Annotated in this window: 38 protein-coding genes and 1 pseudogene (1 of these 39 running past the window's edge); 19 read left to right on the forward strand and 20 right to left on the reverse strand. The window is 69.5% G+C overall.

What is annotated here, in order from left to right:
• Positions 1–215: 215 nt before the first annotated feature.
• Positions 216–680 carry a Cys-tRNA(Pro) deacylase gene (gene ybaK / locus DSX2_RS06030; RefSeq protein WP_020880275.1) on the forward strand — a complete coding sequence of 155 codons (465 nt, stop codon included), beginning with the start codon at positions 216–218 and terminating at the stop codon, positions 678–680.
• A 134-nt stretch (positions 681–814) separates the two neighbouring features.
• Here the strand turns inward: ybaK and DSX2_RS18255 are convergent, their stop codons facing one another.
• The 4 genes from DSX2_RS18255 to DSX2_RS06045 form a co-directional block, all read right to left on the reverse strand.
• Complete coding sequence (locus DSX2_RS18255; RefSeq protein ID WP_020880276.1) at positions 815–2,437, reverse strand: hypothetical protein; 1,623 nt, start codon at positions 2,435–2,437, stop codon at positions 815–817.
• A 322-nt stretch (positions 2,438–2,759) separates the two neighbouring features.
• Positions 2,760–3,755 (reverse strand): acyltransferase, encoded by a 996-nt coding sequence (locus tag DSX2_RS06035; protein ID WP_020880277.1) that lies wholly within the window; start codon positions 3,753–3,755, stop codon positions 2,760–2,762.
• A 449-nt stretch (positions 3,756–4,204) separates the two neighbouring features.
• Positions 4,205–6,121: an acetate--CoA ligase gene (gene acs / locus DSX2_RS06040; RefSeq protein ID WP_020880278.1), complete on the reverse strand. Its 1,917-nt coding sequence runs from the start codon at positions 6,119–6,121 to the stop codon at positions 4,205–4,207.
• Between the two features lie 155 nt (positions 6,122–6,276).
• Positions 6,277–7,155 (reverse strand): LytTR family DNA-binding domain-containing protein, encoded by an 879-nt coding sequence (locus DSX2_RS06045; RefSeq protein ID WP_020880279.1) that lies wholly within the window; start codon positions 7,153–7,155, stop codon positions 6,277–6,279.
• A 159-nt stretch (positions 7,156–7,314) separates the two neighbouring features.
• Between DSX2_RS06045 and DSX2_RS06050 the strand changes: the two genes are divergently transcribed.
• From DSX2_RS06050 to buk, 6 genes are all read left to right on the forward strand, one after another.
• The gene (locus tag DSX2_RS06050; protein WP_020880280.1) at positions 7,315–8,268 is read left to right on the forward strand and encodes a 4Fe-4S ferredoxin, iron-sulfur binding protein; all 954 of its coding nucleotides are present in this window, start codon (positions 7,315–7,317) and stop codon (positions 8,266–8,268) included.
• A 184-nt stretch (positions 8,269–8,452) separates the two neighbouring features.
• The gene (gene lepA / locus DSX2_RS06055) at positions 8,453–10,252 is read left to right on the forward strand and encodes a translation elongation factor 4 (RefSeq protein WP_020880281.1); all 1,800 of its coding nucleotides are present in this window, start codon (positions 8,453–8,455) and stop codon (positions 10,250–10,252) included.
• Between the two features lie 10 nt (positions 10,253–10,262).
• Positions 10,263–10,922, forward strand: a complete 660-nt coding sequence (lepB, locus tag DSX2_RS06060) for a signal peptidase I (RefSeq protein WP_035041017.1) — start codon at positions 10,263–10,265, stop codon at positions 10,920–10,922.
• Positions 10,923–11,139: 217 nt separating this feature from the next.
• Positions 11,140–11,619 carry an acetolactate synthase small subunit gene (gene ilvN / locus DSX2_RS06065; protein ID WP_020880283.1) on the forward strand — a complete coding sequence of 160 codons (480 nt, stop codon included), beginning with the start codon at positions 11,140–11,142 and terminating at the stop codon, positions 11,617–11,619.
• A gap of 4 nt (positions 11,620–11,623) precedes the next feature.
• Entirely contained in the window at positions 11,624–12,544 is a 921-nt protein-coding gene (locus DSX2_RS06070; protein WP_020880284.1) for a phosphate acyltransferase, read from the forward strand.
• Between the two features lie 32 nt (positions 12,545–12,576).
• Entirely contained in the window at positions 12,577–13,665 is a 1,089-nt protein-coding gene (buk, locus tag DSX2_RS06075) for a butyrate kinase (RefSeq protein ID WP_020880285.1), read from the forward strand.
• Positions 13,666–13,675: 10 nt separating this feature from the next.
• Here the strand turns inward: buk and DSX2_RS06080 are convergent, their stop codons facing one another.
• Entirely contained in the window at positions 13,676–15,046 is a 1,371-nt protein-coding gene (locus DSX2_RS06080) for an APC family permease (protein WP_020880286.1), read from the reverse strand.
• Between the two features lie 213 nt (positions 15,047–15,259).
• On the opposite strand from DSX2_RS06080, the gene DSX2_RS06085 reads away from it, so the two are divergent.
• The 3 genes from DSX2_RS06085 (at position 15,260) to ftsH (ending at position 23,586) form a co-directional block, all read left to right on the forward strand.
• Positions 15,260–15,895, forward strand: coding sequence for an HAD family phosphatase (locus tag DSX2_RS06085; RefSeq protein WP_020880287.1), 636 nt, complete (start codon positions 15,260–15,262; stop codon positions 15,893–15,895).
• Positions 15,896–16,087: 192 nt separating this feature from the next.
• Positions 16,088–21,511: a CheR family methyltransferase gene (locus DSX2_RS06090; RefSeq protein WP_020880288.1), complete on the forward strand. Its 5,424-nt coding sequence runs from the start codon at positions 16,088–16,090 to the stop codon at positions 21,509–21,511.
• Positions 21,512–21,702: 191 nt separating this feature from the next.
• Positions 21,703–23,586, forward strand: coding sequence for an ATP-dependent zinc metalloprotease FtsH (ftsH, locus tag DSX2_RS06095; protein ID WP_020880289.1), 1,884 nt, complete (start codon positions 21,703–21,705; stop codon positions 23,584–23,586).
• A 52-nt stretch (positions 23,587–23,638) separates the two neighbouring features.
• On the opposite strand, the gene DSX2_RS06100 is transcribed toward ftsH, so the two are convergent.
• The 9 genes and pseudogenes from DSX2_RS06100 to DSX2_RS06135 all read right to left on the reverse strand — a co-directional run bounded on the left by DSX2_RS06100 (position 23,639) and on the right by DSX2_RS06135 (position 36,211).
• Complete coding sequence (locus DSX2_RS06100; RefSeq protein WP_020880290.1) at positions 23,639–26,374, reverse strand: cation-transporting P-type ATPase; 2,736 nt, start codon at positions 26,372–26,374, stop codon at positions 23,639–23,641.
• Positions 26,375–26,656: 282 nt separating this feature from the next.
• A complete protein-coding gene (locus tag DSX2_RS06105; protein ID WP_172640011.1) occupies positions 26,657–27,166 on the reverse strand; it encodes a PEP-CTERM sorting domain-containing protein in 510 nt (169 codons plus the stop codon).
• A 537-nt stretch (positions 27,167–27,703) separates the two neighbouring features.
• Positions 27,704–29,092, reverse strand: coding sequence for an NADPH-dependent glutamate synthase (gene gltA / locus DSX2_RS06110; RefSeq protein ID WP_236615089.1), 1,389 nt, complete (start codon positions 29,090–29,092; stop codon positions 27,704–27,706).
• 60 nt (positions 29,093–29,152) lie between these two features.
• Positions 29,153–29,992, reverse strand: a pseudogene (locus tag DSX2_RS18780) (sulfide/dihydroorotate dehydrogenase-like FAD/NAD-binding protein); the annotation flags it as partial.
• A 236-nt stretch (positions 29,993–30,228) separates the two neighbouring features.
• Positions 30,229–30,957 (reverse strand): LUD domain-containing protein, encoded by a 729-nt coding sequence (locus tag DSX2_RS06115; protein ID WP_020880293.1) that lies wholly within the window; start codon positions 30,955–30,957, stop codon positions 30,229–30,231.
• The gene (locus DSX2_RS06120) at positions 30,954–32,372 is read right to left on the reverse strand and encodes a LutB/LldF family L-lactate oxidation iron-sulfur protein (protein WP_020880294.1); all 1,419 of its coding nucleotides are present in this window, start codon (positions 32,370–32,372) and stop codon (positions 30,954–30,956) included. Before DSX2_RS06120 ends, DSX2_RS06115 begins: the two co-directional genes overlap by 4 nt.
• Positions 32,369–33,124 carry a (Fe-S)-binding protein gene (locus DSX2_RS18785; RefSeq protein ID WP_020880295.1) on the reverse strand — a complete coding sequence of 252 codons (756 nt, stop codon included), beginning with the start codon at positions 33,122–33,124 and terminating at the stop codon, positions 32,369–32,371. The genes DSX2_RS06120 and DSX2_RS18785 overlap by 4 nt, the downstream gene beginning before the upstream one ends.
• A gap of 155 nt (positions 33,125–33,279) precedes the next feature.
• Entirely contained in the window at positions 33,280–33,828 is a 549-nt protein-coding gene (locus tag DSX2_RS18790; RefSeq protein ID WP_020880296.1) for a hypothetical protein, read from the reverse strand.
• A 322-nt stretch (positions 33,829–34,150) separates the two neighbouring features.
• Positions 34,151–36,211, reverse strand: coding sequence for a methyl-accepting chemotaxis protein (locus DSX2_RS06135; protein ID WP_020880297.1), 2,061 nt, complete (start codon positions 36,209–36,211; stop codon positions 34,151–34,153).
• Between the two features lie 340 nt (positions 36,212–36,551).
• On the opposite strand from DSX2_RS06135, the gene motA reads away from it, so the two are divergent.
• The 3 genes from motA to DSX2_RS06150 are packed head-to-tail and all read left to right on the forward strand — an operon-like array spanning position 36,552 to position 39,034.
• Positions 36,552–37,409: a flagellar motor stator protein MotA gene (gene motA, locus DSX2_RS06140; RefSeq protein ID WP_020880298.1), complete on the forward strand. Its 858-nt coding sequence runs from the start codon at positions 36,552–36,554 to the stop codon at positions 37,407–37,409.
• On the forward strand, positions 37,396–38,352 hold the full coding sequence (locus DSX2_RS06145) for a flagellar motor protein MotB (protein ID WP_020880299.1): 957 nt from the start codon (positions 37,396–37,398) through the stop codon (positions 38,350–38,352). Before motA ends, DSX2_RS06145 begins: the two co-directional genes overlap by 14 nt.
• Before the next feature lie 34 nt (positions 38,353–38,386).
• Entirely contained in the window at positions 38,387–39,034 is a 648-nt protein-coding gene (locus DSX2_RS06150; RefSeq protein WP_020880300.1) for a hypothetical protein, read from the forward strand.
• Between the two features lie 100 nt (positions 39,035–39,134).
• On the opposite strand, the gene DSX2_RS06155 is transcribed toward DSX2_RS06150, so the two are convergent.
• Positions 39,135–39,881, reverse strand: coding sequence for a VTT domain-containing protein (locus tag DSX2_RS06155; RefSeq protein ID WP_020880301.1), 747 nt, complete (start codon positions 39,879–39,881; stop codon positions 39,135–39,137).
• 212 nt (positions 39,882–40,093) lie between these two features.
• On the opposite strand from DSX2_RS06155, the gene DSX2_RS06160 reads away from it, so the two are divergent.
• The gene (locus DSX2_RS06160; protein WP_020880302.1) at positions 40,094–41,350 is read left to right on the forward strand and encodes an HDOD domain-containing protein; all 1,257 of its coding nucleotides are present in this window, start codon (positions 40,094–40,096) and stop codon (positions 41,348–41,350) included.
• Positions 41,343–43,691 (forward strand): bifunctional diguanylate cyclase/phosphodiesterase, encoded by a 2,349-nt coding sequence (locus DSX2_RS06165; RefSeq protein WP_236615088.1) that lies wholly within the window; start codon positions 41,343–41,345, stop codon positions 43,689–43,691. Before DSX2_RS06160 ends, DSX2_RS06165 begins: the two co-directional genes overlap by 8 nt.
• A 33-nt stretch (positions 43,692–43,724) precedes the next feature.
• Here the strand turns inward: DSX2_RS06165 and DSX2_RS17495 are convergent, their stop codons facing one another.
• From DSX2_RS17495 to DSX2_RS06190, 5 genes are all read right to left on the reverse strand, one after another.
• Complete coding sequence (locus tag DSX2_RS17495) at positions 43,725–46,271, reverse strand: PAS domain S-box protein (protein ID WP_020880304.1); 2,547 nt, start codon at positions 46,269–46,271, stop codon at positions 43,725–43,727.
• Between the two features lie 31 nt (positions 46,272–46,302).
• Positions 46,303–48,843, reverse strand: coding sequence for a Lon protease family protein (locus tag DSX2_RS06175; protein WP_020880305.1), 2,541 nt, complete (start codon positions 48,841–48,843; stop codon positions 46,303–46,305).
• A gap of 14 nt (positions 48,844–48,857) precedes the next feature.
• Entirely contained in the window at positions 48,858–49,265 is a 408-nt protein-coding gene (locus DSX2_RS06180; RefSeq protein ID WP_020880306.1) for an Hsp20/alpha crystallin family protein, read from the reverse strand.
• 204 nt (positions 49,266–49,469) lie between these two features.
• On the reverse strand, positions 49,470–51,962 hold the full coding sequence (locus DSX2_RS17500) for an ATP-binding protein (RefSeq protein WP_020880307.1): 2,493 nt from the start codon (positions 51,960–51,962) through the stop codon (positions 49,470–49,472).
• A complete protein-coding gene (locus tag DSX2_RS06190; RefSeq protein ID WP_020880308.1) occupies positions 51,955–53,004 on the reverse strand; it encodes a class I fructose-bisphosphate aldolase in 1,050 nt (349 codons plus the stop codon). Before DSX2_RS06190 ends, DSX2_RS17500 begins: the two co-directional genes overlap by 8 nt.
• Positions 53,005–53,254: 250 nt before the next feature.
• Between DSX2_RS06190 and DSX2_RS06195 the strand changes: the two genes are divergently transcribed.
• The 4 genes from DSX2_RS06195 to DSX2_RS06210 form a co-directional block, all read left to right on the forward strand.
• Entirely contained in the window at positions 53,255–53,623 is a 369-nt protein-coding gene (locus tag DSX2_RS06195) for a response regulator (protein WP_020880309.1), read from the forward strand.
• 75 nt (positions 53,624–53,698) lie between these two features.
• The gene (locus DSX2_RS06200) at positions 53,699–56,242 is read left to right on the forward strand and encodes a PEP/pyruvate-binding domain-containing protein (protein WP_020880310.1); all 2,544 of its coding nucleotides are present in this window, start codon (positions 53,699–53,701) and stop codon (positions 56,240–56,242) included.
• Positions 56,243–56,267: 25 nt separating this feature from the next.
• Positions 56,268–56,669, forward strand: coding sequence for a hypothetical protein (locus DSX2_RS06205; protein ID WP_020880311.1), 402 nt, complete (start codon positions 56,268–56,270; stop codon positions 56,667–56,669).
• A gap of 105 nt (positions 56,670–56,774) precedes the next feature.
• A protein-coding gene (locus DSX2_RS06210) for a bifunctional 3-deoxy-7-phosphoheptulonate synthase/chorismate mutase type II (RefSeq protein WP_020880312.1) crosses the window boundary here: on the forward strand, positions 56,775–57,671 show its 5' portion. 186 nt of this gene lie beyond the right edge of the window; 897 of the gene's 1,083 nt are visible here — the first part of the coding sequence; the start codon lies at positions 56,775–56,777; its stop codon lies off the right edge, out of view.

The following is a 57,671-nucleotide window of genomic DNA, read 5'->3' on the forward strand; positions in this document are numbered from 1 at the left end:
GGTTCCCCGCCTCCTCCCCACACCCCTCCTCCACCCTTCCCCAAAACTTTTCACCGCGCTTCGCGGGGCTTGCCGGGTGCCGGGGCAGGGGGAACGACGCCGAGCCCCGGAGCGCAGGCCACGGTCGAAACGGCCGGGACGCCCGCGTGGACGTTGCGCGTCGGGCGCGGGGAGGGTAACTCGCTGTGTCGGCGTCGGAAGAGACAGGAGGAGACATGACCCCGGCCATAGACCGCGCGAAGAAGGCCAGGATTTCCTACACGGTCCACGAGTACCGGCACGACCCCTCGGCCGAGTCCTACGGCCGCGAGGCCGCGGACAAGCTGGGCGTGGACCCGGCCCGGGTCTTCAAGACCCTGGTCGCGGCCGCGGGCGACGGCCTCGTGGTGGCCGTGGTGCCGGTCATGCAGCGCCTGGACCTGAAGCTCCTGGCCCGCGCCCTGGGCGTCAAGAAGGCCGCCATGGCCGACCCGGCCCTGGCCGAGCGCGTCACCGGCTACGTGGTCGGCGGCCTGAGTCCCCTGGGGCAGAAGAAGCGCCTGCCCACGGTCATCGACGCCTCGGCCGAGGCGCAGCAGACCATCTTCGTCAGCGCCGGACGCCGCGGCGTGGACATCGAACTCTCCCCCAAGGACCTCGCCGCCCTCACGGGCGCCACCTTCGCCCCGGTCGCCGGGTAGCAGCGGAAAATCATGAAGCTCAAATCAGAAGGCTTTGGAGAAGGAAGCCCCATTGAGGGATGCTTCTACCTTTACTCAGGTTAATCACAGATGAAGTACCTAACTCACATGACAGAATATCTTATTATATAATATCAGCTGGCTCCTGTCCGACGGTGCCCTGGCATATCAGAAATGACAATTTGCATAGACTGTTGATCCCACGCATAATAAATTCTTAGGCATCTTGATGGATCACGAGTATTCCCACCACATTTTACATGCCAGTCTGCAACAAGCCGTTGACCACAAAATTCAAATTCATAACTATCACCACCACACGATGAATTCCTAACGCCTTCCTCAACTACTGACTCAGATATCTTCCCGCCGCCTTCCATTCTGCGTTTTCGGCACTCATCAGCGAGCCAAAGGAGGCAACGAGCAGCCAACGATACATCAGTGAAATCAGGTTTACTGACACCTCGACGGGCGGCAGGTGCCAGCACTAATCGTCCTACCAAATTTTTATCGCACCAATCAGCAAAATCTCCCCAGGATGTAGGCATTGTGACATCATCGTCCTCTCTATTCCCATATTTTTCCAAACACTCTGTCAGGTTCTGTATTCTGATCGTCGCTCCTCTCAGATGTGCTTCGACAGATTTTGCGCGGTCCTCTGCAGCCTTATGAAAATCACTTAATTGTTGTTCCCAGTCCTTAGCTTCCTTCAATTCGTCCTCTAAAGACCTAATTCTGCGCTGTGCAGACTCAAGTTGTTTTAAATAACTTGATCCATCATTAATTCCTCGCTCTTGCTCGATCTTTAGAGAATATGTACGAACAGCAGAAAATGTCATTACGTCGTGATCTAATCGCGTGCGAAATAGACTATGATTCGCAGCAAGCAACCTCAAAAGGTGGACACATTGCAGTGATCCATGTGCAGAACAAATTTGATCCGCAAGAAAAAGCCTATGCTCATACGGATTTGCACTAGCGCTAAATCCAGGCATAAAAACACGGACAGCACCATGAAAAACAGACCGCATCTTACCAAATTTATCGCTCAATGAATAAGTATATTCACCTGGGAGGACTACGACATGTGCAAGTCCGACAGTTGCACTTGCCAACAATCCTGTATTAATCAATGGACTGTTTGGATTTTTTGATCGAACATCGCCTGATGCGATGAAGATAGGGAGTACTCTCCTACTATCTTCTAACATATTGATCAGTTTTTCAATGTCGTCTTCAGATGCGATAACCCACGGCTTTGATTCAATTTTATATGCCCCCACAGCCAAACCACACTTTCTGGAGATCTGGTGCAATAAACCTGGGGGATGAGGCTCGATCTGAAACTCATCTTCGCTCGTGCTCGCAGTTAAGCGTAAGCTGAGGAGAGGACCAGTTTTATGAGCTTGGCCGAGAGTAACTTCAGTTGTCCAAGTTCGCCCTGGAATCTCTTTGTCAGGATCGTCGGCACGGAACGCCCAGATATCTGTGGTACCAGTGCGGAGCCTAACTCCCATAGTGGTTCTGCCGCCAGCGAGATATTCAAAACTATTCCCCGACCATGCTGTTTCGGGCAAAGCCCCCCCTGATCGCCGCTGAGCCCATGTGAGCACTTCACGCCGAGCCTTTTCCATGCGCTCTGTGCCGGCTCCAAATGCTAACGATGCTGCAATACGAAGTACTTCGTGCTCACGAACTTTTTGGGTCGAACGAATTTTAGAAAGACCCTGGCCATCGTTCGTAGTACGGCTTCCCATCTCCCCCCCCCAGAAGTGGCTAGCTGCCAGCTAATGAACAATATCTGCATAGTCTGAAATCATGATTCATCCAGAAAGTCAGCATCAAGTATATAAATATTGCCCTGCAAGTATCAAGAAACATCATCTCTCCGCCATATCCTCCCCTCTCACGCAAAAAGCGGCCGAAATCGGCGCCGCCCCCGACGCACCCGACAGGGCGCTCAAAAAGCACCGGATGCAAGGCGCAAGAAACGCTCAAGCCCGACGCGTATTCTTCCATACGCGAGGGCTTGAGCGTTTCGCGGCAACGCCGCAGACGGCGCTTTTTCAGCGCCCTGCCTCAGAGCACCGTGCGCAGGCGGGTGTGGTTGCGCAGCTCTATGGTCAGGAGCAGGGCGAGGCCGTAGACGATGCAGGCCTTGGCCAGGGGGAGGAGGTAGTCGTTGAGCCCGGCCCTGCCGTAGAGATAGATGAGGAAGGGGTGCAGGGCGTAGAGGCCGAGGGAGTAGCGGCCGATGCGGGCCAGGGGGTTTTCCTTGCGGATCTCCTCGTTGCAGATGAAGTGCAGCAGTCCGAAGACGAGGACGACCGAGCCGAGCCCGTAGAGCGGGAGCCTGTGCACGGCGGAGAGGAGCAGGGCGTTCTCGGCCGTGGACACGACGAGGCCGAGGGCGATGTACCTGAGGCAGCCGCGCCGGACCTTGCGCAGCTTCTCGAAATAAAAGCCCATGGCCATGAACAGGAAGCCGGACATGGGGCCGTTGCGGGTGTCGACGTGCAGGTCCGGGCCGCCGAGCAGCGCGCCGTAGCCCTGGCCGAGCATGCCCGCGCAGTAGAGGAGGCCCGCGGCGACGAGGACCGTGCGGGGCCTGCAGCGGGTGGTGAAGAGGAAGAGGAGCGCGGTGGAGGAGACGAGGGAGGGGAAGAACCAGAGGTGGTAGTAGGTGCCGTTCAGCAGCAGGCCGTGGGGCTTGCGCAGGAGGTAGCCGAACATCTCGCGGCTGTGCAGGAAGCCGGCGTGGGTGCGCAGGAGCTCCACCACGTCCACGGCCACGAGGTAGAAGAGGTACCAGAAGGCCGTGATGAGGAGGATCTTCTTCAGGTAGCCGGGGAAGACGTGCTGCCGCACCGCGACCCGGGTCTGGAGCAGGAAGCCCGAGAGGGCGAAGAAGATGGGCACGGCGGAGTTCACCGCGCCGTAGTAGGCGGCCTTGCAGACCGTGCCGCAGGCGCTCTGCGGGAAGGCGAAGAGCGGGATATGGACGCAGACGACGAGGAAGGCCGCGATGGCCTTCGCGAAATCGACGGAGTAGAAGTGCCGCCCGCTCCCGTTCATGGCCCTGCATCCCGCTTCGCGATGCAACACCCAGGACATCGGCGCGTTTTGGCTTTGCGCCGACTCTGCCAGGAACGCCCATGCCGCTCAGAATCTGAACGACAGTCCCACCCCGTTTGCTTTCCTCGCTACACCTCCCGCCCCCCGCGCGCAATCCCCCGCGGGGAAAAAAACGCACCCGAATCGACGCGAAACCGCCTTTTTCTGAACGGGGACGAATTCCCAGGGAAAAAGGGAAAAGACCGGGACGGCACGCACCGCCCCCCGCCGCCCCGCCGCCCCGACACCCCGACACCCCGACACCCCGGCAGGGCGCTCAAAAAGCACCCGATGTTGCGCGAAACGCAAGGCGCAAGAAACGCTCAAGCCCGACGCGTATTCTTCCATACGCGAGGGTTTGAGCGTTTCGCGGCAACGCCACAGACGGCGCTTTTTCAGCGCCCTGCCCCCTACTCGTCGTCGAGCATGGAGACGTCGCCGGGCTCGGTGCCGAGTTCCTCGGCCTTGAGCAGGCGGCGCATGATCTTGCCGGATTTGGTTTTCGGCAGGTCGGCCCGGAACTTGACGCCCTTGAGCTCGGCCACGGGACCGAGTTCGCGGCGCATGTGCTCGCGCAGTTCGCGGGCCAGCTCGTCGCTCTCCTCGAAGCCCTCGCGCAGGATGACGAAGGCCTTGGCCAGCTCGCCCTTGATCTTGTCCGGCACGCCGATGACCGCGGCCTCGGCCACGGCGCGGTGGCTGACCAGGGCGCTCTCGAGCTCGGCCGTGCCCAGGCGGTGGCCCGCGATGTTGATGACCTCGTCGGCCCGGCCCTGCATCCAGAAGTAGCCGTCCTCGTCGCGCCGGGCCACGTCTCCGGCCAGGTAGCAGCCGGGGATCCTGTTCCAGCAGGCGAGGTAGGCCTCCTCGTCGTTCCACACGCTGTGCATCATGCCGGGCCAGGGGCGGCGGATGACGAGCAGCCCGCCCTTGCCGGGCGGCACCGGGGCGCCGCTGCGGTCCACGATGTCGGCCTCGATGCCGGGCAGGGGCTTGTTCACGCTGCCGGGCTTGATGAGCGAGACCGGCATGGGCGCGATCATGATCTGGCCGGTCTCGGTCTGCCACCAGGTGTCCATGACCGGGCACTCGCCGCGGCCGATGGTCTGGTAGAACCAGACCCAGGCCTCGGGATTGATGGGCTCGCCCACGCTGCCGAGCATGCGCAGGGAGGTGAGGTCGTGCTGGCGCGGGAACTGGTTGCCGTAGCGCATGAGCATGCGGATGGTCGTGGGCGTGGTGTACAGCGCCGAGACCCCGTGCTTGGCCGTGATGTGCCACATGCGGTCGGCCTGGGGATAGAGCGGGTGGCCCTCGTAGAGGAGCGTGGTGGTGCCCGCCAGGAGCGGCGCGTAGACCGCGTAGGAGTGGCCGGTGATCCAGCCCGGGTCCGCGGTGCACCAGAAGATGTCCGTGGGCTTGATGTCGAAGACCCAGTTGAGCGTATGGTGCACGCCCACCATGTAGCCGCCGTGGGAGTGGACGACGCCCTTGGGCTTTCCGGCCGCGCCCGAGGTGTAGAGCAGGAACAGGGGGTCGTTCGCGGACATGACCTCTGTCGGGGCCTCGGGCTTCTCGTGGCGCACGATGTCGTCGTACCAGACGTCGCGCGCGGCGTGCATCTCCACGTCCAGGTTGGCGCGGCGCACGACCACGCAGATGTCCACGGCGTCCAGGTCGTCGCCCGCCAGGACCTCGTCCAGGGAGGCTTTCAGCGGCACCACGCGACCGTTCCTGTAGAAGCCGTCCGCGGTGATCAGGCACTTGGCGCGGGCGTCGCGCAGGCGCTCCTTGAGCGCCTTGCCGGTGAAGCCGGGGAAGACCACGCAGTGCACGGCGCCGATCTTGGCGCAGGCGAGCATGGAGATGACCGTCTCGGGCAGGGGCGGCATGTAGACGACCACGCGGTCGCCCTTGGCCACGCCCAGCGAGCGCAGCGCCCCGGCCAGCTTGTTCACGGCGCGGTAGAGCTCGAAGTAGGTGAACTTGCGGATGTCGCCGGGCTCGCCCTCCCAGATGAGGGCCAGGCGGTGCTTGTTGCCGGTCTTGGTGTGCCGGTCCAGGGCGTTGTGCGCGATGTTGCAGCGCGCGCCCGGGAACCAGGAGAAGTGCGGCGGCGCGCTCTCGTCCAGGACCTTGTCCCAGCGGCGGAACCATTCGAGCTCCAGGGCGGCGGACTCCCAGAAGCCGAGCGGGTCCTGCGCGGCCTGGCGATAGGCCGCGGCGAGTTCCTGCGGATTGACGTTGGCCTCCATGACGAGGCCGGGCAGGGGCCTGAAGACGCGGTCCTCCTGCAGGAGCGTGTCTAGAGCGCCGGACTGGTCCATGTCGCGTCTCCTTGCGGCGCGCCGCTCCGGCCCTCCGGATGGCGGGGCCCGAAGGCCCGGAGGCGGCAACGCCACGCATGCGTATACTGTCCGCCCGAACGGCGGGCGCGAGAAATTCGGCCGATGGTCGTGAGGGGGCGGTAAGCGGTCGTCATCTACAGCCCCAGGATCTGCTTGAGGTCCGCGATGCGCCTGCGGCTCACGGGCAGCTCGATGCGCGTCTTGCCCTTGATGGTGGTGCGCAGCATGAAGTTCGAGCCGGGCAGCGAGGCGATCTCCGTGACCATGTCCAGGTTCACCAGGAACTTCCTGTGCACGCGGAAGAAGCGGTGCGGCCGGAGCCTGACCTCGAGGTCCTTCAGGCGGTGCGAGGTCAGGAACTTGGTCTGGGCCGTGTGCACGTAGGAGTAGTCCTCGTAGGCCTCCACGAAGATGATCTCGTCGTAGGGCACGAGGATGAGCTTGCCGTCGAGGGTGATGGGCAGCTTCTCGATCTCCGGGCTCCTGCCCTTGAAGTCCCAGGCCTGGCGCAGGGCGGAGAGGAAGCGGTCCTCCTCGTCCTCGGCCATGGGCACCTTGACCACGCCGCCCTCCTCGTCCTCGTCGTCCGGGTCGCCCCCGTCCCAGCCGCGCGGCTGGGGCAGGGCGGCCTCCTTGAAGGTGGAGCGGAAGGCGCGCAGCCGCGAGAGCGTCTTCTCCATGCGCGCGCCCTCGCAGGGCCAGCGCAGGTAGTCCAGTGCCTCCAGCTCGAAGGCCTTGCAGGCCAGGGACTCGTCCTCGGCCACGAAGACCAGCGCCGGGCGGTTCTTGCGCTGCCCGAGCATCTGGGCCAGCTCCGCGCCGGACACGCCGCCGGGCAGGTCGAAGCCCAGGAAGACCGCGCCGTAGGACACGGCCTCGATGAGCTCCATGGCCTCGAAGGCGCTCACAGCCTCGCCCACCACACGCACGAAGTCCGAGCCGGAAAGCGCGCGGCGGAGCTCGTCCCGGACCTGCGGGTCGGGATGGAGGAGGAGGATGCGGAACTTGTCCATGGCTGGCCCTGGTGGTAGAAAGCCCCTATCTTGGCGCGAACCTAGCCGGATTTCCGGCCGCCCGCAAGGGCGCGGGACCGTGGGGCGCGCGGCGGTCGGGCTGACGCGAGGCCTGCACCAGGGTTCCGCACGCCGAATCCGCGCGCAAAGCGAGGAAACATGACGGGCACGGAGCTGACCTTCGAGGAGGCGGCCGGGATCATCCGCCGCCGCATGGCCGATCCGGCCGTGAACCGGCAGGGGCCGGACTGCGGCGATCCCTGCTTTCGCGAGCCGCTGGTCGGCGTGGCCGCGGGCGACGACGCGCTCTGGGCCTTCTTCAAGAAGGACATCGGCGAGTTTTTCCAAAGCCCCGCGGAGGCCTTTGCCGAGGCCTTCCCGGACGCGCCCGCGCCCGCGGCAAGACTTCGCGTCATCTCCTGGGTGCTGCCCCAGACCCCAGGGACGCTGGCCGCCCACAAGAAGGAGAAGGAGTACCCGAGCCTGCCCTGGAGCCGGGTGCGCCACTTCGGCGAGATGGTCAACGACGGGCTTCGCGCCCACGTGGTCGAGGAGCTGGCCGCGCGCGGGGTGCGCGCCTGCGCCCCGGTCCTGCTGCCCTCCTTCGGGCGGCGCACCTCGGAAAAGTACCTTTTCGCCTCCAGCTGGTCCGAGCGCCACGCGGCGCACGTGGCCGGGCACGGCACCTTCGGCCTCTCGGACGGGCTGATCACGCGCGCGGGCAAGGCCCACCGCGTGGGCTCCGTGGTGGCCGAGTGCGCGCTTCTCCCCACCCCGCGCGAGTATTCGGGACACCGCGACTGGTGCCTCTTCTTCGCCAAGGGCACCTGCGGCGCCTGCGCCAGGCGCTGCCCCGCGGGCTCCATCCGCACGCCCGAGGAGGGCGGGCGCGACAAGCAGCGCTGCTTCGACTACATCCGCGGCACAACGCAGCACTACGTGCGCGACCACCAGCTCGGCGTGGAGGTCTCGTCCTGCGGCCTGTGCCAGGCCGGGGTGCCGTGCAGCGCGGGCATCCCCAGGCCGCTCCTGCGCGGGGCGCCCGCCGCCTCGGACGCCGCGTCCGACGCAGCCTCGGGCGCCGCGCCCGGCACGGCTTCGGCCGACGATTAGACAGCCGGGGCCGGATGGCCTACAAGGGGGCGCCTCGCGCGCAGGAAGCGCCGGGCACGCCCCCGAGACATATCCGCGCGGGCCTTCCGGGGGAGGGCGCCGCGAGGCTGCCCGGTGCGCTCTTTTCAGCGGCCCCGAAAGCGTGTAAAGCGGGGGCACGGCACGCTCTCCGACCCCACATCATATGGAAAACATAAGAAATTTCAGCATCATAGCCCACATCGACCACGGCAAGTCCACGCTTGCCGACCGCATTCTCGAGCTTACCGGCCTGGTCGGCGAGCGCGAGAAGCGGGAGCAGTACCTGGACCGGATGGAGCTCGAGCAGGAGCGGGGCATCACCATCAAGGCCCAGAGCGTGCGCATTCCTTACCGGGCCAAAGACGGCAAGGACTACGTCCTGAACCTCATCGACACGCCGGGGCACGTGGACTTCTCCTACGAGGTCTCGCGCTCCCTGGCCGCCTGCGAGGGCGCGCTGCTGGTCGTGGACGCTACCCAGGGCGTGGAAGCCCAGACGCTGGCCAACGTCTATCTGGCGCTGGACCACGACCTGGAGGTCATCCCGGTCCTGAACAAGATCGACCTGCCCTCGGCCGAGCCGGAGCGGGTCAAGCAGGAGATCGAGGAGGGCATCGGGCTCGACTGCTCGCAGGTCATCACGGTCTCCGCCAAAACCGGCATGAACGTGGACCAGGTGCTCGAGGCCATCGTCAGCCGCCTGCCCCCTCCGAAGGGCAGCGAGGACGAGCCGCTGAAGGCCCTGATCTTCGACTCCTGGTACGACTCGTACCAGGGCGTGGTGGTCCTCTTCCGGATCATCGACGGCCGCATCAAGACCGGACAGCGCATCATGATGAACTCCAACAAGGCGGAGTTCGAAGTCGGGTCGCTGGGCGTGTTCTCGCCCGACGCCCTGGCCGTGAAGAGCCTCGGGCCCGGAGAGGTGGGCTTTCTCACGGCATCCATCAAGAACCTCGCGGAAGCCCGCGTGGGCGACACGATCACCGATCCCAGGAGGCCCACGCCGCATCCCTTCCCGGGCTTCAAGAAGATCAAGCCCATGGTCTTCTGCGGCCTCTACCCCGTGGAACCCGCGGAGTACGAGCCGCTGAAGGCCGCCCTGGAGAAGCTGCAGCTGAACGACGCGGCCTTCTCCTTCGAGCCCGAAACGTCGCAGGCGCTCGGCTTCGGCTTCCGCTGCGGCTTCCTCGGGCTCTTGCACATGGAGATCATCCAGGAGCGCCTGGAGCGCGAGTTCCAGGCCAAGCTCATCGCCACCGCGCCGTCGGTCATCTATCGCGTGACCACGGTCAAGGGCGACGTCTTCGAGATCGACAACCCCTCGAAGATGCCCGACGTGACCAAGATCCAGGAGCTGGCCGAGCCCTGGGTGAAGATGGAGATCCACGTGCCCAACGAGTACGTGGGCGCGGTGCTCAAGCTCTGCGAGGAGAAGCGCGGCCTGCAGAAGGACATGCGCTACCTCACGGCGAACCGCGTGATCATCACCTACGAGCTGCCCTTCGCCGAGATCGTCTTCGACTTCTTCGACAAGCTGAAGTCCGTGACCCGCGGCTACGCCTCCATGGACTACGAGATCAAGGAGTTCCGCGGCTCGGACCTCGTGAAGCTCGACATCCTGATCAACGGCACGCCCGTCGACGCCATGTCCACCATCGTCCACCGCTCCGGTGCCGAGCGCATGGGACGCAAGCTCGCACTCCGCCTGAAGCGCACCATCCCCCGACAGCTCTTCGAGGTGATCATCCAGGCGGCCATCGGTAACCGCATCATCGCCCGCGAACGCAACGCCCCCATGCGCAAGGACGTCACCGCCAAGTGTTACGGCGGCGACATCACGCGCAAGCGCAAGCTTCTGGAGAAGCAGAAGGAAGGCAAACGGCGCATGAAGCGCATGGGCAACGTCGAGTTGCCGCAGGAAGCCTTCCTGGCCGCGCTCAAGGCGGGCGACGATGACTAACGAGGAAAGCATGAATCCCCGCACGATAAAGCTCATCAAGGAATATACCGAAGCCCTGTTCATCGCGCTGATCCTGGCGCTGTTCATCAGGAGCTTCGTGGTCCAGGCCTTCAAGATCCCCTCCGGCTCCATGCTCCAGACGCTGCAGATCGGCGACCACCTGCTGGTCAACAAGTTCATCTACGGCGTGCGCCTGCCCTACCTGCACACCCAGATCATCCCGGTCTCCGAGCCCAAGGACGGCGACATCATCGTCTTCATCTTCCCGGGCGCGCCCGTGCAGGGCACCGGCATCTTCTCCCTGGACGAGCAGATGCGCGCAGGCGCCGGGGGCAAGGACTTCATCAAGCGCGTCATCGGCGTGCCCGGTGACACCATCGAGATCAAGGACAAGGTGGTCTACCGCAACGGCCAGCCCCTGAGCGAGCCCTACGTGCAGCACGTGGACCCGCGCATCATCCCCTCGCGCGACGACATGGCCCCCGTGACCGTGCCGCCCGACCACTACTTCGTCATGGGCGACAACCGCGACGAGTCCTACGACTCGCGCTACTGGGGCTTCGTGCCGCGCGAGAACATCCTCGGCAAGGCCATGATCCTCTACTGGTCCTGGGGCCCGGGCGGCATCACCGACGTGCGCTGGGACAGGATCGGCCGCGTGGTCCACTAGCCCTCTGCCCGCCCCTGCCCGCCGCACATGCGGCGGACGCAGCGAAACGGCCCCCGCGCGAGCGCTCGCGCGGGGGCCGTTTCGTTGCGGGCGGCGCGGGGAGTGGCCTTCGCTCCCGGCTTGGTCTATAGCTGCGGCTCGTGCGCCGCGCGGCGCGAAGCCGCGGCGGCGAGGCGCGCGGCAAGGTCCGCGGCAAGCGCACGTCAAGGAGAACCCCGTGAAGCACACCATTTCCGCCCTGGTCAGGAACCGCCCGGGCGTGCTGGCCGAACTGGCCCTGATGTTCAAGGAAGAGAAGCTCAACATCAAGAGCATCGCCGCGGGCGAGACCGAGGACCCCGAGGTCACGCGCCTGGTCATCTGCCTGGACGCCGAGGGCGGCGAGGTGGAGCTGGTGACGGAGAAGATCGCGGGCATGGACTGGGTGCTGCAGGTGGACGACCTGGCGCGCAAGGAGTTCGTGGACCGCGAGCTGCTGCTGGTGAAGGTGCGCATGGACCGCGAGAACCTGACCCAGCTCATGCAGATCTTCGAGGTCTTCCGGGCCTCGGTGGTCGGCATGGGCCAGGAGAGCATCACCGTGGAGATGGCCGGGGACCAGGAACGCGTGGAGGGACTCGTCAAGCTGCTCAAGCCCTTCGGCATCAAGAGCCTGTGCCGCAGCGGCATGATCGCGCTCAAGCGCGGCGACGAGTAGCCCCATGCGCATCCGCAGCTTCCGCGATCTCCTCGCGGCCGCGCGCGCGGCCACCATGCCCCGCGTGGCGGTGGTCCGCTGCGCCGAGGGCTTCGTCCTGCGCGCGGCCGTGGCCGCCTACCGCCACGGCGTGGCCGAGCCCATCCTCATCGGCGACACCGAGGCCGCGAGAAGGCGCGCCGCCGAGCTCGGCCTGGACATCTCCCCCTTCGAGCAGGTGGACGCCGACGACGACGCGGCCGCCCTGGACGCGGCCATCGGCATGTACAAGGCGAGCGAGGCGGCGCTGCTCATGAAGGGCCTCATCAGCACGGCGACGCTGCTCAAGGCCGTGCTGCACAAGGACAAGGGCGTGCCGCCGAAAGGCATCCTCTCGCACGTGGCGCTCTTCGAGCGGCCCGGCTCCGGCCGCCTCATGGCGCTCACCGACGCGGGCGTGAACATCAAGCCGAACCTGCAGCGCAAGGCCGAGATCGTGCGCAACGCCGTCTCTGTGCTGCGCGCCCTGGGCGTCAGGACGCCGCGCGTGGCCATGCTCGCGGCCACGGAGAAGGTCAACTTCCCGGCCATGCCCGCCACCCTGGACGCGGACCTCATCGCCAAGATGAGCGCGCAGGGCGAGTTCGGCCCCGCCCTGGTGGCCGGGCCGCTGCAGCTGGACATCGCGGTCTCGCCCCGCGCGGCCAGGGTCAAGGGCTACAGCCACCCCGTGGCCGGGCGCGCGGACATCCTCTGCGTGCCGGACATCGAGAGCGGCAACGTGCTCTACAAGTCGCTGAGCAGCTTCTCGGCCTGCGACATGGCGGGCATCGTGGCGGGCAGCAGCGTGCCCATGGTCGTGGCCTCGCGCGGCGACTCGGAGCGCAGCAAGCTCTTCTCCCTGGCGCTCGGCACCTACCTTTCCCGCTGCCCGGACATTTCCTAGATATCCTGCCGAGAGAAGGCTTCGAGGCGCGCATGAGAATCCTGGCCATAAACCCCGGCTCCACGACCACCAAGCTCGCCCTGTTCGAGGACGAGACGGCGCTCCTCTCCGTGGAGATCGCCCATCCCAAGGACGCCCTGCTGGCCGTGCCCCGCGTGGCGGAGCAGCAGGAGCTGCGCGCCCAGGCCGTGCGCGAGGCCCTGGCCCTGTACCCGGCGGCGTGCGGAAGGGTCGACGCCGTGGTCGGCCGCGGCGGCCTGCTCGCGCCCATCCCGGGCGGCACCTACGCCATCACGGAGCCCATGCTCGAGGTCCTGGCCTCGGCCCGCCACGGCGAGCACGCCTGCAACCTGGGCGCGCCCCTGGCCCTCGAATTCGCGGCCGAGTACGGCTGCCCCGCCTTCATCGTGGACCCGCCCGTGACCGACGAGATGGAGCCCGTGGCCCGCCTGACCGGGCTTCCCGGCATCACCAGGCGCAGCGTCTTCCACGCGCTCTCGCAGCGCGGGGCCGCGCGCGAGGCGGCCCGCCGCCACGGCCTCACGTACGGGGAGAACAACTTCATCGTCGCCCACCTGGGCGGCGGCATCAGCATCGGCGCGCACCGCCGGGGCAAGGTCGTGGACGTGATCAACGCCCTGGACGGCGAAGGCCCCTTCTCGCCCGAGCGCGCGGGCCACGTGCCCATCCTGCGCGTCCTGCCCATGCTCGAGCGCGGGGAGCTGGACCCGGAGGGGCTGCGCACCCTGCTCCTCACCCGCGGCGGCCTCTTCGCCCACCTGGGCACCAACGACCTGCGCGAGGTCGAGGCCCGCATCGCGGCGGGCGACGAGGCGGCGCGCCTGGTCTTCGACGCCCTGGCCTACAACATCGCCAAGGACGCGGCCTCCTTCGCCCCCGTCTTCGCCGGGCCGGACGGGCTCGACCTGGCGGCCGTGGTGGTCACCGGCGGCATGGCCAGGAGCCCCCGCATGGCGGACGCGCTCGTCTCCGCCCTCTCCTTCCTCGCGCCGGTGGAGATCGTCACCGGGCTCGAGGAGATGCACGCCCTGGCCCAGGGCGCCCTCCTGGCCCTGCGCGGCGAGGTCCCGATGCGCAGCTACGCCGAAGAGACGGAATAGGGCCTCTCCCTCAGCCGCCGGTCTGCCCTGCCGGGGGATGGAGCCTGCCCTTGCCCTTGTGCTCGGGCTTGCGCAGGTAGAGCACGTAGGCGCCCTCCACGGCCATGGCCAGTCCGGCCATGCCCGCCAGGACCCAGAGGTGGGAAGGGTTCGTGCCCGCCACGTGGTCGAGGAGCACGGCGAAGGCGGCCAGGCAGCCGAGGCAGCCCGCGGCCGCGAGCGGACGGCTTGCCCCCACGCGCCGGGCGAGCACGAAGGCCGCGGCGTTGACCGTGGCGAAGATGATCAGGAAGCCCGCGCTGGCCATGGTGGAGATGCTCGACAGCCCGCCCAGGTTCGCCAGGAGCAGGGACAGCCCCGCGGTGATGAGCAGGCCGACCACCGGCTTGTTCCAGACCCTGTCCTCCAGAAATTCCGGCAGCTCGCCCGAGGTGGCGATGACGTAGCTGAGGCGCGCCGCGCCGTAGAGCGTGGCGTTGATGGCCGAGAGCGTGGCCAGGACCGCGGACACGGCCACGATGCGGTAGCCGAAGGCGCCGAGCGCCGGGCGGGCCGCCGCGGCCAGGGCGTAGTCCTCGGCCTGCGCGATGGTCTGGGGCGAAAGGCAGCCCACCGTGACCACGGCGATGAGCACGTAGAGCAGGGTCACGAAGCCTACGGCCGTGAAGTAGGCGCGCGGCAGGGTGCGGGCCGCGTCGCGCACGCCGCCCGCGGCGTTGGCGATGAGCTCGAAGCCCTCGTAGGCCACGAAGATGACCATGCCCGAGCCGATGATCGTGGGCAGGGGCTTCCAGACCGCGGGGGAGAGGCGCGCGGGGTCCACGTAGAAGAGCCCGGAGACGGCCACGAGCAGCAGGATGGCCACCTTGAAGCCCACGATGTAGGTCTCCGCCCGGCTGATGACCGAGGCCGCGGCCAGGTTCAGGAGCGTGGGCAGGACCACGGCCAGGCTTATGAGCAGGTGCACCGTGAGCGGCGAGTGCCAGGCCCCGGGCAGCAGCGTCACGGCGTAGTGGCCGAAGGCGTAGGCGTAGAGCGCCAGGGTGACGATGTAGCCGATGAGCAGCAGGTTGTTCACCACGCCGGTGAAGTAGTCCACGCCGAAGGCGGTGTTGACGAAGACCACGCTGCCCCCGGCGCTCGGAAAGGCCACGGAGAGCCGCGTGTAGCAGTAGGCCGTGAGCAGCGCGAGCAGCCCGCCCGCGAGGAAGGCCACGGGCACGCCGCCGCCCGCGAGCGTCGCGGCCAGGCCGAGCACGGCGAAGATGCCGCCCCCCACCATGCCGCCCACGCCGATGGCCACCGCCCCCCACAGCCCGACCTCGCCGGGCCTGTCCTGTCCATCTCCCTGGCTGCCGCCGCGAGCCTTGCCGTCCGCCATGTCCACCTCCGAACTCGGGATGCCACTGCCTAGCACGCGCGGGCCGCAAGGGAAACCCGAGGCGGGAAAATCGCGCCCCGCATTGGACTTCGACCCGCGAAGGGCTTATGCAGTAGGGAATCGGAGAAAGCCCCGGCACCGCTCCCGACAGGGCCGCCCGGCCCGGGCGGGGAGGCGGGCCGACACGCACGAGACGCACACGGGAGGCAGACGATGAGCTGCGAGAGGAAGATAGTGTCCCCGAGTTCCTTCACCACCCTGTTCCTGGACGTGGGCGGCGTCCTGCTGACCAACGGCTGGGACCGCCACGCGCGCAGCGAGGCCTGCGCGACCTTCGGCCTGGACAAGGACGAGCTCGACGAACGCCACCACCTGACCTTCGACACCTACGAGGAAGGCAAGCTGAGCCTGGACGACTACCTCACGCGGCTGGTCTTCTATACGGAGCGCCCCTTCTCGCGCGAGGACTTCACGCAGTTCATGTTCTCGCGCTCCAAGCCCTTCCAGGAGATGATCGACCTGTGCTGCTCGCTCAAGGCCGCGCACGGGCTGCAGGTGGCCGTGGTCAGCAACGAGGGCCGCGAGCTGACCGAATACCGCATCCGGACCTTCGGCCTGAACAACTTCGTGGACTTCTTCATCTCCTCGTGCTTCGTGCACTTCAGGAAGCCCGACCACGACATCTACAAGATCGCCCTGGACATCGCCCAGGCGCGGCCCGAGCAGGTGGTCTACCTCGACGACCGGGAGATGTTCGTGCAGGAGGCGCAGGGGCTGGGCATCCATTCCATCCACCACACGGGCTACGAGTCGACGCGCAAGGCGCTGGCGGACATCGGGCTCTCATAGGCAAAAAAACGCTTGTCATTCTGATTCATTGGAAAACACCTCTTATTTTTCTGGCTCTCGGGCCTGAAAAATGGGAGGCTTATAACGCCACGCCCGCCGACAGGGGGCGGACAGGGAGGCGGCCGGTCCGGCCTCCTCCCGTGCGTCTTCCATTCGACCAGCAGCATGCTCGCGGCCCCGGGGGGGGCACCGATGGACGACACTGCGCAGGAACCCACAGCTGACGACGCCAAGGCGGCGGCGCCCGCGCCCGCCGCCACGGACGGGAAGGGACGGCTTCCCTTTCCGGTCGTGGCCTTCGGCGCCTCGGCCGGCGGCTTCGAGACGCTGAAGATCATCCTCCAGGGCCTGCCCCCGGACCTGCCCGCGGCCTTCGTCGTCCTCACCCACACATCCTCCCAGATGAAGAGCCATCTGGCAGAGGCCCTGGCGAGCTTCTGCCGCATGCCCCTGCGCGAGATCACGCAGGACATGACGCCCAGGCCCGGCACGCTGCACGTGCCGCCGGGCGGGGTCGACGTGGCCCTCGAGGAGGGGCTCTTGCGCCTCCTGCCCCAGGGCAAGGACCCGCCGCACCGCGGCATCGACCGCTTCCTCGCCTCCCTGGCGCTCCAGCAGGGCGACGCCGCCGTCGCCGTCATCCTCTCGGGCGCGGGCAGCGACGGCACCCTCGGCATCCGCGCGGTCAAGGCCTCGGGCGGCCTGGTCATCGTCCAGGAACCCGCGGACGCCCTGCACGACGGCATGCCGGGCAGCGCCGCGGCCACGGGCATGGCGGACGTCATCCTGCCCGCGGACCATATCGGCCCCTATCTGGTGAAGGCCCTGGGCTCCCGCTTCCTGGCCAGGGGCGCGGGCTCCGTCCCGCGCGAGGCCGCGGGGAGCGAGGAGGAGCTCGGCCGCATCATCTCCCTGCTGCGCGAGCACACGGGCCACGACCTTTCCGGCTACAAGCGCAGCACCATAGCCCGCCGCCTGCACAAGCGCATGCTGCTCACCGGCAAGGAGAGCCTGGATGCCTATGCGGCCGAGCTGGAAGAGAACCCCGAGGAACGCGGCAGGCTCTTCAACGACCTGCTCATCGGCGTGACCTCCTTCTTCCGCGACGAGGAGGCCTTCGCCGTCCTGCGCGACAAGGCCCTGCCCGCGGTCTTCGCCGGGCGGGGACGCGAGGACGTGGTCCGGGTCTGGGTGGCGGGCTGCTCCACGGGCGAGGAGGCCTACTCCGTGGCCATGCTCCTCGAGGAGTACAAGAAGGCGACGGGCGCCGAGTGCGGCATCAAGATCTACGCCACCGACGTCGACAAGAACGCGGTGGCCTCCGCGCGCAAGGGCAGCTACCCGCTGCGCGCGGCAAAGGGCCTTTCCCAGGAACGGCTCGCGGACCACTTCTTCTGCAACGAGGAGAGCTGCCTCGTCTCCCCGAAGCTGCGCGAGAACATCGTCTTCGCCTACCACGACGTGCTGCGCGACCCGCCCTTCCTGGACATCGACATCCTCGTCTGCCGCAATTTCCTGATCTACCTGACCGCCGAGGTCCAGGCCAGGCTCCTCCCGCTCTTCTCCTACGCGCTGAGGCCCGGCGGCTATCTCCTGCTCGGCCCGGCCGAGAGCGTGGGCGACAGCTCCGGCCTGCTCGAGCCCGTTGACGCCAAGTGGCGTCTGTTCAGGAACAAGCGCCTGCCCGGAGACGTGCCCGAGCTGCCGCTGCGCGCCGCCAGGCGCTTCAGCTTCGACAGCGGCCTGTTCGAGGAGAAGGACGCGGGCAAGCGGCTGGACCCGGCCCAGGTGGCCACGCAGGCCCTGCTCAGGCGCTACTCCCGTCCCGCCGCCCTGGTGGACGCGGGCGGCAAGATCGTCCACCTGAACGGGGACGTCCGTCCCTTCCTGGAGCTTCCCGAGGGCGCGCCGAGCCTCGTGGTGCACAAGCTCGCGCGTCCGGCCCTGCGGCCCCACCTGCGCGCCGTCATGGACTCCGCCCTGCGCGACCGGCAGTCCGCGACCTCGGCCCCCCTGCGCCTGGAGCGCGACGGCCGGGAGATGGTCAGGATCGCGGCCGATCCCGTGCTGAGCACGGGCGGGGGCGTGGATTTCCTGCTCGTGTCCTTCGAGGAGGTCGATCCCGCCAGCCTCCCCGCAGGCTGCCAGGGCCAGGAGAGCCTGGGCGAGAACGAGCTGATCACGCGCTACGAGGCGGAGCTGGAACGCACCAACGACCAGCTGCAGAATGCCGTGGAAGGCTACGAGACGCTGAACGAGGAGCTCAAGGCCTCCAACGAGGAGCTCCTGAGCATGAACGAGGAGCTGCAGTCCTCCAACGAGGAGATGGAGGCCTCGCGCGAGGAGCTGCAGTCCCTGAACGAGGAGCTGACCTCGCTCAACAGCGAGCTCGAGGACAAGCTCGCACAGCTGGCCGAGGCCCAGGGGTTCGTGGAGAACCTCCTGACCAGCACCAACCTGGGCACCGTGGTCCTGGACAAGGACCTCAGCGTGGTGCGCTTCACCCCGGCGGCCACGGCCCTCTTCCACCTGCGGCCGACGGACCACGGCAGGCCCGTCGACCAGATCAAGAGCACCTTCAAGGCGCGCGAGCTCATCCCGGACTGCCGCCGCGTGCTCGAAGGCGGCTCCATCGTGGAGCGCGAGGTCAAGACCTCGTCCGGGGCCTGGTATCTCCAGCGCGCCTACCCCTACCACTCGCCCAAGGGCGACGTGGACGGCGTGGTCCTGACCTTCTCCGACGTGACCGAGCTCAAGAAGGCCGAGGCCGTGCTGCGGCGCAGCAACGAGGAGCTCGAGGCGCAGGTCAACGCGCGCACCGAGGAGCTGCGGGAGAAGGCGCGCCTGCTCGACCTGAGCAACGTCCTCGTGCGCGACATGGAGGACCGCATCACCCTGTGGACCTCGGGCAACGAGCGGCTCTACGGCTGGACCAGGGACGAGGCCCTGGGCAAGGTCGCGCACGAGCTCCTGAAGACCGTCTTCCCCATGCCCCACGAGGAGATCATGGAGACCCTCCGGCGCCGGGAGCGCTGGTCGGGCGAGCTGCGGCAGACCGCCAAGGACGGGAGCCACGTCTACGTTTCGAGCCTGTGGGTCCTGAACCGCGACGCCAAGGGCAGGCCCGCCTCCATCCTCGAGGTCGGCAACGACGCCACGGAACGCAAGAAGGCCGAGGCCGAGATCAGCAGCCTGGCGCGCTTCCCGAGCGAGAACCCGAACCCCGTGATGCGCGTCGCCGGTGATCTCCGCGTGGTGCACGCCAACGCGGCCAGCTCCATCTTCCTCGGCCCCCTGGGCGGGGGCCTTGGCGACGAGTTTCCCGCAGCCTACCGCGACTCCCTGCGCCGGGCCTTCGAAAGCGACGCCATCACCCACTTCGAGGCCACGGTGGAGGGCCGCACCTTCGCCTTCGCGGTCTGCCCGGTGTCCGGCGCGGCCTACGGCGACGAAGACGCCGAGGACTACGCCAACATCTACGGCATGGACATCAGCGCCCGCAAGCAGGCCGAGGAGGAGGTGCGCAGAAGCGAGGAACGGGTGCGCCGCCTCGTGGACAGCGCGCCGGACGCCATCATCGTCCAGTCCGAAGGCCGCTTCGCCTACCTGAACCCTGCGGCGGTCCGGCTCTTCGGCGCCGCGAGCGTGGAGGACCTGCTCGGCCGCTCCATCGTCGAGCAGATGCACCCCGACTTCCGGGACGCGGTGCGCGAACGCATCCGCGTGGTCAACGAACAGCGCATCGGCATGCCGAGCGTGGAGCTGGCCTACCTGCGCCTGGACGGCACCGCCGTGCCCGTGGAGGCCGTCTCCGCGCCCTTCGAGCACCAGGGCAAGCCCGCGAGCCTGGTCTTTGCCCGCGACATCACCGACCGCAGGCGGAGCGAGGAGGAGACGCGGCGCCGGCACGAGCTGGCCGGGGCCATGGCCCGCGTCCGCACGGCCTACATCACGGGCAGGCCGAGCGAGGAGATATTCGGCACGGCGCTCGAGGAGATCCTGCGCCTCTCCGGCAGCGCCTTCGGCTACATCGCCAAGCTGCGCACGGACGGGAAGGGCAGGCAGTACCAGCAGTGCCTGGCGGTCTCGGACATCTCCTGGAACGAGGAGACGCGCCGGTTCTACGAGCAACAGGCCCCGGCGGGCATGAAGTTCTACGCCATGGACGGCCTGAACGCCGCGGCCGTTGTCAGCCGCGCGCCCGTGATCTGCGACGACCCGGCCGGGGACCCGCGCAAGAACGGCAGGCTGCCGGAGGGACATCCGGCCCTCACGACCTTCCTGGGGCTGCCCCTGTTCCACGGCAAGGAGCTCGTGGGCAGCATCGGCCTGGCCAACCGCCCCGACGGCTACGACGAGGCACTGGTCGAGTATCTCCAGCCGCTCCTGGACGGCTATGCCCAGGTCATCGAACGGCTGCGCGCCGAGCGCCTGCTGCACGAGGCCAAGGAGGCCGCCGAGGCGGCCAACAAGGCCAAGTCGGAATTCCTGGCCAACATGAGCCACGAGATCCGCACGCCGCTGAACGGCATCCTCGGCATGCTCCACCTCCTGCAGGACACTCCCCTGGACGACGAGCAGAAGGAGTTCCTGGACAACGCCTCGACCTCCTCCAAGCGCCTCTTGCGCCTGCTCTCCGACATCCTCGACCTGTCCATGGTCGAGTCCGGGAAGCTCTCCATCCACAACGACCTCTTCAGCATGCGCGACCTCGAGAAGTCCGTCTGCGACCTCTTCACCATCGCCGCCCGGGACAAGGGCCTCGCCCTCGAGTTCACGGTGGACGAGCGCCTGCCCGCCCGGCTCGTGGGGGACGAGGCGCGGCTCCGGCAGATCCTCTTCAACCTCGTGGGCAACTCCATCAAGTTCACGGACCGCGGCTTCGTGCGCGTCGAGGCCCACGCCCTCGCCTCGCGGAACATCAAGACGCAGCGCGTCCTGTTCGTGGTCGGCGACTCGGGCATCGGCATCCCCGACTCCGAGCTCTCCAGGATCTTCGAGCCCTTCGGCCAGGTCGAGGGCTCCTTCGTGCGCCGCTTCAGCGGGGCAGGGCTCGGCCTGTCCATCGTGGCCCGGCTGGTGCGCCTGATGGACGGCGAGCTGGCCGTGGAGAGCACCGAGGGAGAGGGCACCACCATGTACCTCTCCCTGCCCCTGGCGCAGGCGAAAAGGAAGGAGGCAGCCGCGAAGTCCGGCCCGGCCGGACAGCCCTCCGGCCGAGGCCTCAAGCTGCTCGTGGCCGAGGACGACGCGGTGAACCGCCTGTCGCTTCGGCGCCTGCTGGAAAAGGAAGGGCATGTGGTGAGCATCGCCGAGAACGGGCAGCAGGCCCTGGCCATGCTCGCCAAGGACGACTTCGACTGCGTGCTCATGGACGTGCAGATGCCGGTCATGGACGGCGTGGCAGCCACGCGCGCCATACGCAGCCTGCCCGCCCACAACCCCAAGTCCGCCGTGCCCATCATCGCGCTCACCGCCTACGCCATGAGCGGCGACCGCGAGAAGTTCCTCGAAGCGGGCATGGACGGCTACCTCGCCAAGCCCGTGGACTACGACGCCCTCTCCTCCGCCCTGGCAGACATCCTGCCCCTGGGCGGAGGCATCCCCGAAGACTAGGCCGTCCCGGAACCCGGGAGGGCAGAGCCCTCCTTCCCGCGCCTCCCACGCCCCTCTCCGCCCGCCGGAAACATTTTTTCCCCGTTCTCTTTGCGCTCGCCGCCAAAGGCGTGCTAGGCTCGTAGGAACCGCCATCCCCTGCTCCGGCCGCCCGGACCGGCCGGGCTTCAGATCAGGAGGACGCATCCGCCATGACCGTTTCCCCGCCGCCCCCTTCCCCCATGGACCAGAAGAAAGGCCTGGGCAGGCGCGCCCTCCTGGCCATAGTGCTCACGCTCTCCGTGGGCATCGGCTCCGTCTACCTCTACGGCCCCCGCGAGCCGGACGTGCGCATCGACTACGACGTCTTCCGCAGCGAGGTGCAGAAGGGCGGGGTCGCTTCCGTGAGCGTGCAGGGAGAGCGCATCGACGGTGTCTTCGCCAAGAAGCACGCCAAGGGCGAGGGCAAGGACAAGGTGGAGTACACGAAGTTCTACACCTTCCTGCCGAGCTTCGGCGACCCCCAGCTCCTCGGCCTGCTCGTGGCCAACGACGTCTCCCTGGCCACCAGGCCCAGGGAACGGAGCGGCTGGATATCCACCCTGCTCATCACCCTGCTGCCCATGCTCTTCATCGGCGGGCTGTTCTACATGCAGTACAAGCGCCTGCGCGGACAGGGCGGCGCGGGCGGGCTGTTCGGCATCGGCAAGTCCAAGGCCAGCCTGTACGACAAGTCCAGGGGCGGAAAGACCTTCGAGGACGTGGGAGGCGCGTCGGGCGCCAAGGACGAGCTGCGCGAGATCATCACCTTCCTCAAGGACCCCGGCCGCCTGTCCAAGCTCGGCGGCAAGCCGCCCAAGGGGGTGCTCCTGGTGGGGCCGCCCGGCACCGGCAAGACCCTGCTCGCCCGCGCCGTGGCGGGCGAGGCGGACGTGCCCTTCTACTCCACCTCGGGCTCCGCCTTCATGGAGATGTTCGTGGGCGTAGGCGCCTCGCGCGTGCGCAGCATGTTCGAGGACGCCAAGAAGAACGCCCCGGCCATGATCTTCATCGACGAGCTGGACTCCATCGGCCGCAAGCGCGGCGCGGGGCTCGGCGGCGGCCACGACGAGCGCGAGCAGACCCTGAACCAGCTCCTGAACGAGATGGACGGCTTCGAGCCCAACGAGAAGGTGGTCGTCATGAGCGCCACCAACCGGCCCGACGTCCTGGACCCGGCCCTGCTCAGGCCCGGCCGGTTCGACCGCCGCATCACCGTGGAGCTCCCCAGCCGCGCGGACCGGACGGAGATCCTCACGCTCTACGCCGCGAACAAGCCCATGGCCGAGGACGTGGACCTGGACGAGCTGTCGCGGGCCACCGCGGGCTTCAGCGGCGCGGACCTGGAGAACCTGCTCAACGAGGCCACCCTCTACGCCATGCGCGAGGAACGCGACGCGGTCGCCGCCTCGGACATCGAGCGCGCCCGCGACAAGGTCACCCTGGGGCTGGAGCGCAAGGGCATGTCCATGACCGAGGAGGAGAAGCGCCTCATCGCCTGCCACGAGGGCGGACACGCCCTGGCCGCAGCCCGGCTGGCCCACGCCGACCCCCTGCACAAGGTCTCCATCATCCCCCACTCCCGCTCCCTGGGCGCGACCCTGCAGCTGCCCGAGGACGAGCGGCACGTCTTCCGCAAGAACTACCTGAAGGACCGCCTGGCCGTGATGATGGGCGGCCGCGCCGCGGAGGTCATGCTCCACGGCACCTTCACCTCCGGCGCGGCCAGCGACCTGCACGAGGCCACCGTCCTGGCCCGGCGCATGGTCCTCGAATGGGGCATGGGCGAGGCCTTCAGCCACGTCGCACTCGGCGGGGAACGCCGCAACGTCTTCCTGGGCGGCGAGATCGCCAGCCGACGCGAATACTCCGAGGAGACCGCCCACCTCGTGGACAACGAAGTGAAGCGGCTCCTCGACGAGGCCTTCGAGCGCGCCAGCCGAATCCTCAAGGACAACCGCCCGGTCCTCGAGCGGCTCATCGACGCCCTGCTCGAGCACGAGGAGATAAGCGGCCCCGCCCTGGCCGAGATCGTCGGCCCGGCAGATCCGCAGTGACGCGTCCGGCGGGGCGAGGGGGCCCCAGGGGCTCCCCGCCCTCCGGCCGTTCCTACATCCGCGCCATCCGCTTGAAGATCCGGCCGGCGGCCAGGGGAAAGAGGCTTGCGCCGAGCACGAGGAGCCAGCCGTTTCCGGTCGGGGGGACCACGCCCAGGACCCGCGCGGCCGCGGGCAGGAAGACGGCTCCCGCGATCAGGCCGAGGCAGAGGAGCAGGGCCAGCCAGACGTAGGGGTTGCGGGTGATGTCGTTGCGCAGCAGGCCGGAGCCTTTCGCATTCATGCTGAAGACGTGCCAGAGCTGGGCCAGGGCCAGGGTGAGGAAGGAGATGCTGACGGCCTCCCGGCCGTGCAGCCCGAGGCCGTGGATGGCCGCGGCCAGCGATCCGAGCACGGCCACGGTGATGAACAGGCCGTAGCCGCCGATGGCCAGCCAGTGGCGCCGGGTGATTATGGCCTCGCCCTGCGGCCTGGGCGGGCGGCGCATGATGCCCGGCCCGCCCTGGCCCACGCCCAGGGCCAGGGCCGGGAAGACGTCCGTGACCAGGTTCAGGAAGAGGATCTGCAGGGGCAGCAGGGGCAGCGGCAGGCCCGCCAGGGAGGCCAGGGCCACGCTGGCGATCTCGCTGACGTTGCAGGAGATGAGGTAGACCACGAACTTGCGGATGTTGTCGAAGATCACCCGGCCCTGGGCCACGGCCTCCACGATGCTCGCGAAGGCGTCGTCCTTGAGCACCATGTCCGCGGCCTCGCGCGCCACCTGGGTGCCGCGCCGTCCCATGGCGATGCCGATGTCGGCCTTCTTCAGGGCGGGCGCGTCGTTCACGCCGTCGCCGGTCATGGCCACCACCTCGCCCGCGGCCTGGTGCAGGGCGATGAGGTCGAGCTTCTGCTTGGGGCTCACGCGGGCGAAGACGGACACGTCCAGGAGCCTCTCGCGCTCCTCGTCGGAGAGGTCCTCCGGGGCCTTCAGCTCCCTGCCCTCGGCCGTGCGCACGCCGTCGTGCGCGATGCCCACGGCCTTGGCGATGTTCTTCGCGGTGAGTATCTGGTCGCCCGTGACCATGACCACCCTGACGCCTGCCGCGCGGGTGGCCTCGATGGCCTCGCGGACCTGCGCCCGCGGCGGATCGAGCAGCCCCACAAGGCCGAGCAGCGCGAGATCCTCGTAGGGCGGGGCGCTCCGGTCCGCGACGGTCTTGTGCGCCAGGGCCAGGACGCGCAGCCCCTGCCCGGCGAGCCGCTTTACGCGCCCGTTCCACTCTTCGCGCGCCTGCGCGGAGAGCGGCGTCTCGCCCTCCCCGTCCACGACCCGCGAGCAGGCCGCGAGCACGGCCTCGGGCGCGCCCTTGACGGCCACGAGGCAGCCGTCGTCCTGCTCGTGGAAGGTGGCCATCATCCTGGTCTCGGTGTCGAAGGCCTCCTCGCGGACCTCGGGGAGGGTTGCGGCCAGGCCCTCGCGGGTGAAGCCGCCGAGCGCCCCGGCCGCCAGCAGGGCCACCTCCAGCGGATCGCCCGTGCCGCGTGAGCCGCCGCCGTCTCCGGCGTCGCCGTCCTCGCCGTCTTGCGCGTCCGCGCCCCCTTTCTCGCCCGGCCCCTCGCCCGGCCCCTCGCCCGGGCCGTCATACGACGCGTTGTTGCACAGCACGGCCACGCGCAGCGCCTGGGCCAGGCCGGGCAGATCGTCGGGCCGCACGGTGCGGTCGTCGAGGAGCAGGCCCCGGGCCGGGTCCAAGGCGACCTCGCCCCGGGCGAGGGCCAGGAGGCTCGCGCACATGCGGTTCTCGGTCAGGGTGCCGGTCTTGTCCGTGAAGACCACGCTCGTGGCGCCCAGGGTCTCCACGGAGGAGAGGCGGTTGATGAGGGTGTTGCGCCGGGCCATGCGCCGCATGCCCCGGGCCAGGGCGATGGTGGCCACGATGGGCAGCCCCTCCGGGATGGCGGCCACGGCCAGGGCGATGGAGGTTTCCAGGGTCAGGAGCAGGTCGTGCCCCTTGGCCAGGCCGAGCCCCGCGATGACCGCGGTCAGGGCCAGGGTGACCCAGACGAGCTTGCGGCCGAGGCGGTCCAGCCGCTTCTCCAGCGGAGTGGTCTCGTCCTCGGCCTCGGCCACCAGCGAGGAGATGCGGCCGAGCTCCGTGTCCATGCCCGTGGCCACCACCACGCCCTCGCCCGAGCCGCGCGTGATGGAGGTCCCCTTGAAGAGCATGTTCCCCCGCTCGGCCAGGGGCGTGTCGGCGGCGATCGCGGCCGCGGCCTTGCCCACGGGCAGCGACTCGCCGGTGAGGGCCGACTCGTCGGCCTGCAGGCGCGAGGCCTCGAAGAGCCGGATGTCGGCCGGGACCAGGTCGCCGCCCTCGAGGAGCACCACGTCCCCGGGCACCAGGCTCTCGGCGGGCACCTCGGCCAGGCGGCCGTCGCGCCGCGCGCGCGAGGTCACCCTGCCCATGCGGCGCAGCGCCTCCATGGAGCGCACGGCCTCGATCTCCGTGGCGAAGCCGATGGCCGCGTTGATGCAGATGACCGCGACGATGGCCGTGCCCTCCAGCCAGTCCCCGAAGGCGTAGGACAGGACGGCCGCCACCCCGAGCAGCACGATGATCAGGCTCTTGAACTGGGCCAGCAGGATCAGCCAGGCGCTCCGGCGCCGGGTCTCGCGCAGCCGGTTCCTGCCGTACCGGCGCAGGCGCCTGCGCGCCTGCGCGGCCGAAAGCCCGGTCCCGCGTTCGACGCCGAGGGCCTCAAGTACCTCCTCCGTCTCGCGGGCCCAGGCGTGCTCGACAGCCATGCTCCTCCCCGAATGCTCGCGTTCCTTCCCGAACTCCCTCCACCGGCCCGCCGAGGCCGCGCGTCCGGGAAGCCATGCTCCCACGTATAGCCCGTCCGGCGCCGTTGAGTCCAGGCGTGAAGGAAAAAGAGCGTCTTCGGCGGCTGGCCGAGGGAGCGGACGGCGCTCCGGGCCGGGGAGAGAGCCGAAGGCCGGAATGAACGGCGAAAGGCCCGGCGCACGCTCGGTGCCCCGGGCCTTTCGGCGCCCGACAGGGACGACTTCCCTTTCCAGGCTGCACGCCTAGGCGGCCCGGCGCGGCCTCTTCCGACGCCACGCCGCCGCGCCCGCCAGGCCGAGGCCCGTGAGCAGCAGCGTGCACGGCTCGGGCGTCGCGGCAGCCGTGACGAAGTTCACGTCCACCCCGTTGATGCGCAGAGAGTAGTACTGCCCAGCCGTGAAGTCGGCCGGGCCGTACAGCGGCTCGACCGCCTCCCCCATCCCCATGTAATAGAACAGGGCCAGGAAATCCGTGTTGTAGCCGTCGTACTCGGCCGGATTCACCTGCTTGAAAATGAGCCACATCACGTTGCGGGCATAGCTCGAGCCCGGTGCGGCTATGGTGTACCGCCCGCCGGGGGTCCAGGGACCGTCATAATTGTAGAGCCCCTCGAACTGTATCAGGCCCGCAAGTCCGATGTTTGGAGTCGCGATGAGGGGCTGGTCGAACCACCCGTCCGGGAAGTAAAATCCCTTCTGGCTCGCCTTGATATCGTACCAGTACAGCGCGTTGATCGATAGGGTCGGAACCATCTCCGCATAGGCGGAGGTTCCGGCCAGCAGAAGACAGATGGCAAGAATGGATCCGGATATCGCACTGCGCGACATGGCAGCCTCCCTGTCCGCTCCGGCGGACGCCTCTCGCTCACCCCTCGCAATTCAGGAAAGCAAGAAACATGCTTGGCCCTCACCCTGTCCCGCCAGCGCGGGACAAACGCGCAAGCCCTCTGGCCGCAAACCTTTGCCGCCCCCGTCATGGACGATGATTATCGATAATTTACAACTGCTTAGGTATGCATGTAAAATCCGGCGACAAGGCCTGGGCACGCCGGATGCCGACGGATGCAGGCAGGCAGGCCGTTGTCCGCCGCAGGGCGGTCCCGAGAGCTTTGTCGCGGAAGCTTACACTCCGGCATCCGCCTCGCGCGAAAAGCCTGCAATCCGCGCCTCTGCCCGTCGGAGGCATCCTTTCTCTTCCCTCCCCGCCAAAACGAAGAGGCCGCCCGAAGGCGGCCTCTCGCTGTATTCTTTACCGGTCGTCCGCGCGTGCGTTCGCGCGGGGTCTCGGGCCTAGTCGAGGCCGAAGCGGCGGGCGATCTCCTTGGCGGCCTTGCGGCCCGCGCCCGCGGCCAGGATGACGGTGGCCGCGCCGGTGACGATGTCGCCGCCCGCGAAGACGTTGGGCATGCTGGTCTCGCAGGTCTCCTCGTCCACGAGGAGGTAGCCGCGCTCGTTGGTCTCAAGCGCCGACTCGTTCTCGAGGAGCAGCGGGTTGGAGCGCGTGCCCACGGCCACGATGGCCAGGTCGGTCTCCATCTCGTAGACGTCGCCGGGAACGGCGCGGGGCGAGCGGCGGCCCGAGGCGTCGGGCTCGCCGAGCTCCATGCGCTGGAGCCTGACCGCGCGCAGCTTGCCGCCCTCGTCGGCCAGGAATTCCAGGGGCGAGGCGAGGCATTCCATGTGCACCCCTTCCTCGATGGCGTGCTCGATCTCCTCGTGGCGCGCGGGCATGTCGTCCACGGTGCGGCGGTAGACGATGGAGACCTTCTCCGCGCCCAGGCGCAGCGCCGTGCGCGCGGCGTCCATGGCCACGTTGCCGCCGCCGTAGATGGTCACGCTGCGGCCGCAGTAGATGGGCGTGTCGTAGTTGGGGAAGTCGTAGGCGCGGCCGAGGTTGGCGCGGGTCAGGTACTCGTTGGCGGAGAAGACGCCGATGGAGTTCTCGCCCGGGATGTTCAGGAACTTCGGCAGCCCCGCGCCCACGCCCAGGAACACCGCCTTGTAGCCCTGGTCGAAGAGCTCCTGCACGGAGAAGGTCTTTCCGGCCACGGCGTTGAGCACGAACTCCACCTGCAGCTGCTTCAGCGCGTGGATCTCCTTGTGCACGATGGCGGTCTTGGGCAGGCGGAACTCGGGGATGCCGTAGATGAGCACGCCGCCCGCCTCGTGCAGGGCCTCGAAGACCGTGACCTTGCAGCCGCGCGTGGCCAGGTACCCGGCCACGGTCAGGGACGAGGGGCCGGAGCCGATGCAGGCGACCTTCTTCTGCGGGTCGATGTAGGGGCAGGCCGGGCGGCCGCCGTCGCTCAACAGGTCGCAGGCGTCGCGGTGCAGGTACTCGTCGGCCACGAAGCGCTCGAGGCGGCCGATGGCGATGGGCTGGCCCTTCTTGCCCAGGACGCAGGAGCCCTCGCACTGGATCTCCTGCGGACAGACGCGGCCGCAGATGGCGGGCAGGCTGTTGGTGGACTTGATGACCTTGTAGGCGTCCTCCACGTGTCCGGCGGCGAGGTAGGCGATGAACTGGGGGATGGGCACCTCGACCGGGCAGCCGGAGACGCAGCCGGGCTTCTTGCACTGGATGCAGCGCTTGGCCTCTTCCATGGCCAGGGTGGTGGTGTAGCCCAGGGCCACTTCCTTGAAGTTCTTGATGCGCTCGGACGGCGCCTGGAACGGCATGGGCGTGCGCGGGGCGAGGGTCTTCTTCTTGGCCTTGCGGCCGTTGCCCTCGGCGTCGCCGTTGCACGTGCACTCGTGGTGGGCCAGGGACTCGCGCTCCATGGCGCTGAAGGCCTTGAGGCGCTTGCCGAGCTCGGCGAAGTCCACCTTGTGGCCGTCGAACTCCGGACCGTCCACGCAGGCGAACTTGGTCTTCCCGGCCACGCTCACGCGGCAGGCGCCGCACATGCCGATGCCGTCGACCATGATGGAGTTGAGCGACACGGTGGTCTTGACGCCGAAGGGACGGGTGGTCTCGGCCACGGCGGCCATCATGGGCACCGGTCCCACGGCCACGACCTCGGCGATGGGCTCGGCCCCGGCCTGCTCCAGGCGCTCCTTGACCAGCTCGGTGACCAGCCCCTGGCGTCCGGCGCTGCCGTCGTTGGTGCAGACCAGCACCTCGTCCGCGAACTTGGCAAGCTCGCGCTCGAAGAGCAGCAGGTCCTTGCTGCGCGCGCCGATGACCGCGATGACCTTGTTGCCCGCCTGGTGGTGGCCCTTGGCGATGTGGTGCATGGCCGCGATGCCGGTGCCGCCGCCCACGCAGATGGTGGTGCCCTGCTTCTCGATGTGCGTGGCCTTGCCCAGCGGACCGCAGAGGTCGAGGATCTCGTCCCCCTGCTTCAGGTTCTCCAGGGTGGCGGTGGTGGTGCCCAGCACGAGGTAGACGATGGTGATGGTCCCGTTGTCGGTGTCCGCGTCCGCTATGGTCAGCGGCACGCGCTCGCCGCGCTCGTCCACGCGCAGGATGACGAAGTTGCCGGGCCTGGCCTTGGCGGCCACGGCCGGGGCGTGGATGACCAGCTTGCTGGTCTGGCCCGGGATCAGGGATTCCTTGAGAATGATGGTATTGGACATGACGCTTCTTCGTGTCTCCGTTTCGTGTGTGGTGCGCGCACGAGAGATAAGGCCGCAGCGCAAGGGCGGAAGAGGTGGCATGTGAAAAAATGACCCATTTGTCAATCACCCGCGGCCGCCGTCCGGCCGCACGGGCGGGCGGCGATCGGCGCGGGCCGGGGCCTGCCGCCCGGCCGTACGTTTGCGTGCCGGATCGTCGACAAAAGGCGGCAGCGCCGAAACGGCGCCGGGCGGGCCTACGCCGAGAAGTCCAGGCAGACGACCGCGAGCCTGGTCGGGCCGTGCACGCCGAAGACCTTGACCAGCTCGATGTCCGCCGTGCAGCTGGGCCCGGAGATGCAGAAGACGCCGGAGGGCGGCAGGCCGTCCTCGTCGCGCAGCCTCGCCAGCACGCCGGGCAGGTCGTCCAGCCCGGCCACGATCTGGTCCGCGCGGACCACGGCCACGTGCAGCGGCGGCAGCAGGGAGGCGGCGCGCGGACGGCCCGGCCCCGCGGCCAGGACCAGGGTGCCGGTGGAGGCGATGGCCGCGTCCACGGCGGTCAGCCCCACTGCGGCCTCGGCGGCGCAGGCGACGGTCCCGCAGGCGCCGCACGCAGCGCCCTCCTCTCCCTCGCGGGGATGCAGCAGCCGCGCGCCCGCCTGGGCCAGGGCCTCGGGCAGGTCCAGGGCCGCGAGCAGCGGATGGTCCCAGGCCACGGCGCTCGCGGCGCCGTGCTCCGCGGCCAGCGCGGCCACTGCCTCGCGCGCCTCGCGCGGGGTGGTCACGCGCACGAAGCGGGCCGTGAGCTTCTTCAATTCCTCTTCCAGGCGGGCCACGCGCCCGGCCTGCCCCTCGCGGTCGTCGGCCAGGGCGGCGGCCGCGGCCTCGGGCTCCACGGCGCGGCGCTCGGGCGCCCCGGCATGGCGGGCGCGGCGCAGGCGCGTCAGTATGTTCTCGCGGGCCGTGCTTTCAGCGGCGTTCATGACTTGTCCTCGTCCAGGCTCTTGCGCAGCGACGGCCAGCGCTTGGCGAAGGGCTCGCGCAGCGACGGCAGGGAGCGCGTGGCGGCGGCGCCGCGCAGCGGGGAAAGGCGCGAGAGCTTCTTCAGCTCCGGGTCCACCGCGCGCAGCGACGAAGCGCCCATGGTGAAGAGGGCCGGGTGTTTCGCCGCGAAGGCGAAGGCCTTGCCCATCAGGGTGGAGATCGCCCCGCAGCCGCCCTGCTCGCCTTCCTCGCGCATGCGGCGGCGCAGCTCGATGATCAGCCGGGGATGGTTCACGCCCACCGGGCAGACCTCGGCGCAGGCGCCGCAGGTGGTGCAGGCGCCGGGCAGCTCCGCGTGGGCCTCGCCCCCGTCCAGGAGCGAGGACAGGAGGATGCCGATGGGGCCGGAATAGGTGGCGCCGTAGGCGTGGCCGCCGATGCGCTGGTAGACCGGGCAGGAGTTCACGCAGCCGCCGCAGCGCACGCAGGCCAGGGCGCCCATGAGCAGCGGGTCGGAATGGATGCGGCTGCGGCCGTTGTCCAGGATGACCAGGTGGAATTCCTCGGGCCCGTCGCTCTCCCCCGGGCGGCGCGGGCCGCCGAGCAGGGAGAAGTAGGCGGGCATGGCCTGGCCCGTGCAGCTGCGCGGCAGGACCTGCAGCACGTCCACGGCGTCCTCGGCCGTGGCCACCACCTTCTCCAGCCCCATGAGGGCCACGTGCACGCGCGGGCAGGTGGTGGAGGCGCGGATGTTGCCCTCGTTCTCGAGCAGCCCCACCACACCGCTCTCGGCGATCACGAAGTTGACCCCCGTGATGCCCATGTCCGCTTCCAGGAAGGCCCGGCGCAGCCTCTTGCGCGCGATGGCCGTCAGCTCCTCGGGCTCCTCGCCCGTCTCGCCGAGCGTGCGCGCGAAGAGCTCGGCCACGTCGCGCCGCGACTTGTGCAGCGCGGGCGCGATGATGTGCGAGGGCGGCTCGTGGGCCAGCTGCACGATGTACTCGCCGAGGTCCGTCTCGAAGACCTCCATCCCCTCGGCCTCGAGCGCCGGGTTCAGGCCGATCTCCTCCGTGACCATGGACTTGCCCTTGACCACGCTCTTCACGCCCTTCTCGCGGGCGATGGAGAGGATGATCGAGCGGGCCTCGTCCGCGCTCCCGGCCCAGTGCACCGTGCCGCCGTTGCGCGTCACCTCGGCCTCGGCCTGCACCAGCAGGTCGGGCAGATGCGTCAGGGCGCGGAGCCGGGCCGAGGCGGCGTTGGCCAGCCGCGTCTCGGCCTCGCTCCACTGCCCGAAGGCGCGCTCGCGCAGGGAGGAGAAGAGCGCCGCCGCGTCGGTGATGGTGCGGCGCTGGTCGGTGTTCGCCAGGGCCTCGCGGCTGCGCCGGGCGAAATCCTTGCTGCCCGTGCTCATGCCCTGCCTCCTTCGCTCTCGTCCGCGCCTGAGAGCCTGCGCGCCAGCACCTGGGCGATGTGCAGGGCCTTCAGCGGCATGCCGCCGCGCTGGATGGTGCCCCGCAGGTTCAGGAGACAGCTCGGCTCGGCCGTGACCACGTGCGTGGCGCCCGCGCTGAGCGCGTCGTCCAGCTTCTCCCCGGCCAGGGTCGCGGAAATCTCGGGATGCTCGAAGGCGAACTGGCCGCCGAAGCCGCAGCAGGTCTCGGGCCGCGCGAGCGGCACCAGGGTCAGCTCGCGCACCCGCGCCAGCAGCGCCGGGCCCGAGTCGTGGTTGTCGAGCGCCCGGCCCACCTGGCAGGAATCGTGGAACGCCACCTTGGCCGGGAAGCGCGCCCCGAAATCCAGCCGCCCGAGCGTCCTGACCAGGAACTCCGTCAGCTCGAACGTCTTCGCGCCCATGGCCCGCGCGCGCTCGAGCCAGGCGGGATCGTCGCGGAAAAGCTCCTGGTAGCCCTTGCGCACCATGGTCACGCACGAGCCCGAAGGCGCCACCACGCACCGGGCGGATTCGAACAGGGAAATGAAGCGCCGCGCGAGCTCCCTGGCCTCGGCATGGGAGCCGGACTTGTACAGGGGCTGGCCGCAGCAGGTCTGGCCCGAGGGCAGCACGGGCTCGCAGCCCGCGCGGGCGAGGACCCGCGCCGTGTCCTCGGCGATTTCCGGAGCCAGATGCTCCACCAGGCAGGGAACGAAAAGATGGACTGTCACGAAGGCCTCCGTAGGGAACGGGACCCTACCCCCCCTCCACGCCACTGGCAAGCGCGCAGGAACCGGAGAACCCGCAGTCCCAGACGACGAAGCCGGGCGTGGGCCCGGCTTGCGCGCGCCTCCCCGCGGGAGGCGTCTTCCGTATTGAAAAGCGCTCAGGCCTGCGCGGAGCGGTGCCTGCTGCCCACGCGGAGCCCGAGCCCCTGCACCCGCGTCACGGCCTCGCTCAGGGCCTCGCGCAGCGGGTCCGCGGACATGCCCAGGAAGGAGGCCGCACGGTCCAGCCGCATCCCCTGGATGAAGAGCAGCCCGAGGACCACCTTCTGCCACGGGCTCAGGAGATCCGGGCAGGTGTGCGGGATGGAGGGCTCCTGCCCTGCGGCCACGAGCACCGCGTCCAGCAGGTCCGCCGTGTGCTGCAGGGGGTAGTGCGCCGAGACCAGCCAGTGCAGCATCGCCTCGCGGCAGGCCAGGGCCATGTTCCTCGGGGTCAGGGCGTTGTCTCCGGCGTCGGCCAGCATCATGCGGCTCTCCAGGCGCTTCTCGGTCATCAGCCGGACCGTCTCCACAGCCGCGGGCTGCGCCCGGCCGGTCACGCGCGTCAGCTCCTCGCGGATCAGGTTCAGAAGCATCGCCCGCATGCCGGGGGCAAGTTCCACTCCGCTCTTCACCGGGGCCGTCAGATTGCCGCTCAAATCGCCCATGTCCTCTTCCTCCTGCAACTGCCCGGCACCACGCCGGGTCCATACCCCCATTACGGACCGAATCCGGATTTCGTTTAGACCGGGCGAAACTTTTTTTCGGCCAGGGCCGCGAAAGTTCCGCGGGACAGGAAAAAAGAGGAATGAGGAAGATGCTCCGGTCGCGCCAGGAACGCCGGACGCAGGGAGCGGAAAAAGCGGGCTCGGCGCGCAGGCGGCCTGCGCGCCGGGCTTTTCTTTCTTGCGGCGGCGCACAGGACGGCGCCGCTTTCAGCGGACCACGGGAGGGACCGGAGAGGGGCGCCGCCCTTCCCCGGCCACCCGGCTAGAAGTGCTCGAAGCCGTCGTCGTCGTCGCCTTCGCCGAGTTCGAGGCGGACGCCCTGAAGCCCCTTGGTATTCTTGCGGCCGGAGGAGGCGGAGGGCTGTGCTGCGGCGCGCCCCGGGGAGGAGCCCTTGCGGGCGGCGGGCAGGGCCCGGGCGGCCGGGCGGCGCGCGGTCTGCTCCGAGATGTGGAAGAACTCCATGCTGGCCTGCAGCTGCTCGGCCTGGCTGGAGAGCTCCTCGGAGGTGGAGGCCACCTCCTCGGCGCCCGAGGCGTTCTGCTGCACGACCTTGTCCAGCTGCTGCACGGCCTTGTTGATCTGCTCCGCGCCCGCGTCCTGCTCCGCGCTTGCCGCGGCTATCTCCTGCACGAGGTCCGCGGTGCGCTTGATGTCCGGGACCATCTTCACGAGCATGGAGCCCGCCTTCTCGGCCACCTCAACGCTGCGGCCGGAGAGCTCGCTGATCTCGCCCGCGGCCTGGCCGCTGCGCTCGGCGAGCTTGCGCACCTCGGCCGCGACCACGGCGAAGCCCTTGCCGTGCTCGCCCGCGCGCGCCGCCTCGATGGCCGCGTTCAGCGCCAGGAGGTTGGTCTGCCGGGCGATCTCCTCGATGATGGAGATCTTCTCCGCGATCTCCTTCATGGCGGACACGGTCTCGGTGACGGCGTGGCCGCCCTCCTCGGCGTCCTTGGCCGACTGCAGGGCGATCTTCTCGGTCTGCCGGGCGTTCTCGGCATTCTGGCGGATGTTGGAGGCCATCTCCTCCATGGACGAGGAGATCTCCTCCACGCTCGCGGCCTGCTCCGTGGCGCCCTGGGAGAGGGTCTCGGAGGAGGCGGAGAGCTCCTGGCTGCCCGAGGCCACGTTCTCCGCCCCGCCGCGCACCTCGGCCACGACCTGGCCGATGCGGTCGGCCATGTCGTTCAGCGCCTTGGCGAGGATGCCGATCTCGTCCTTCTGGTCGATGTCCAGGCGCGAGGTGAAGTCGCCTCCCGCCAGCGCCTTGGCGAAGTCCACGCCCTTCCTGACCGGGCCGGTCACGGCCCGGGTGAGGAAGATGCCGAGCAGCACGGCGGCGAGCAGGCCGATGCCGATGCCCCCGACCATCATGTTCCTGGCGGTGGTGCCCGCGGCGACGGACTCGTGCACCCTGTCCTGGGCCCCGCTCACGACCTGGCCGGCCAGGGTGCTGAGGCGTTTGAAGGCCTCGGCCATGGAGGTCCGCGACTCGCCCATGATGATGGTGTTCATCTGGTCGTAGGTGTCGGCCGCCTGCTGGGCCAGCTGGGTCATCTCGCCGAAGACGGCCATGACCTGGGCGGCTGCCGGGAGCATGCGGGTCTTGAAGATTTCCTGGGCCTTGGCGGCCTGTCCGGCGGCCTGGGCCTGCTTGATCTCGCCCACCGCGGCGTGGAAGGCGTCGTGCGGGCCGCGGATGCGCTGCACGAGCGCGGCCAGCTGCGGGTTGCTGGTCTTGAAGCCGGCCAGCCAGCGGCCGAAGCGGCAGGCCGTGGGGTCGTCGCCTCCCTCGAAGCGCTGCCCGGCGAACAGGAGCAGGGAGACCTCGCTCTCGAGCTTCAGGTGGTCGCCGCGGAAGGAGTTGAGGTCGGCGATGAGCTTGGCGGGATCGAGGATGTCGAGCTCGCCCAGGCGCCCGGACAGGGCGGTGGCCTTCTCGTTGGCGGCCACTGCCTTGGCGATGACCTGCTTGATGCTCTCCCACTCGGCGGCCTCGGCTGCGCTCTTGGGCTCGGCCTCATACTCCTGGACCGCCTGGCGGTAGTCCTTCCGCGCAGCGGCGATGTTGTCGTACTGGCGGGCCCGGTCCTGGCTGCTCAGGGCCGGGCTCATGAGGGTACGCATGGCGGTCTGGATGCGCGAGATCTGGAACTCGATCTCGAGCATGTTCTGCACCGTCGGCAGCTGCTCGAGGCCGATCCGATGCACGCTCGAGTTCAGGGTGCCCACCCCCTGCAGACCGATGTAGCCGACCGCTGCCACGACCAGCGCCACGGCGAGAAATCCGCCGAGCAACTTGGCTCCGAGCTTCATGTTCTTCATGCCGTTCCTCCCCTGGTGCGTTTCTCACGGCTGCGTTTCATTCGTGATGCCGCTCTGCTACAATTGAAACGCACGTTCAGTCAATCGAGCTTATATTTTCCCGTCCGGCGCGGCCCGGCAGGCGGGCGGGCATGAGGCCGGAAAGCCCCGGCGGGCGGACCGCGCAGGGAACGGGCGCCAACGGCCGGAGGCGGGAAGGGGGCGGGCCCGCCCCTTCACACACTGAACGAAGTGGGGTATGTCGCGCCTTTACGGACAGACGCGGACGGCGCAGTGGGGGGGCGCCGCGCACGGTCCGGGCCGACGACCTTTCCGCCGCCCTACCCCCCGGAGGCACTGCATGTTTTCGCTCATAGGCTTTTTCGTGGTGCTCGGGGCCGTCATCGGCGGGTATCTGGTCGAAGGCGGCAACATGCACGTCCTCTTCCAGCCCGCCGAGGTGATGATCATCGGCGGCGCGGCGCTCGGCGCGTTCATCATCGCCTCGCCCAAGGCGGTCTTCTTCGGCACCCTGCGCAAGATCCCGCTGATGATCACGAGCAAGGACCACGGCAAGACGTCCTTCCTCGAGGTCCTCTACCTGCTCTTCGAGTTCCTCTCGCTCGCCCGGCGCGAGGGCATGCTGGCGCTCGAGCCCCACGTCAACAAGCCCGAGTCGAGCCCCATCATCCAGAAGTACGGCCACTTCGCCAAGGACCACGAGATGGTCGACTTCCTGTGCGACAACATCAAGGTGCTGCTGGCCTCGAACATGGAGCCGCACCAGTTCGACGACCTCATGGACCTGGACATCGACACCCAGGCCGAGCACGAGCTGGTCTCGCCCGCGGCCATGAACATGATCGCGGACTCCCTGCCGGGCCTCGGCATCGTGGCCGCGGTGCTCGGCGTCGTGCTGACCATGGGCAAGATCAAGGAGCCGCCGGAGGTCCTCGGCCACTCCATCGGCGCGGCCCTGGTCGGCACCTTCCTCGGCATCCTCATGTCCTACGGCTTCGTCGGCCCCATCGCCAAGCACCTGGAGCACCTGGCCCACGAGCGCACCATCATGCGCGGCGTGATCAAGGCCGCGCTGTCCATGTACGCCAAGGGCATGGCGCCCTTCGTGGCCGTGGAGGCGGGCCGCCGCGCCGTGCCGGGCGAGCACCGGCCGACCTTCTCCGAGGTCGAGGAGGGCTGCAAGCGTGCCAAAGGCTGAGCAGCAGCAGCCGATCATCCGCAAGGTCATCAAGAAGGGCGGCCACGGCCACCACGGCGGCAGCTGGAAGGTGGCCTACGCCGACTTCGTGACGGCCATGATGGCCTTCTTCCTGCTCATGTGGCTGCTCAACTCCACGAGCTCCGCGCAGAAGGCCGCACTGTCCGACTATTTCAACGACTTCAACATCTTCCAGTCCGGCAGCTCCAAGCCGCCCATGCCCGAGACGGGCGGGGCCGTGGTCAGCATGCCCACGCCGAACCCGCCCCCGGCCCTGGAGGAGACCAAGCCGAGCGAGCTGCGCCAGAAGCTGCTCTCGCCGCCGCCCGAGCGCGCGCTCACGCCGCAGCAGATCCAGCAGGAACTGCAGAAGACCGTCAAGGAGAAGCTCGGCGACATGGCGGACCAGGTGCTGCTCTCGCGCACGCCCGAGGGGGTGCGGGTGCAGGTCACGGCCACGGACGGCAACCCGATCTTCGATTCCGGCAGCCCGCACCTGACGCAAAGCGGCCTGCGCGCGCTCGAAGCCATCGGCGCCTCCCTGGCCGGGCTGCCCAACAGGATCGCCATCGAGGGCCACACGGACGCCAAGCCCTTCGTGAACGGCAGCGGCCAGGACAACTGGGACCTCTCGGCCGAGCGGGCGCTCTCCGCGCGCAAGGCCCTTATGGAGGCGGGCATGGACCCGACCAAGGTGGCGCGCGTGGCGGGCTTCGCCGCATCCATGCCGCTTCTGCCGGACAAGCCCGAGGACGCCCGCAACCGCCGCATCAGCATCCTGGTCATCGACGACAAGGCCGCGAAGGCCAAGACGGGGGAGGAGCGGTTCCAGGGCGGCGTCGAGGAGGCCGAGCCCCCGCGCGAGCCGGTCAAGACCAAGGTCGCGGATCCGAACGCCCCGGACAAGCTCTTCACCATCCCAGACGTGACCCCGCCCAAATAGGCGGAGGCCGCGGGAACGGCCGGGAGGCTGACCAATGAGCCAGGAAATCGATCTTCTCGCCCCGTTTCGCGAGCGCGCAGCGAAAAGCGGCAGGCTTTTGCTCATCGTGGAGGAGGACCTCCTGCGCGAGACCATCGACGCGCGCGAGGTCGCCGTCGTGGACATGGACGCGCAGCGCCTGGAGCTGTCCCAGCCCGAGCCGCCCCTGCCCTCCTCGGCCGCGGGCAGGGTCATGGAGATCGCGGCCCCGCCCCTGCCGGACGAGGGCGGCGCGGCCAGGCCGCTCGGCTACCATGCGCGGCTGCTCGAGGTGAACGCTGAATCCCTGGTGGTCAGTCCGCCCTCGGGCGTGCGCGAGACCAGCCTGCGCACGGTGCACCGCCTGCCGGTGCGCCGCGAGTGGGGGCTCGTGCTCAGGCTCGAGGGGATCGGCCGGGTCAGGCTGGTGGACATCTCGGCGCGCGGCGCCCTGGCGGCCCTGCGCACCGAGGTGCCCGCGCTCGACGCGCGGATGCGCTTCATCCTCGGCCAGGCCGAGAGCTGGGAGGTGGAGGGCGTGGCCACGGTGCGCCGCATACTGTCCGGCGGGAGCCCCGAGGAGAAGCTCGTGGGCCTGGGACTGGAGACAGACACCCCGGGCCAGGCCGCCCTGCTGCAGCGCACCCTCTTCCGCCTGGGCTAGTCCCGGGCGCGGACCTTTCCGCAAAAAAGACGGCCGGGCAAAGCCCCGGCCGTTTCCGTCTTCGTCGTATGTTCCGGCGTATGGCCGCCGGTTCTCCCTGCTATTCCCCTGTATCTTCGCCTATCCCGCCGCCTATCCCGCCGCCGGTCCCGCCGCCGATCCCGCAGTTGCCGTCGGCGGCCTCGGCTTCGGCCTCGGCGCGGGCGCGCCGTGCGCGGCCCGGGCCGAAGCGGCGCCAGAGCGCCCGGACGGCCGGCGGCACGAGCGAGAAGGTGACCACGACCATGACGATGGTCGCCAGATGGTCGCGGATCAGGGGGATGTTGCCGAAGAGCCTGCCCGCAAGGAGGAAGGCGCCGGTCCAGAGCGCGGCCCCGACCACGGAGCTGACCACGAAGAGGCGGCCGGGCATGTCGGCCATGCCCGCGACGAAGGGCGCGAAGGTGCGCACGAAGGGGAAGAAGCGGGCGATGGCGATGCCCGCAACGCCGAAGCGCTCGCAGAAGGAGCGGGCCTCGCGCAGGTGCCGCTCGCGCACGATGAGGACCTTGCCGCGCCGCTTGACGGCGCGGGCGAAGCGTTTGCCCATGCGGTAGTTGAAGGCGTAGCCGAGCACTCCCGAGACGGTCAGGAGGCCGAACATGAAGGGAAAGTGGTAGGGGCCGTCCACCACCGTGAGCGCCCCCACGGCGAAGAGCAGGGAGTCGCCCGGCAGGAAGGCCAGGGGCAGGACGCCGCTCTCGCAGAAGATGACCGCCGCCAGAATCAGATAGGCCCAGGGCCCCAGGGCTTCGAGATTCCCCAGGCAGGACCGCTCCAGGGCGGTCAGAAATCCGGGTGTGACCATGTACGTGCCTCCGCGCCCGGGGCCTGGGCAGGCCGGGCAGGGCACTGTATAGACCGAGGGGCCGGGGCGCAAGTCCGTTGCGCCCGCTGTTTCCTTCCCCGCCGCAAACGGCCCGCCCGGAAAGGGTTTTTCTTCCTTTTGAGGGTGAATACGTATTCACATTTGGATTTCGGTCAATTATGTACTTCCCGAATACACATCCGGGGAAGAAGATGGGGGTCATCAATATCGAGGATGTCCGGCCGGGCATGGTGCTGGACCGCGACCTGCGCCCCCCCCAGGGCCGCGTGCTGCTCAAGGGCGGCCAGGCCGTGGGAGAGGAGCATCTCCGCATTTGCCGCATCTGGGGGGTCGCGGAGGCGGACGTGCGCGGCGTCTCGGCCGCCCAAGCCAAACAGAGCGCCCTGGAAAGCCTCGATCCCGACGTCCTGAATATCCTGCGCCTGCTGGCCGAGTGGCGGTTCAAGGCCACTGACAGGCGCCACCCGGCCGTTCGCGGCCTGGTCCGGGTATTCCTCGAGCGCAACGCCCGGGGGCTTTCCCGCGCCTGCGCGCGTGAGGCGGCCGTGCGCCTGCGCGGCCCCAAGCCCACGCCCGGCGAGATGCCGCCTCCACAGCCGCCCCTGGACTGCGAGGAGATGCTCGGCCGCGAACAGGAGCTGGCCTCGCTCCCGGCCGTCTTCAACGAGATCGTGGAGGCGGTGAAGAGCCCCAGGAGCTCGGCCTCCCACGTGGCCGAGGTCATCGGCCGGGACCAGAGCCTTTCCGCGCGCCTGCTGCGCATCGTCAACAGCCCCTTCTACGGCTTCTCCGGCCGGGTGGACACCCTGCAGCGCGCCGTGGCCATCGTGGGCACCATCCAGATCACCAACCTGGCCCTGGGCATCGCCGTGACCACTGTCTTCTCCGGCATTCCCCCGGAGTTCCTGGACATGCGCGCCTTCTGGGAGCACTCCGTATCCGTGGGAGTGCTGGCGCGCCTGCTGGCGACCCACGTCGGCACCGGCGGCGAGGAGCGGATGTTCGTGGCCGGGCTGCTGCACGACGTGGGCAGGCTGGCCGTGTTCCGCAACTTTCCGGAGCACGCGCGGCGCATGGTCCTGCTGGGCGCGGCGGAATGCGAGCCCATGGACGCCCTGGAGCGGCGCGAATGGGGCGTCTCGCACGCCCGGGTGGGCAGCCTGCTCATGGCCCAGTGGCAGTTGCCCGAAAACCTGCAGCGGGTCGTGGACTGCCACCACGCGCCCGGGCGCGCCGAAGCCCCGGCCGAAGCGGCGCTCGTGCACGTGGCCGACCTGGTGGCCCACGCCCTGGCGCTCGGCCACAGCGGCACGCGTCGCGTGCCGCCCCTGGACCCGGCGGCGTGGAAACGGCTGGGCATCCAGCCGAGCCTTCTGCCGTCCCTGGCCGCGCAGGCCGAAAGCCAGATGCGCGACATCCTGAAGATCCTCCTCGACGACGATGCATAAGACGCCCGACGGACACGCCATGCCCCTGGCCGAGCTCGAGCGCCGCCTGCGCCATCTGGAGGAGCAGCGCCGCGCCACCCTGGACGCCCTGGAGCTGGCCGCGAGCTCGGGCGATTTCGAGGCGGCGCCGGGCCGCTTCGAGAGTCCCGACGACGTGCTGCGCGACACGGTCGCGCGCGTCCGCCGCCTGATCCCTTTCGACACCCTGGGCTTTTGGCTCGTGGACGAGGACAGCGCGAACATGGTGCTTCGCCTGTCCCTGCCCGGGGAGGCCGGGGCCGAACTCACGGCCGAGTTCGAGCGGCTGGCCGCGGAGAGCATCACCGGCCTGGCCCTGCGCGGGCTGCGCGGCGTGCACGTGGCCGGCCGCGGGGAGGGCAGTCGCCTCGTGGTCCACGCCCTGGCAACGGCCGCACGCGTGCGCGGGCTGATGATCGGCTCCATAGGCGCCGCCTCCTTCGCCGAGCTTCCGGACACCTGCCTGCCCATGCTGACCATCCTCCTGCAGAGCGCGGCCTCCTCGCTCGAGGGACTCGAGCTCTACAGCCTGCTGCGCCGCAAGAACACCGCCCTGCGCGAGAGCCTGGCCCGCCTTGCCGCGCAGGAGGAAGCCCTCAGGCGCGAGGTCGATGCGCGCAAGGAGGCGCAGCGCCGCCTGGAACTCATGGGGCAGGCCTTCGCCCACGCCATCGAGGCGGTCCTCGTCTGCGACGCCCGAGGCCGCGTGCTCGAAGCCAACCCGGCCTTCAACGTGCTCACGGGCTTCGGCCACGAGGAGATCGGCGGCCGCCTGCTGCGGCGCCTGGTGGTGCGGTACAACGGACGGGAGACGCTGCGCGCCATGGTCGCGGGCCTTCGCGAAAAGGGGGAATACGCGGGCGACATAGCCTGCCCGTGCAAGAACGGCGGAAGCTTCCCGGCCCGCCTCTCCGTCGGCGCCGTGCCCGACGGTCCGGACGGGACGCCCTGCTACGTGGCCCTGTTCCACGACATGACGGAGGACAAGAAGAAGGAGGAGCGGATCCGCTACCAGGCGCACCACGATTCCCTGACGGGGCTGCCCAACCGCGCCCTGTTCCAGGACCGCCTCGGCATGGCCGTGGCCCGCGCGGAGCGCAGGAACGCGCGACTCGGCGTCTGCTTCCTGGACATCGACGACTTCAAGCGCATCAACGACTCCATGGGGCACCAGGTGGGCGACGAGCTCCTGTGCGACGTGGCCCGGCGGCTCACGGCCTTCATGCGCGCCGGGGACACCGTGGCCCGCCTGGGCGGGGACGAGTTCGTGATCATGGCCGAGGACCTGCGCGACCAGGCCGACGCCCTGCGCGTCTGCGAGCGCATCACCGCGGCGTTCGCGGAGCCGCTGGCAGCGGGCGGCGTGCCCCACCACCTCACGGTCAGCACCGGCGTGACCGTCTTTCCGGACGACGGCGTGAATCCGCAGATGCTCATCCGCAACGCGGACCTGGCCATGTACCGGGCCAAGGAGTCCGGCCACGGCCGCTGGCAGCTCTACACCCGCCAGCTCACGCGGCAGGCCAAGAAGCGGATGCAGACCGAACGGCTCCTGCGCCGGGCCATGGAGCGCGGCGAGATAGAGGTGCACTTCCAGCCCCAGGTGGACTTCGCGAGCAGCCGCGTCATCGGCGCCGAGGCCCTGGTCCGCTGGCGGCGCAAGGGACGGCTCGAGATGCCCGCCGCCTTCGTGCCCCAGGCCGAGGAGAGCGGCCTGATCACCCTGCTCGGCGAGGAGGTGCTGCGCCAGGCCTGCGGCCATGCCGCGCACTGGCGGAAGCTCGGCCACGATCTTCGCCTGGCCGTCAACGTCTCGGCGCGGCAGTTCGAGCAGGGCGACCTCTCGGAGGTGGTTGCCGGGATCATTCAGGAATCCGGCTTCCCGGCCGACAGGCTGGAGGTGGAGCTGACCGAGACGGCGCTCCTGCGCAGCGAGGAGCGGGTGCGCACGGTCCTGGACAAGCTCTGCGCCCTGGGCGTGGCCTCGGCAATCGACGATTTCGGCACGGGCTACTCCTCGCTCTCGCACCTGCGCCGCTTTCCCATCCGCTCGCTGAAGATAGACAGGGGGTTCGTGCGCGACCTGCCGGGCGACCAGAACAACGCCAGCATCGTGGAGGCCATCCTGTCCATGGCCAGGAGCCTCGGACTGACCGTGGTGGCGGAGGGCATAGAGACCGAGGACCACCGCCGCTTCCTGCGCGCCCGCGGATGCGACTCCTACCAGGGCTATCTCTTCAGCCCTCCCCTGCCGCCCGAGGAATTCGTCAGGCTGCTCGAGGACGGCGCGCGCCGCCGCCCCGCGCGCCGAAGCGGAGCCTGATCCGGCTCCGCGCGGCCTCGTCCGGACGTCTGCTCAGGAAAAGGCGCAACGGCCGCGCAGCGCGTCCAGGGTGTCGCGCAGCGTCGAGAGGGCCAGTGGTTTCGCCAGGTAGTCGTCGAAGCCCGAGGCCAGGAAGCGCTCCCTGTCGCCGACCAGGGCGTGGGCCGTGACCGCGATCACCGGCACCTGCCCCAGGTCCGGCATGGAGCGCAGCAGGCGCAGCGTCTCCAGGCCGTTCATGCCGGGCATCTGCACGTCCAGCAGCACCACGTCCGGCCGCGCGCCCTGCGCGGCCATGTCCAGGAGCTCCTGCCCGCCCTCGGCCACCAGGGGGATGCAACCGAGCTTTTCCAGCAGGCGCGCGATGAGGTAGCGGTTGACCGGGTTGTCCTCGGCCAGGGCCACGGTCAGGGGCCTGTCCTGCGGGGCCGCGCGCACCTCGTCCTCGCCGCCCAGGGCCTCGGACTCCGCGCCCTGAACCGGCGCCGCGAGCAGGGTGAAGAGCACCGTGGTGCCCTCGCCCGGTCGGCTGTCGACCTCCACCCTGCCGTGCATCATCTCCACCAGCCGCCTGACGATGGACAGGCCGAGGCCGGTGCCTTCGTAGCGGCGGGAGAAGGAGCCGTCGGCCTGGGTGAAGGGCTCGAAGAGGTGCTCGAGGAACTCGGCGTCGATGCCCGGGCCGGTGTCCTCCACCTCCACGCGGAGCACGGTGTGGTGCGGGTCCGCCTCGCCGCCGGAGGTGAACGCCGCCTCGCAACGCGCGCGCATGGTCACCCCGCCGTGCTCCGTGAACTTCAGCGCGTTGCCGAGCAGGTTGTAGAGGACCTGCTGCAGCCGGTTGCAGTCCGCCACCAGCCAGACCGGCACGGAGGCGTCTATCTCCGTGGTCATGTTCAGCCCCTTGTCCGCGGCCTGCAGGGCGAAGAGCCTGGCCGTGCTCTCGAAGAGTTCCGCGGGCTTGAAGGGGTTCTCCTCGAGCTCCATCCTGCCGGACTCGATCTTGGAGAAGTCGAGGATGTCGTTGATCAGGCGCAGCAGCCCCTTGCCCGAGGAGAGCGCGGTGCGGGCGTACTCGCGCTGCTCGTCCGAGAGCTCGGTCAGCTCCAGGAGCTGGAGCATGCCGAGCACGCCGTTCAGGGGGGTGCGGATCTCGTGGCTCATGTTGGCCAGGAACTCGGACTTGGTGCGGCTCGCGAACTCGGCCCGCTCCTTGGCCGCCACCAGCTCCTTCTCCATGTCCCGGCGCGCGGTCACGTCCTGGATGGTGGCCAGGTAGTAGAGGGGCTCGCCGTCGGCGTCGCGCAGCAGCCGCCCGTACACGCGGCACCAGATGGTCTCGCCCGAGCGCGTGACGAAGCGCTTCTCGCGCGTCAGGGCCTCGATCTCGCCCGCCAGCAGGGCATCCTTCAGGCGGGAGTCCTCGGCCCGGTCGTCGGGATGGGTGATCTCGGAGATGTGCCGCCCGAGCAGTTCGCCCGACGCGTAGCCCAGGGTCCGGCAATACTCGTCGTTGACGCGCAGGTACGCGCCCGTGGGCGTGGCCATGCTGAGCCCCACGGGCGAGCGGTCGAAGAGCAGGCGGGAGTCGGCCTCGCGCCGGGCGAGCTCCGCCTCCACCCCGGCCCGCTCCATCTCCGCCGAGGTGCGCTGCGCGAAGACCGAGAGCACCGAATCCACGACCTTGGGCTCGGTGAGCTCGCGCCTGAAGAAGACGCCGATGACGCCGCGCACCACGCCGCGGGAATCGCGCAGCGGGATGCCCGCGTAGGCCTCGGCATCCTCCCCGGCCAGCGCCGCGTCGTCCGGATAGCGCTCGCGAACGCCGCGCGCCACGAGCACGCTGCGCCCCTGGGCCACGACCTCGTTGGGCGTCCCGGCAAGGGCGAAGGCCCTCGGCGGGACGTGCACGCCGTCGCGCCACATGGCCAGGGTGCGCGCGCTGCGGCCGTCTGGCGAGAGCTCGGCCACGAAGGCCGCGTCCGCCTGGAGCGTCCGGGCCAGGTTGGCGGTCAGGGGGTGCATGAAATCCTGGGCCGTGACCGCGGCCAGGGCCGAGGCCAGGGCGTAGAGCGTCAGCTCCGTGCGCTTGCGGTCCGTGATGTCGCTGGCGATGGCCGCCGTGGCCACGGCCTCGCCCCCTTGGTGCACGGGAAACTTGCGCGCCAGGAAGACGCGCCGCTCGCCCGAGGGCAGGACCACGGTCTCCTCGCGCGTCAGGGCCTCGCCCGGGGGCAGGCGGAGCGCGGCGCGGTCGTCGGCCATGTAGCCGCGCAGCGGCTCGCGCTCGGGGTCCAGTCCGAAGAGCTCGGGATAGGTGAGGCCCGTCAGCTCGCGCGGCGAGGCGCGCCCGGCGAGCCGGGCGAAGGCCATGTTCGCGGCGATGACGCGATGGTTGAGATCCTTGATCACGGCCGGGTCCCCGGTCTGCTCGAGGATGGCCGCGAGCATGGCGCGGTCGAGCTGCGCCGCGGTCAGCCGGGAGACCTCGTCCTCGAGCTCCCCCACCCTGCGCCGCAGGCGCGCGCACTCCTCTTCGAGGCGCAGTCCGCCCCCCTCTTCCCGCCGACCGCCGTTCATCTCTCCCCCTGCGGCCCCCCGCCGCGTGAGACTACTTCTTGTCCTTGGAGGCGCCCTTGCGGGACTTGCCGCCCTTGGCGCCGTTCTCCTCGTTCTTCCCCATGAACTCGCGCAGCCCCTCGGCCAGCTCCGTGAGCTTGGCGTCGGCCAGGCCGAAGACCGAATCCTCGGGGAACTTGTCGTGCTCGTCGCGCGTTCCGGCCTCGCGGCCGGTGAGATGGGCTATGCCCTCCTCCAGCGTGCGCACGGCCCAGACGTGGAACTTCCCCTCCCCGACCGCCTTTACGACCTCGGGCGCGAGCATCAGGTCCTTGACGTTGGCGGCCGGGATCATCACCCCCTGCGTGCCGGTGAGCCCCTTGTGCCTGCAGCACAGGAAGAAGCCCTCGATCTTCTCGTTGACCCCGCCGATGGGCTGGACCTCGCCCTTCTGGTTGACCGAGCCGGTCACGGCCACGTCCTGGCGCAACGCCACGCCCGAGAGCGCGGACAGGAGCGCGTAGGCCTCGGTGGACGAGGCCGAGTCGCCGTCGATGCCGCCGTAGGACTGCTCGAAGGCGATGGACGCGGCCAGGGTGAGCGGCCGGTTCTGGGAGAAGGTGCGGCGCAGCCAGCCCGAGAGGATGAGCACGCCCTTGTTGTGCGTGGGGCCGGAAAGCTCGGCCTCGCGCTCGATGTTGATGATGCCCTCCTTGCCCATGGAGACCGAGGCGGTGATGCGCGAGGGGCGGCCGAAGGCGTAGTCGGCCATGCCGTAGACCGCGAGCCCGTTGACCTGGCCCACGGCCGCGCCGGTGACGTCCACGAAGAGCGAGCCGCGGTCGATCATCTCCTGCAGCCGCTCCTCGATCTGGTTGTGGCGGTGTATGCGCGCGTCCACCGCCCCCTGCACGTGCTCGGCCTCGACCGTGTCCGCGCCCGCCCGCCGGGCGAAGAAGTCGGCCTCCTGCAAGAGGTCCGTGAGGCGCGGGAAGGCCGTGGTCATCTTCTCGCGCCTGCCCGCCATGCGCACGGCCTCCTCCACCACGCGGGCCACACCCGAGGCGGAAAACGGGGCGAGCTTCTCCTCGTCGCAGATGGCGCTCACGAAGCGGGCGGTCTTGGAGACGGCCTCCTCGTCGCGGTCCATGCTCGTCTCCCAGTCGGCCCGGACCTTGAAGATCTTGCCCATGTCCGGGTCGTAGGCGCGCAGCAGGGCGTAGAGGTAGGAGTCGCCGTAGACCACCACCTTGACCTTCATGGGGATGGGCTCGGGCTTGAGCCCCGTGGCGGTGAAGAAATAGTAGGGGTCGTAGGTCTCGATCTCGATCTGCTCGGTCTTGAGCGAGCGCTTGAGCGTGGGCCAGACGCCCGGCTCCATGATCGCGTCCATGAGGTTCAGCACCAGGAAGCCGCCGTTGGCCTTGACGAAGGCGCCCGCCTTGATGCGCGAGAAGTCCGTGCGCCAGGTGCCGGTGCGGTCCGTGACCCGCTCGATGGAGCCGAAGAGGTTCCTGTAGGTGGGGTACGACTCGATGATCACCGGAGGCCCCTTGGTCTCCGAGTTGTCCACGATCAGGTTGACCTCGTAGGGGTGCAGCACGGCCTCGGCCTGCGGGGTCATCATCATGCCGGGGATGGGGCCCTGCATCTGCTTGCCGAGGTTGCGCAGGTCGTCGAGGTTCTCCACCATGTGCTCGAGCACCGCGTCCAGGTAGTCCTCGATCTTCTGCTCCGCATACTTCTCGCGCAGCGGCTTCATGGCCTCCTGGGCCCAGGACATGAGCACCAGGCGGTCCACCTCCTCGTGCTTCTTCTGGACCTCCTTCTGCATCTCGCGCACCTGCTGGATGATGTGGTCGATCTCCTCCTTGACCTGCTCGCGCTTGCCCTTCAGCCGCTCGAACTCCTCGCGCGGGAAGCGGCCGTGCTCCACCATGTCCTCGAGCTCGATGAGCCTTTTGGGCTGTCCGTCCACCACGGGCAGGACGTCGGGCCGCGTGAAGGGGCCCATCTGCATGTTCACGACCACGAGGCCCGTGTCGCGGACCTTCTCCTCCATCTCCTTGTAGAAGGCCATGACGCGCTTCTCGTGCGCCTCGGCGATGGAGTTCTTGCGCTGGATGTACTCCTCGCTCTCGAAGATCTGGGGCACCTCGCGCTTCACCTGCTCCAGGAACTCCTTCATGCCCTTTTGGAACTCGAGCCCCTTGCCCGCGGTGAAGCGCAGCAGGATGGGCTGCTCGGCGTGCTTGAAGTTGTTCACGTAGGCCAGGTCCTCGGGCACGCCGTCCTCGCCCGAGAGGTCGTGCAGGAGGCGCTTGATGGTCGAGAGCCTGCCGGTGCCCGAGGGGCCGGTGAGAAAGATGTTGTAGCCCTTGCCCGTGAGGCCCATGCCGAAGCCGAAGGCCTCCACGCCGCGCTTCTGGCCCAGGATCTCGTCCAGGGGCTCGAGATCGGCCGTGGAGGAGAAGCCGAGGGAGGCGGGGTCGCAGCGCCAGCGCAGGTCCTGGGGCGAAAGAGCGGCCGGGGAGGACGTGGACGATTTTTCGGAGGAGCGGGCAGGGCCGTTCTTTTTCGTGCGTGCGGGCATGGTCGGCTCCAGGGTCAGGTGTTTTCGCAGGTCACGGAGAGTCGGGCCACGGTGCCCGCGCGGCGCGGCAGGGTCACGGTCAGCGTGCGGCCGTCGTGCGCGGCGCGCGCCCCCGACGGCTCCACGGCCACGGGCAGGCCGATGCTCCTCTTCAGGCTGCGCGACGCGCCGCCGCCCGCGCTGCGGGCCGTGACGGCGAGGCTGCGCTCCGTGGCGGCGACCTCGATCTCGTCGCCCGAGAAGCCGGGCAGATCGACCTCGACCACCACGAGCCTCTCCGCCTCGTCCAGGCGCACGCGCATCCCGGCGGCGCCTTTCAGGGGAGGCAGCCCGAAGTCGTCGCACAGGGCAGCGAAGAGCTGGTCCATGTCGCGGCGCAGAAGCTCGATCTGCGACTCCCCCCAAATCTTCAGTTCAGCCATCGGCGCATCCTCCTGGGCTTCCCGCCGTCCCGGACGATCGTCCTCCCGCCCGGCAGGCCCGACAGGGGCGGGAACGGGGCCGGACGGGGACCGCGCGGGGCGGACGGGATTCTGGCTCAAAGCCTAGCACGAAGCGGCGGAGAGGAACAAGAAGAAGAAGCGGCGGCAGGCACTTTCGCCCCGGCGCCCTTTGCCGGACCGGCTTCAGGACTTGCCGGAGGGCGGCAGCAGGGCCTCGACGGCGCCTGCCAGCCTCTCCACGGAGAGCGGCTTCTCGAGGTAGCCGTCCATGCCCGCCTCGCGGGCCCGGGGTTCGGCCAGGCGCGCCGGGGTGGCCGAGACGGCCAGGAGCGGCAGGGAGGGCACGCCGGCATCGCCGCGCCGCACGAGCCCGGCCAGGGCGAGCCCGTCGAGCCCCGGCAGGTTCAGGTCGAGCAGGGCCAGGTCGTAGCCGCCCTCGCGCAGGTGGGCCAGGGCCTCGCGGCCGTCCGGGGCGACGACCGCCGTGTGCCCCAGGCGCTGCAGGATGCGCCTCGCCAGGTGCTGGTTGACCAGGCTGTCCTCGGCCACGAGCACGCGCAGGGAACGCTGCCGGGCCCCGTCCGGCGCGTCCCCGGGCTCCCGGCTCCCGTCCGGCTCGGCCCTGTTTTTCGCCAGGGCATCGGTCGCGGGCCCCGGCGGCAGGGGCAGGGTCAGCGAGAGGCTGAAGGACGAGCCGTGGCCCGGGGTGCTGCGCAGCTTCACCTCGCCGCCCATGAGCCCGGCCAGGCGGCGCACCAGGGCGAGGCCCAGGCCGCTGCCGCCGTGGCTGCGCGTGAGCGTCTCCTCGGTCTGGGTGAAGGCCGAGAAGATGGACTCGTGCAGCCGCTCCGGAATGCCCGGTCCGGAATCCTCGACCGTGAAGCGCATGGCCGCCGCGGGGACGTCTTCCCGGGCCGGACCCCTGCCCGGCACGGACGCGGGCGACGACTCCACGATCAGGCGCACCCCTCCGGCGGCGGTGAACTTGACGGCGTTGCCGACGAGGTTCTGCAGGATCTGGCGCAGGTGGGCGGCGTCGCCCACGACCATGGCGGGCACCTCGCGCCCGGCGTGCAGGCCGAGCGCCAGCCCCTTCTCCGCGGCCTTCCGTCCGAAGAGCTCCACGACCTCGGCGCACACGGCGCGCGGGTCGAAGGGCGCAAAGGCGAGGTGCAGGCGGCCCGTGTCCGCGCGCGCGAGGTCCAGGACGTCGTTGATCACGGCCAGGAGCGAGGAGGCGGCCTCGCGCACGTAGCGGAGGTTCTGGCCCTGCTCCGGCGTCAGGGGGGTCTCCAGGGTCAGGTCGGCGAAGCCGATGATGCCGTTTAGGGGAGTGCGCATCTCGTGGCTCATGGTCGCCAGGAAGTCGGACTTGGCCCGGCTCGCGGCGCGGGCCGCGCGCGTGGCCGAGGCCAGCCGGTCCTGGATGCGCGCGCGGCGGCCTATCTCGCGGCGAAGCCCGGCGTCGGCCTCGTCCAGGGAGCGCTCCACGCCCGCGATGCGCCTCTTGAAGAGCGCGAACACCAGCCAGCCGAGCAGCCCGCCGAACGCGGCCAGCCCAAGGCAGAAGGCCCGCGCCGCCGCGCGCCGGGAGGTGACGTCCAGGAGCACGGCCAGCCGCGCCCGGGGCGCCGCGGCCTCGGCCGCGACCGTTTCCGCCGTAGTCCCGGCCGAAGTTCCCGAAAGGAATCCGAGGGGCGCCACCCCGGCCAGGTAGTCCGTGCCCTCCTGGGGGGCGAGGAAGGCGGCGCGCGGCGCGCGGGACGCGGCCAGGGCGCGGGCCAGCCCGTCGGGCAGGGCGGGCAGCGTGGCCTGGACCACGGCCTCGCGCGGCAGCTCGTCCCAGCCCTGGACGAAGCCGCGCTCCGCCGCGCCGTGTTCCCACGCGGGCCGGTCGAGCAGCCCCTTGTCCACCGTCAGGACCAGATCGGCGCCGATGAGCCCGGCGACCGAGGGCAGAAGGCCCCCCATGTCCGCGCCGAGCTCGATGTAGCCGAGCACGCGGCCCTGGCGCACCACCGGGGCAGCGGCATAGAGCGCGAGGCGCCCTGCCGGGGAGACCTCGAGGCCCGCGGCCCGGCCGCCCGCGTCGAAGAGGCCGCGGCCGGACACGGCGCCGCCGTCCAGGGCAAGCACGGGGTCGTGCAGCCGCACGTCGCCCATGCGGGCGGGCTCGTGCAGCCGCCAGACCACGCGGCGCTCCGCGTCGAGGATGAGGAAGCGGTCGAGCCCCTGGGTGGCGCGCAGCCGGGCGAAATCGCCGCCCGCAAGGGCCAGCAGGCGCACGCGGTCCGTGACCTCGAGCGCCCGCGCCAGGTCGTCGCGCGCGGTCAGGAAGTCGATGAAGCCGAAGAGCCGCCTGGCCTCGGAGGAGATGCGCCGCCGCATCTCGCGCAGCGCCAGGTCGCGGGTGGCCTGGGCCTCGCGCGCGGCCTCGCGGCCGAGCAGGAACCAGGCGCCCGTGCTGCCGAGCGCCACGATGAGGGCCAGGGCCGCGGCCAGGGGCAGGAGCACGGCGCGGCGCACCGAGCCCCGCGGCTGCGGCTCGCGCGCCAGGACGCGCGGCACGCGGCGCGCGCTACTCTGCCCCTGCGGGTCGGAATCCCCGTCCGAGGGCGCGGCGGACTTGTCGCCCCCGCCGCGCTCCGCCTCGTCGGGCAGCGAGTCGTCAGGCAACGGTGATCGTCTCGTCGAGGTAGACGTCCTGGATCGCGTTCAGGAGCTTCACGCCCTCGTCCATGGGCCGCTGGAACGCCTTGCGGCCCGAGATCATGCCGAGCCCGCCCGCGCGCTTGTTGATCACCGCCGTGCGCACGGCCTGGGCCATGTCGTTCTTGCCCGAGCCGCCGCCGGAGTTGATGAGCCCGCAGCGCCCCATGTAGCAGTTGGCCACCTGGTAGCGGCAGAGGTCCACGGGATGGTCGGTGCACAGCTCGCCGTAGACCCTGGGGTTGGTGTGGCCGAAGCCGATGGCCGTGTAGCCGCCGTTCAGCGTGGCCTGCTTCTGCTTCACGATGTCCGCGTGCATGGTGCTGGCCAGATGGTTGGCCTGGCCGGTCAGGTCCGCGGCCGTGTGGTAGTCCTTGCCGTCCTTCTTGAAGGCCGGGTTTCGCAGGTAGGCCCAGAGGATGGTGGCCATGCCGAGCTCGTGGGCCGCCTGGAACATCTCGGAGACCTCCTGGATCTCCCGGTTGGACTCGGGCGCGCCGAAGTAGACCGTGGCCCCCACGGCCACGGCGCCCATGTCGAAGGCCTGGCGCACGGAGGCGAAGGGGATCTGGTCGTACTTGCCGGGGTAGGTCAGCATCTCGTTGTGGTTGAGCTTGAGGATGAAGGGGATCTTGTGCGCGAACTTGCGCGCCACGCAGCCGAGCACCCCCAGGGTGGAGGCCACGGCGTTGCAGCCGCCCTCGATGGCCAGGCGGACGATGTTCTCGGGGTCGAAGTAGACGGGTTCCGGCGCGAACGAGGCCGCGGCCGAGTGCTCCACGCCCTGGTCCACGGGCAGGATGGAGACGTAGCCCGTGTCCGCCAGGCGCCCGTGGCCGAGGATGGCCTGGAGGTTTCTGAGCACGTTCGGCGTGCGGTCCGAAAGGGCCCATACGCGGTCCACGAAGTCCGGCCCCGGCAGGTGCAGGCGCTCCTTGGGGAAGGTGGTGCAGACGTGCTCGAGGAGTGAACCTGCCTCGTCTCCGAGCAGGGCGGCGATGTCGGTCATTGTGTCGGTCCCCCTTTCCGGCGGCGCGCGCCGGGCTGTGGATGAATACCGGGACCATACATCGCGCCGGGCCTTTTGGTAAGTTCTTTTTTGGCCCGGCGCGCTCCGGGACGGGGCCGCCGGGACGCGCGAGGGCGGGGCGGCATGCCCTCGGATCGGCCCCTGCACCGCTTCGGGCTGGCAAAACGCCGCGTTTCAGGCTAGCCTCGCGAAGCGGGCGGCCACGACGCCCTGCGACACAGGAGGTTACATGGCCAGGATCATCGTATTGGACGACGTGCTGGACGCCGGGGTGATGATCAAACGCATCCTCTCCCGCAAGGGGCACGATGTGGAGCCCTTCACCGAGGAGGAGGACGCCCTGGCGTACGTGCGCGCCCACAAGGTGGACGTGGCCATCCTGGACATCAAGCTCAAGAAGATGAGCGGCGTGGACGTGCTCGAGGAGCTGAAGAAGCTCTCGCCCGCGACCAGGGTCATCATGCTCACCGGCTATCCCACCCTCGAGACCGCGCGCGAGGCGCAGCAGCTGGGCGCCTTCGAGTACTGCGTCAAGCCCATCGACAAGGACGAGCTCGAGGAGAAGGTGGCCATAGCCCTGGAAGAGAGCGGCCGCTAGCCCCCGCCCGGCCGCGGCCGTCCCGACCCGACAACGACTTTGCGCATCGCGCGGACGTCGCACGAGGAATCCGCCATGCAGCTTCCCCGCCTCTTCCGCTTCTGGGCCGAGCGCATCTTCGCCCCCGAGACGGCTCTCAAGCGCAAGTACGACGCCTTCCGAGCCCTGCTCTCCCACGACAAGCGCGCCCTGGAGTGCATCACCGAGATCGAGGAGATCCTCTACGGCCAGATCCCGGCGGACTGGGCGCGCGCCAGCGCCCTCTTCCGCGCCCTCTCCTGGTCGCTCTCCCGCCTCGTGGACAGCCTGTGCGCCATGAACCCCGCGGACTACGGCGAGCTGCCCGGCCGCCTGGACGAGCTGCTGGCCGAGGTCGGCGCGGCCTTCGCGGAGCCCGCGCGGGAATCCGGCCCGCCCTACGTGCTCTCCCTGGCCGAGGCCGCCGCGCGGCCGGAGCTGTGCGGCGGCAAGGCCGCCGGGCTCGGCGCGGCCGCCGCGCTCGGACTGCCCGTGCCCGAGGGCTTCGCCCTGACGACGCACGCCTACGAGCTCTTCCTGTCCCGCGCCGGGCTCAGGGCCCGGCTCGACGAGACCCTCTCCCGCGTGCGCGTGGACGAGCCCGAGGACTTCGACGAGCTGTGCGCCATGATGCAGGAGGCCGTGGAGGACGCCGCGCTGCCCGTCGAGGTCGCGGAGGAGCTCGGCACGGCCGTGGCCGGGCTCGCGCAAAAGGGGGTCACGCTCTTCGCCGTGCGCTCCTCGGCCGTGGGCGAGGACGGCCGCCTGTCCTACGCCGGGCTCTACGACTCCCGCCTCTTCGTGCCCGCCTCCGAGGTCCCGGCCGCGGTGCGCGACGTCTACCTCTCCAAGTACTCCCCGCGCGCCGTGGCCTACCGCGTGCGCTACGGCATCCCGGACGACGAGGCGCCCATGGCCGTGGCCGTGGTGCGCATGCTCGACCCCGCGGCCTCGGGCGTCATCTACACCGACGACGCGCCGCCCGCGCAGAACAACAAAGCGGCCCCCGACGGCGACGAGCCCTGCCCGGAGCACCACATGGCGGTCTACGCCGTGTCCGGCGCGGGCGAGAAGCTGGTGGACGGCTCCGTGGTGCCGCTCACCTGGCGCCTCGCGCGCGAGGACGGCCGCGTCGTCGAGGGGCCCGCGCCCGATGCGCAGAGGGCCGCGCCCGCCCCCCTGGCCGCGCACCTCACCCCTGGGCGGCTGCACGAGCTGTGGCGCCACGGCATGGCCCTGGAGCGGGGCCTCGGCGGGCCGCAGGACGTGGAGTGGTGCCTGGACGCCTCGGACGGCCTCTACGTGGTGCAGTCGCGCCCCTTCCAGCACGAGGAGCCCGCGACCTGCGACCCTGCGGCCGAGGTCTGCGAGGACATCGCCAACCCGCGCCTCATCGACGGCGCGGCCTCGGCCTCGGGCGGCGTGGCCGTGGGCCGGGTCTTCTTCCCCGGCCGCATCACGGACGGCCGCGACATCCCGTCCGGCTCCGTGGTCATCTGCCGCACCCTCTCGCCCAAGCTGGCCTCGGCGCTCGGCCGCCTCACGGCGGTCATCTCCCCGGCGGGCAGCCGCGCCGGGCACTTCGCCTCCGTGGCCCGCGAGTTCGGGGTGCCCGTGCTCGTGGGCGCGCCCTCGGCCATGCAGGTGCTGCGCCCGGGACAGGTGGTCACCGTGGACGCGGACTCGGGCGTGGTCTACGACGGCGTGGCCGAGCCCCTGCGCCGCCTGGCCGGGCGCGAGCGCAAGCGTCCGCCCTCCCGCCTGCGCGAGCGGCTCTCCCCGGTCCTGCACGCGCTCTCGCGCCTGACCCTGACCGATCCGGGGAGCCCGGACTTCACCCCGCGCGGCTGCGCGAGCCTGCACGACGTGGTCCGCTTCTGCCACGAGAAGGGCGTGGCCGAGATGTTCTCGCTGGGCGGCAAGGGCCGCGGCCTGGGCCAGGCGCGGCCGCTCGAGACCGACCTGCCGCTCTCCTTCTACGTCCTGGACCTCGACGGCGGCGTGGACCCCGAGCTGGCGGGCGAGAGCGTGCCGCCGGGGGCGCTGCGCTCCGCGCCCATGCGCGCCCTGTGGGACGGGCTGACCGCGCCGGAGATCTCCTGGCACGAGGGGCTCAGGCACCTGGACTGGGAGCGTTTCGACCGCATCTCCGGCGGCATCCTGAGCCTCGCGGACAAGAGCCTCTCGAGCTACGCCCTGCTCTCCGCGGACTACTGCCACGCCATGATCCGCTTCGGCTACCACTTCGCCACCGTGGACGCCCTGTGCGGGCCGCATCCCGAGGCCAACTACGCCTCCCTGCGCTTCAAGGGCGGCGGCGCGGACTTCGACCGCCGCCTGCTGCGCCTGGAATACCTGCGCGAGGTCCTGACCCGCGTGGGCTTCGAGGCCCGCACCAAGGGCGACATGATCGACGCCCGCCTGAGCAGGCGGCCCGAGGCCGAGACCCGCGAGGCGCTCCGGCTCCTCGGCCTGCTCCTCGGCCAGACCCGGCTCATGGACATGGCCCTGTCCGACTCGGCCCAGGCACTGCACATGGCCGAGGATTTTCTGGCGCGCCATGCCCCGTCCCTCTCGCTTTCGCGGGGCGATGTGCTATGATGGCCGCCATACAAGGAGCTCCGTCATGAAGAAGACCACCATGGCCCTCGTCGTCGTGTGCGCCCTCGCCGCCCTGGCCCTGAGCGTGTCCGCGGGATGCGGGCTGAAGCCGGCGCCGATGGACATCTCGGACTTCCGCTTCCAGTGCCGCTTCGCCTCCTCGCCCGGCACCTCCGGCCGCGGCGACAACAACGACGGAGGCGGAGGCGTCATGGGCTGCGACCCCTTCGTGCAGGAACAGATCTGCAACGACTACTCGAGCAGGCTCGAGGCCTTCAACGGCGACCTGCAGCAGTGCCTGAACCTGTGCGCCCAGATGCGCAACGAGGTCGCCTCCAACCGCGTCTACAACCCCACCTGCGGCTCGGTCACCGCCCAGGTCGACACCATCTGCTCGCTCTACTGCCGCCGCAACTACGAACAATAATGTCCGGTTGCGCATGGGGCTGAAAAAACATAGCATGCGCCAGCCGTCGCGCCCCCGCCGCACGCGGGGCGCGTCGGCGGCACACCACCCCATGCGAGGATGCCCATGACCGTCAAGATCAAGGCCGAGCAACTGAGGGACTGGGGCATCGCGTACGGCGACTATCTCGTCATCGCGGGCCCCTGCAGCGCCGAATCCGAAGAGCAGGTCCACGCCACCGTGGCCGGACTCGCCAAGCTCCCCGTGAATGTCGTGCGCGCGGGCCTATGGAAGCCCCGCACCCGCCCCGGCTGCTTCGAAGGCGTGGGCGAGCCGGGCCTGCGCTGGCTCAAGGAGGCGGGAGCCGCCCACGGCCTGCCCGTGACCACCGAGGTGGCCACCCCCGAGCACGTGGAGGCCGCGCTCAAGGCCGGCATCGACGTCCTCTGGATCGGCGCGCGCACCACCGTCAACCCCTTCTCCGTGCAGCCCATCGCCGACGCGCTGAAAGGCGTCGACGTGCCCGTGATGGTCAAGAACCCCATCAACCCGGACCTCGAGCTCTGGCTCGGCGCCCTGGAACGGCTGAACAACTCCGGCGTGACCAAGCTCGCGGCCATCCACCGCGGCTTCACCGCCTACAAGAAGTCCAGGTTCCGCAACAAGCCCAACTGGAAGATTCCCATCGAGCTGCGCCACCGCGTGCCCAACCTGCCCATCATCTGCGACCCCTCGCACATCTCGGGCAACAGGAAGCTCATCGCGGAAGTCGCCCAGACCGCCCTGGACCTGACCTTCGACGGGCTCATGATCGAGTCGCACATCGACCCGGACGTGGCCCTGTCCGACGCCAAGCAGCAGCTGAAGCCCGCGGACCTCGGCAAGCTCCTGGCGAGCCTCAACCCCATGCGCGCCACCCCCTCGGACGACGAGCTCGCCTACATCCAGGGGCTGCGCCGCATCATCGACCAGCTCGACGGCACGCTCATCTCGCTGCTCAAGCAGCGCATGGACATCGCCAGC

Origin of the sequence: Desulfovibrio sp. X2, assembly GCF_000422205.1 — a bacterium.
Lineage (GTDB): Bacteria > Desulfobacterota > Desulfovibrionia > Desulfovibrionales > Desulfovibrionaceae > Alkalidesulfovibrio.

Bases quoted from the DNA above. Each gene is read 5' to 3' on its own strand.
- ybaK (WP_020880275.1), top strand. From the start codon at position 216: ATGACCCCGGCCATAGACCGCGCGAAGAAGGCCAGGATTTCCTACACG.
- DSX2_RS18255 (WP_020880276.1), bottom strand. From the start codon at position 2,437: ATGGGAAGCCGTACTACGAACGATGGCCAGGGTCTTTCTAAAATTCGT.
- DSX2_RS06035 (WP_020880277.1), bottom strand. From the start codon at position 3,755: ATGAACGGGAGCGGGCGGCACTTCTACTCCGTCGATTTCGCGAAGGCC.
- acs (WP_020880278.1), bottom strand. From the start codon at position 6,121: ATGGACCAGTCCGGCGCTCTAGACACGCTCCTGCAGGAGGACCGCGTC.
- DSX2_RS06045 (WP_020880279.1), bottom strand. From the start codon at position 7,155: ATGGACAAGTTCCGCATCCTCCTCCTCCATCCCGACCCGCAGGTCCGG.
- DSX2_RS06050 (WP_020880280.1), top strand. From the start codon at position 7,315: ATGACGGGCACGGAGCTGACCTTCGAGGAGGCGGCCGGGATCATCCGC.
- lepA (WP_020880281.1), top strand. From the start codon at position 8,453: ATGGAAAACATAAGAAATTTCAGCATCATAGCCCACATCGACCACGGC.
- lepB (WP_035041017.1), top strand. From the start codon at position 10,263: ATGAATCCCCGCACGATAAAGCTCATCAAGGAATATACCGAAGCCCTG.
- DSX2_RS06070 (WP_020880284.1), top strand. From the start codon at position 11,624: ATGCGCATCCGCAGCTTCCGCGATCTCCTCGCGGCCGCGCGCGCGGCC.
- buk (WP_020880285.1), top strand. From the start codon at position 12,577: ATGAGAATCCTGGCCATAAACCCCGGCTCCACGACCACCAAGCTCGCC.
- DSX2_RS06080 (WP_020880286.1), bottom strand. From the start codon at position 15,046: ATGGCGGACGGCAAGGCTCGCGGCGGCAGCCAGGGAGATGGACAGGAC.
- DSX2_RS06085 (WP_020880287.1), top strand. From the start codon at position 15,260: ATGAGCTGCGAGAGGAAGATAGTGTCCCCGAGTTCCTTCACCACCCTG.
- DSX2_RS06090 (WP_020880288.1), top strand. From the start codon at position 16,088: ATGGACGACACTGCGCAGGAACCCACAGCTGACGACGCCAAGGCGGCG.
- ftsH (WP_020880289.1), top strand. From the start codon at position 21,703: ATGACCGTTTCCCCGCCGCCCCCTTCCCCCATGGACCAGAAGAAAGGC.
- DSX2_RS06100 (WP_020880290.1), bottom strand. From the start codon at position 26,374: ATGGCTGTCGAGCACGCCTGGGCCCGCGAGACGGAGGAGGTACTTGAG.
- DSX2_RS06105 (WP_172640011.1), bottom strand. From the start codon at position 27,166: ATGGTTCCGACCCTATCGATCAACGCGCTGTACTGGTACGATATCAAG.
- gltA (WP_236615089.1), bottom strand. From the start codon at position 29,092: ATGCCGTTCCAGGCGCCGTCCGAGCGCATCAAGAACTTCAAGGAAGTG.
- DSX2_RS06115 (WP_020880293.1), bottom strand. From the start codon at position 30,957: ATGAACGCCGCTGAAAGCACGGCCCGCGAGAACATACTGACGCGCCTG.
- DSX2_RS06120 (WP_020880294.1), bottom strand. From the start codon at position 32,372: ATGAGCACGGGCAGCAAGGATTTCGCCCGGCGCAGCCGCGAGGCCCTG.
- DSX2_RS18790 (WP_020880296.1), bottom strand. From the start codon at position 33,828: ATGGGCGATTTGAGCGGCAATCTGACGGCCCCGGTGAAGAGCGGAGTG.
- DSX2_RS06135 (WP_020880297.1), bottom strand. From the start codon at position 36,211: ATGAAGAACATGAAGCTCGGAGCCAAGTTGCTCGGCGGATTTCTCGCC.
- motA (WP_020880298.1), top strand. From the start codon at position 36,552: ATGTTTTCGCTCATAGGCTTTTTCGTGGTGCTCGGGGCCGTCATCGGC.
- DSX2_RS06150 (WP_020880300.1), top strand. From the start codon at position 38,387: ATGAGCCAGGAAATCGATCTTCTCGCCCCGTTTCGCGAGCGCGCAGCG.
- DSX2_RS06155 (WP_020880301.1), bottom strand. From the start codon at position 39,881: ATGGTCACACCCGGATTTCTGACCGCCCTGGAGCGGTCCTGCCTGGGG.
- DSX2_RS06160 (WP_020880302.1), top strand. From the start codon at position 40,094: ATGGGGGTCATCAATATCGAGGATGTCCGGCCGGGCATGGTGCTGGAC.
- DSX2_RS06165 (WP_236615088.1), top strand. From the start codon at position 41,343: ATGCATAAGACGCCCGACGGACACGCCATGCCCCTGGCCGAGCTCGAG.
- DSX2_RS17495 (WP_020880304.1), bottom strand. From the start codon at position 46,271: ATGAACGGCGGTCGGCGGGAAGAGGGGGGCGGACTGCGCCTCGAAGAG.
- DSX2_RS06175 (WP_020880305.1), bottom strand. From the start codon at position 48,843: ATGCCCGCACGCACGAAAAAGAACGGCCCTGCCCGCTCCTCCGAAAAA.
- DSX2_RS06180 (WP_020880306.1), bottom strand. From the start codon at position 49,265: ATGGCTGAACTGAAGATTTGGGGGGAGTCGCAGATCGAGCTTCTGCGC.
- DSX2_RS06190 (WP_020880308.1), bottom strand. From the start codon at position 53,004: ATGACCGACATCGCCGCCCTGCTCGGAGACGAGGCAGGTTCACTCCTC.
- DSX2_RS06195 (WP_020880309.1), top strand. From the start codon at position 53,255: ATGGCCAGGATCATCGTATTGGACGACGTGCTGGACGCCGGGGTGATG.
- DSX2_RS06200 (WP_020880310.1), top strand. From the start codon at position 53,699: ATGCAGCTTCCCCGCCTCTTCCGCTTCTGGGCCGAGCGCATCTTCGCC.
- DSX2_RS06205 (WP_020880311.1), top strand. From the start codon at position 56,268: ATGAAGAAGACCACCATGGCCCTCGTCGTCGTGTGCGCCCTCGCCGCC.